The following is a 57,671-nucleotide window of genomic DNA, read 5'->3' on the forward strand; positions in this document are numbered from 1 at the left end:
GGAGGGGCAAAATGGAAGTCATTCGCGAGCCCTCCCTGCTCCGTTATTTACGCTGGATCAAGAAATTTGTAAAATTTTCCATACTCAGCCTGTTGTGCTTATCGTTTGCCATTTTGCTGTTGATCTTGTATTTGCGTTCCCAACCGCTTCCCGAAACTTTCGTGAAGCAGACGACAACGATATACGCCGCCAACGGGGAAGTGCTGGACACCATGCATCGGGGAGAAAACCGTATATCTGTCCCGCTCCAGGAAATAGCGCCCGCGCTCATCAATGCGACGATCGCCATCGAGGACCGTTCGTTTCGGGAGCATTACGGCTTTGACTGGAAACGGCTGGCCATGGCCGCCTACGTCGACGTCATCAACATGGACATGCGTCAGGGCGCCAGTACCATCACCCAGCAGTTGGCGCGCAACCTGTATTTGACCATGGACAAAACATGGGAAAGAAAAATCAAGGAAGCCCTGCTCGCCATCCAGCTAGAGCTGAATTATAGCAAGGATGAAATTTTGGAAATGTACATGAACCAGATTTTTTACGGGCACTCTGCCTACGGAGCCCAGGCGGCGGCGCAGACGTATTTCGGCAAAGATGCCAAAGACTTGTCCGTCGCGGAAAGTGCGATGCTCGCAGGCATTCCAAAAGGCCCTACTTATTACTCTCCTTTCGTTGATTTTGAGCGGGCAAAGTCGCGGCAAAAGCTCATTCTCGAAGCGATGGAACGCGAAGGGATGCTCACGGCCAAGGAAGTCGAACAAGCTTATGCGGAGCCTATCAAGCTGAAAGACCGCACAGCGGAAAATGTCACCGAGCAGGCCCCCTATTTTCGCGATTACATTGCCAATCTGGTGAAAAACAAGTACGGCATCGATGAGGAAAAATTCATCCACGGCGGCCTGAAAATCCATACGACCCTCGACCCGGTCATGCAGAAGAAGGCAGAGGAAATCGTTGCTTCGACTTTGCCAAAAGACAATCCGAACTTGCAGGCCGCATTGATTGCCATGGACCCTGCGACCGGGCACATCAAGGCGATGGTCGGCGGACGCGATTACAAAACGAGCCAGTACAACCGGGTGCTCGGGAAACGTCAGCCCGGCTCTTCCTTTAAGCCGATCATGTACCTGGCCGCCTTGCAAAACGGCTACACGCCGCTCACGATGATGAAAAGCGAACCAACCGTGTTCACCTACGACAATAACAAGCAGTACATTCCAAGCAATTTCGGCGGGCGGTATGCAAACGCGATGATTAACATGCGCGAAGCCATCAAAACTTCCGACAACATTTACGCGGTGAAAACCATTGATTTTCTCAGTCCGCAAAAAGTGGTCGAGCAAGCAAAAGCACTGGGCATTACCAGCCCCTTGCAAGCCGTCCCCTCGCTGGCGCTGGGAACATCACCCGTCTCCCCGCTGGAACTGAATACAGCCTACGCCGCCATCGTCAACAAGGGAGAAGCTGTTCAGCCCATCGCGATTACGTCGATTGAAGACAGCGAAGGAAACATTTTGGTGCAAGAAAAGACGCAAAAAACCCGTGTCGCCGATCCCGTCGCCTCCGCTCTTTTGGTCAATATGATGCAAAGCGTATTTGAACGCGGCGGTACCGGGTATCGGGTTGCCAACGAATTGAATCGGCCTGTGGCCGGAAAAACCGGTTCTACCGACTACGATGCCTGGCTGAGCGGCTTCACGCCGCAACTGGTAACGACAGTATGGGTTGGATACGACAAAAATCAAAAAGTGGACGATGTCAAGGAAGGCAATTTTTCCAAAAAAATCTGGGCAAGCTTCATGGAAAGCGCACTCAAAGGACAGCCGCCCGCCCTCTTCGAAATGCCGGCAGGCGTAGTGTCCGTCTACATTGATCCGGCATCGGGAAAGCTCGCGACCGAGCACTGCCCGAATCCCCAGTTGTTTTATTTCGCCAGCGGAACAGAACCGCAAGATTACTGCACCGATCATATCCCGGCGAACCAGGAGCCTACACCGCTTCCCCCGCCTGATTCATCCACGTTCTGGCAACGGATGGGCAGTTGGTGGAAGCCTGCGGAATGAAGGGAAATGATGGGTGGGGAAAAGGTTGTCCAAAAAGGGCGATTCGGCTAATGTTTTCATAATCGGGAGCATGGCTGTATCAACGTTTCTCGCAGACAAAAGGGGCGACTCTAAGTCGACATATCGACTGTTGAGACTGCCCCTTTCGTATGATTAGGTCAACCGGGGTTTACTGGTTGGCCTTTTTCATTCATGTCAACGACTGGTTGTCTCCGCCGCCTATCACACCATCTCCATCTGCGAAAACGTGGTCGTTGACGACGGTAATCATCCCGGCTTTTTCGAGCTGATCCATTACTTCAAACAAGCTTTCCCGTTTGCCCGCCGGGAGCTTCCGGACGAAGTTGTTGATCTCAACAGGTGACACATGCGAACGGAAATGGACTCCGCCGTACTTCACAAAATGGTCATGGGACTGCTCCAGCTCACGCGGATTTTCACTCATTCGTACCGCCCCTTCCGTCAGACAGTTTGGTTTGAGCCTCATTAGTGTTCCGCGTTCGGCACAAAGCATGACCTGTAAAAAAAACCTGATGTTCATGGGCAAAGCCACCACTTCAAACAACGGCTATATAAACACAAACAGGGAAAGAGTGACGGCTCTTTCCCTGTTTGTTGACCTAGTGTACATGTACACAGATATAGAAATAAGTTTACCTGACTTCAATTCTGGTAACAATTGATTTCACAATTTGTTCACATACCGTTCACGATTTTTCGCTTCAGGCCAAAGCTTGCTTTAATTCGTCCGAGGAATTCTCAAACATGGCGGCATTGTTGTCAATTAACAATTTTTTCAGCGCCGCTTTTTCCTTTTCCCCCAGCTCATCAAGCATGATCCGGCGCTTCATGGAGTAATCCATCCGGTTCACATGGTCTGCCAAAATCTTGTATCCGCGGCGCGCTTCCCGATCAATCTCCATATAGCACGCAGTCGCACCAGCATAGAAAGGACCATTTTCGTTGCGATCAACCGTCACCCAAATGAGCCAATAAGGCTTGCCGTTCGGAACTTCCTCCTTGTTGGTCGTCCATTTGATCCCTTTTTCAACCGCGCTTTTTGCATGCAGAGCGCCCATATCGATGTATGCCTCATCGCCGTCGATGATGACCGACGAAACCGCACTCAAGTCGAGCACCCCTTGACCAAACCCGCCATGCACATTGGTTTTGCCGCTCATGATCGTAAAGCCGCCTTTTTTGCTGTCGAAAATATCCATTCACACGCCCTCCAGACACAGATTCTCCTTTCTTTATTCTACCCGGATTCCAGCAGCGACGCAATTTGCCCATGTAACACGGGTGAGCATCTGGCTTTTCCGCGGATCATCGACGCGTCCTGATCGATCATCGCAGGTATCCTGTTGGGGCGAAAATTTAAAATGTAGCTATGTTTACCATTCGTGAAAATGCTTTTTAAAATAGCGGTTAGCTACTGTAGCTCACTCTTTTTCTGAGCTAGTTTTACCGACACAGATCCACTCATGTTTTCAACTGATGTAAGTGAAATGGAGTGCTCATCGGCTCCCCAAGGTGAGGAACTTATTTTCGAAAAAGATTTACCAGGTTTTGCTACTCCACTCAGCATTTCTTCCCCTGTCTCGTTATTGATAACTACGACATTGATATCTGCTTTTCCTGTGTTTTGTACATAAACTTTGACCCAGCCGTATCCTTTAGGAATATCAAAATCAATAGTATGCTGAGTATCGGCTGCAATTGTAAAATCATTGACCGGTTTTTTAGTAGCTCTTTGCATGCCTTTATCTTTTATGCCGTTAATAGAATCAGGTCTGTTAATCTGAGCACCCCTGTCTTGCTCAGTTAATGTTTGCCGTTCATCAACTTTTTCAGGTGATGCTGCATTTGGCGACGCCATTACGTTTGATGTGAAAGCTAGAGAGGCCAGAGAGAGAGTTGTTGCAATTGTTCCTAAAATAAACTTTTTCATAAACAACACCCTTCAAAGAATTCATTTTCTTTACAGTAAAATATTACCATACCCAGCATAAAGTTGAAAACTCCTATTAAAAATTTTTTTGCTAGTTTTGAAGCTCATCTGTGTGAAAGTAGGGTGTCCATGACTTTTTAGATAGCACTACCACGCTGCAAACTTTTCTTATTGTTTAAGGGAATATGTTGAAAAAAGATTATGAGTGCCCATGTGCCCGGTTATTTCCCGTTTATTTTTTTGGGCGGTTCACAGTTCGGGCGGTTCATTCAGACCGTTTATGGTTCACGCGGTTCGTTGCTCTCCGTCTGCTTTTTCCGGTAGCGCTTCATGATCTTGTCAAATACCCACATGATTAGGGTCAAAAGCAGTGCAGTATGAACCGCCATCGCCGCTTTGATAATTATCAGCGCGCCCAGCATCGTGCTGGAGGGAACAGCTACCAAGTAGTACAAAAAGCTGGTGAGAAACGCTGCACCAAACGTCGGCCAACCGCGAAACCCAAAAACCGCCCGCATGTAGCCTGTCACAATCAGCCCGATAATTGGGCCACCCAATTCAATTGAATACATAAACGGGCCGAGAAACAGCCAGACAAACAAATTGTCCATTTTTCCAAATCCTTTCTATCGGTCGGCCGCTCCCAACGCGATGCTGCCGCTTGTCGATTTTGGCTGCTTGTCCGATTTAGCGCCTTTTGTTTCCGTCATCGTATTGTGAATCTTCCGACGAAAAACGTTTGATGAAAAACTTCGGCGCGTTTTCATCCAACCGCGCTGGCGATGTCTCAAACTCCAGTTCTTCACGATCCAGCACATGGATGACGACAACATTGCCGTGGTATTCGATAGCGAGATCTTCCCATACTTCCTTTTCCTTGGCAGAAAGGGTGATGGATTTACCGTTTTTGCGGAAAGTAATCTCAGGAAAAGCTCCGTCCTCCCTGGAAATAATGTAGTACAAATACTCGGCACTTTTGCCTGGGGCTTGATTCCGCAGCCCTGGCTGAGTTTCCTCGATTCCTTTTAGCAGTTGTGTCACTTGCTTCATGACTGCCGGGATGGTAGGCAGCTTGGCATGCTCCCCTACTACATAGTACCGTTTCTTTATGTCTTTTTGGGCGTAGTTGGCGCTGATGTAGGGGACGGTTCCATCTCCCAGTCCCTTGTCGTAATAAGGCATCCATTCGTTGTGGTACGCGTCGAAAAAGTAGCCTAAAAAAGTCGGTTGGCCTGTGCCAATAATAGAATACTGCGGCACATTGATCGTCTTTTTTTCCCACTTTTCATGCAGCGAGCCGCCCTGCTTGACCAGTGGAGCGTAGTCCAGCTTGATTTTTTTGTCCTGCAAAAATTCGGTGTAGCTGTAAGGGTCGTTGCGGTTTTTTCTCAGAAAGCCTGCTGTTTCGAAATACTTTTTCGACGGCAGCAGCTCGTACACAGCCGGGGCGTATTCCGAAATGATTTTTCCTGTACCCTCATCCATCCAGGGAATGGAGAAATCATACCCGTACTTGATCGCCTGGTACGCACGCGGGGAACCGAGAAACGGCGTGCCCATATAGATGATGCGATTAATTTTCGCCTGATACGAGACGTTTGCAAGCAGCGTCTCCCTCGTCAGCAAGCCTCCCATGCTGTGCGCGACCAAATGAACCTGTCTTGCCCCTGACCGTTCCAGGGCGAGGTCAATTTTTTTCTTCAGTTCAGCTGCATTTTTCGTATTGCTGTATCGCCAGTCATACGGCATGGCGAAAAGAGTGCGGTGCTTTTTGTAGCCGATCCTCTCCAGTTCCTTCACCATGCTGTAATACTGCTCCGTCAAGTTGCGGACAGGATCAAGCGGGGAGTACGAGAGATATTCGATTGCGCTGAACCCTTCGTTGTCAGGTTCCGGGTAAATGGAGACGCCTGCTTCCCTTGGACGGACCTCGACGCTGTTCGGCTTCGTCGGCACAAGAGAGAGCAAACGCCGATGCTTCGGGTCATTGATTCCGATCAGGCTGTCGCCGAGGCCGAGCCATATTTCGGTGGTTTTGCCGTTTTCCTCTGCAATCAGGCGGGAGCCGCCTATCCCCGGAATCAGGATGACGGGGATCGTCTTCGCAGTAATGTCCAGCTTGTAGGAATTGGGCGTAAAACCGGACCGCTTGCTGGCCATTACTTTTACGATGTAGCTTCCGGGATTGACGTTCAGGACGATTTGCTCGTTGGCGTTTTTCGGTTTTTCTGATTTGGCCAATACCTTGCCTTTTTCATCTTGCACATACAAGTCCATGTCCATCCCCGCAGGAATGTCTTTTAGATCGATTGTGAAAGTCGATGTCAGTGAAAACGAATAGCGGTAGTAATCGACGTCCGTTTTCGTGTGGAGATTCCCGGTAAGGGACGCGGAATAATCAGATGGCAGCTCATGCGCCTCCTGCGGCGTGTCATTCGGCTCGTACGCATCACTTTTTGCCTCCGCCTGGTCAGCCAGAAAATCAACCCGCAGACGGTAGTAGAAGTCTTTATGATGAGACTCCTTGTGCCCTTTTACCACGATGTAATACCACTTTTCTTTTTCCAGGCCGATGCCTTCCACAGCCTCATCGTCCGTTCCCGGACGTTCGGAACGGCCAAGCTCTTTTTCCTCTGCATCCAACACGTATAAATCATAGTTCTGACCGTACGGAATCTCGCGAAGGGAAACATTCATCTGTCCATGCTTTGTCCCCTTGACCTTCCAATAATCCACGTCGCCAGCCGTCCGGATCTTTCCTCTGGCATCTTTTGCGTCAAACAGCCAGTCGGCTTTTCCAATCATATCGTTAGGCTCCAGCTCAAAAATAACCTCTCTGCTGCGCAGCTCGATTTCTTCCGGCTTGCCGCTGGCTGCAAGGTCTGTGTAGAACTCCTGCGCCAGCTCGTCCAGTGTCTTCTCGGCATCGCTTGCGTCTGGCTCGTCTGCGCCAGGCTCACTTGCCTCGCTATTCGCCAGCTCTTTTCCTTGTCCGAAAAGCGTGGTTAATGCCAGCTTATCCGCTTTATCCTCTGCACGTCTGTCCCAGTCTGCCTTCTTTACCTCCAGCTTTTCCACGTAAGACATGTCTGCATCTGCCAAATCAAGCTGCCAGCTTACCAGTGGCTCGTCTTCATCCGGCTCACGCAGGCTTATCAGCAATGGGCTGTCGCCCGCTGGCCGGACAGCAGCGGATAGGCGTGAATCGTTGCGAAAAACGCGGCTTTTGCTTTCACCCTCCTGAGCAATCTCCAGTTCGATCCGCTCAGGCTTCGTGGACAGCTGCGCCTGAATGCGCACTTCGCCCTCCTCCACCCAAGCCCATGCATCCTCAACGAAAAGCTCTCGCTCTCTGGCCCATCCGGTGCCGACAGCATTCACCCAGCAAAGTACAAGCAACACAAGCAACAAAGACAGGCGCCTGGTCGTTTTCATTATAAAGTCCCCCTCATCCTCTTTCTACCTAAAACAGTAAAAAAAGACAGATGAGGGGTGCAAATATATTTATTGCGTGGTATGGTTGCGAATTCCTTGCCGCTCCCAGGCATTGGCGATAATCCGGAAAGGCACCCGATAATCCGCCTGTTCATGCCCCTGTCCAGACGTCTTGTTCAAATAAGGAAAGCCTTTGTCCACCCCAAACCGAAACTGCACCTGGTAATACACGGCATAGGAACCGCCCTTTTCAAAGCCGTACTGCTTGTCTCCCATCAATGGTGTATCCACTCCCGCCTCGCGCGTCCCCAGCTTGGAGGCAGCATAGGAATGTCCACCCCAACGCTCGTTTGAAAATGCTCGCAACGGAAGCAATGATTGCAAAGACGTCTGTCTGCGCCCCGTCTCAAAGATCCATGCTTTTGCTGAAACAATCAGCGGAAACTGGCCGCTGACCGGGTGGCGATGACGATCCTGCAGTTCCACACGAGGCAAAATCCGTTCGCCCGCGTAAAAATCGTTGGGCGCACTGTCCTTGTAGCGGTCCCGCGCATGGTATTCCAGCCATTCCGGTGTATGCTGAATGGAGCTTGTCGCATTCGGCTCAAACACTGCAAAGGTGCGCTCGCTCCCTTTTACCGTAATCGTATAGCGCCCTGTCATCGACCTGGCGGCAGTTTGTGTCTCGCACGTCTCCTCGTCCTCTTCGTCTTTGGAGCACACGTCGTAGGTCAGCGAAAAGTCAATCTTGTAGTCCATCACGATGACAAAGCCGTTGATTTGCGCTTTGTATTGCTGATTTTGCAGCACCTGTCTCCACGTTGTCTGGGTAGGAACGTGCGTGCCTGTATACACAAATTCCCCACCCATTGACGTGCTGGCTACCTGCCATTGCTGGGGAATTCCTGGACCAGTCACTTGCAAATCCAGGAGAGACGGGGTGTAGACAGCAAGGCTTTTTGCGTCCGCAATCCAGCCGGGACTTGCTGTCACGGTAATGTTCCTGACATCCTCCCCGCTGACGGACTGTTCCAGTTGCTGCTTGTATTCCGTAATTTTTTGATTGATCTGCTGTTGTGTCTTTTGAAAGCCTTCGTTAATTTTCGCCTGATCGATCACGACGCGAATTTTCGCCGGCTCCCGCTCCCATACGCCGTCTGCTTGTACCGGAAGCTTTTGCAACTGGCGATTTTCACTGTCAAATATCTCCAGCGCGATTTCGCCGCCGTCATAGTTCTCTCCACCTCCGGGAGGCTGCGGGATGTTTCCGCCGACGATCTTGACCGGCCACTCTGCGCGGTTGTCAGGCCATATTGTTTCGTTATCCGGCTTGTTTTTGGACGGATTGATATTGGCAATGAAGTCCTCTGTCTTTTGCGGATATTTGGTTGGGACAGTGATTTTCCGAACCTCGCCTGCTTTAAAGTCATTTACATCGAGGATTGTTTCTTTTTCGGAGCTTTCCCATCTCACCGCCAGTTTGGTGTCGTGCGTCAACTTGCCAGCGTTTTTCACGTTGAAAGTAATCGTCGCTTCCGTTCCTGGAGCTTGCGGATCGCCTGGGTCAATGTCGAAGCTGTTCTTGACGATCAAAAGGTTCTCTCCATCAGGGTCTGGACCTGGACTACCTTCGCCAATTTTCACGAAAAAGAAGCCGTGACAATTCTCGTCTTCATACGAGGAGAATTCTATTTGGTAGAGTCCATCCAAAAGTAGACCATCATTACCTGTTGGAAACAGGAGCCAGTGGTCTTCATCTTTCTTACCTGATGAACTATGCAAATACTCACCGTTCCGTTTTCTGTCCCACATTCCTGTGTTTGGATCGAGCCATTTCACCATGTACGAGCTGTCCTGGCTCAAAAACATCCGGAACCAGTAATCCCCTTGCAGTTCATCTGCCTTCAGCTCGATGGTTTCTCCGCGTTTTACATTCTTGCTCCATTTTTCGGAGTTTAATTTCGTTTCAACCGATACGAGAATATCCGGGCATTTGCGGTCCGATACAATGGTAAACGTCAATTCGCCGACACATCCATTCTCGGATTCAAACGAGATGAGAATGGTATCACCAACGTCCACATCGCTTGGGAGTCTGAGATCGAACTTTTGATTGGCTGGCACTACACCATCTGTTAAAGGGAGCTTTTGTCCATTCCTGTTCAAGTACCATCTGCCGGAGAGCTTCGTGGAGAAGCCCATGTTTGTCTCGTAGTAATCTCCTGCATCAGTGAAATACCTCATGTAGACTGGTTGAGGCAGTGTGCTTGGGCCGTTGGGGGGACTATTCAGCGAATCTCCTTCGGGTGAAAAAGGATTCGGATATTGCCCATGGACAAAAAACACGACTTTTCGAAGCTCAGCAATGGAGCAGGATGCATCTTTTACCACGATGGTTATTTCGAAGTCGCATTCCGACCTACCCTCCCATAGCGAGGAAGAGTAGTTTAACTTGAGTTTGTATGTTTTTCCTTTTTCCAAAACGAGTTCAGGTGGGGATGGCAGATTCAATTTGTCAGAGTTGTACGTCCGCCATCTGTCTTTATCGTCGTATTGGCCAGGCAATGTGACGACGCTGCCATTTGGTTTCGTAACGTCCCACATGATCTCGGCAGGACCAGTTTCCCCGTACTTATCTTTGTACGTGGCTTTGAAGTACAGCTTGTCTATCGGTAAAATTTCAATCGTTTCCCCATTACGAATGACAGAATTGTTTAGCGTAATGATGGGGCATTTATCTTCGCCGTCTTTGGCTTCCACGCGGAAGTATTTTTCCCAGCATTCGGTTCCGTCATCGCTTCTGTATACTACCTTTACTCGTCCAGATGAGCCTATACTGCCTATTCCGACCTTTTTGTTTCCTCCGGAACCCGTAGCCATTGGTGAACCATTCAGCGTGAATGTGCCGTTTTTCTTTGCAAAAACTGTGATTTCTGCATTTTTCTCTACCACAATATCCGAGCCACCGCTGGAAACAGCAGTATAACTTTTTATGTCTTTGTCGCCCACTGCCTGAATATCCATTTTGGTTTTTGTGGTTTCTATGGAGCAGGATGGACCTGGATCTGGCTCTTCTGGGCCGGGTGTTACTTCTCCCACGGTAAATTGAGCTATATACGGGGTAGAGACGCTTATACTACTCGAACCTTGACGGCTCCGGTGGTGCAAATCGGTAATCGTCAAAGATACTTCGTACACCCCTGGCTCCGTCGGCTTATACTCGGTGTTTTTGTAGGTCCAGGTGTATCCAGGCGGATTGCTCGTTTCACTTACGGTAGGAACGGTGCCGCTTGGGTCGCGGAAGTTTTGGTTGGACAGGAAGCTTTTATAGCCACGGCCTGTCGTTTTATTGATGACGCTTAACGACCAAACAAAAATGCCGCGGTCATAGTAAGAATAGTCCGTGGCATTTGCACTGATCGTCACTGTTTCGTTGACGTTGTATTTTGTTTTGTCGGTGGTTACTGCGCCTGTTGGCTGTGGTGTTGTGCGGAAGTGGCCGACTGAGATGTAGCCGCCTGAACTGTTTGGTACCAAGTTATCTCCTTTTGTGTAGCCGGCGCCGCCTGAGGCGGTTGCTAGTTCGGCGAGGTTGTAGGCTTGGTAGCTTTGAACATGTGGTGAAAGCCTACTGGTAACTGCCTTACTATAGACATTCGCTGCCCCACCAAGAACATAGTTAGGGTTGCCCCCGAAGCGATTAATCCAGTATGGCGCTTCGCTATTGTCAACAAAATACCATCCACGATCAGCTTTTTGATAAATGTCCGCAAAGCCCAATACTCTAGTACCATCCACAACCCGATCTACTTCAATTTGCGAGACAGTAGCACCAAGATTTGCGTCGATTCCTTCGATTCTAAGTAGATCATACTCCCCTTTTGGCGCGAGCTCTTTATTTTGATCGACTGTAGCAACAACAATCCCATGATAGTTAGGTGAGGCATCCGCTAAGTTTGGATGAGTAGTGATTACTCCAATAAGAACAAAAAAAGAAAGCACATAGAAAATTAATTTCCTGTGCTTAAACAAGAGTGTTCGCAATTATTTCACACCCTTCGTTCGTTTTAGTTGTAAAATGTTGCATTGTTTTTTTCTTGTTCTAATGCAGGAATTTTTTTGTATAAGTAAGTACCCGCATCCGTAGAATTATTGGCGTTGCTCACGTTAAACCCAATGTAGCTTACTTCTTGCACCGGAATGCTGAAAGTCTCGCCATTTAAAAAGGCTACTCTGCCACCTTGTTTTTTATTGATCTGTGCAAGAACTACGAAATTTTTGTCTCCTTTTGGTACTTTGCCATATAACTTGCCATTCTGGATCTTAAGATTTTTATGAAACTCTGCTGCATATTTCGCTCCTTGTTCCAGCTGCCACTTGTCAGTCCAAAGATACCGAAGGATTTCCGCCGCATCCCCCCGTGTTACAGGCAAATCTTCACGAAATTTCGGTTGCCCGCTAGGAGCAGCCTTCATCCACCCCCACGTAATCAAAGCGCCTGTGTTGGAAAGATTCGGGTTTTTCTCTCCTCGAAATGGCTTCCACGCATTAAACACCAGCAATGCCGCTTCTTCTTTCGTAAGCAACTTATTCGGATCAATCGCTACATTGTCCAATATGCCTGCCTTTACAGCCCGTTCATAGCTATATTTAGCCCAATGCCCTGCAGGTAGCTGCGGTACTGCTGCCGTTTCCTTTACACCTCGGATGGCAACCAGGCTGGCCACAAACTGACCTTGCGTAATTTGGTTGTTGGGATAGAAATTGCCGCCACTGAGCCACAAATAGCCTTTCTGTATGCCGAAATCAATCGCTGCTTTTGCAGGATGTGATTCGTAGTCTTTATTTGCCGCAGCAGCTTGCACAGTATTTTCAAAGACGCCGCCCGTCACACTCGTTAGCCCGAGTACACTTGCGAACAGGCAAGACACCCATTTTCTTTTCAGCATTGAACATCCCCCCTTACCTGATTCTACCACCTTTTTCAATCTGGATATATATTGCTCAGGTGGAATCACTAGTAAGCAAAACCGCAGTTTGGACAATACCACCCCAAATCCACCTGCATAATCAACCATGCAAGCAGCTAAGCTTCGCTTTCCATATCCTCCTTTTTCAAATTCCTCTCCAAATATTCCCGAAATGCCCTCTCCGGCACGTCGCCTTCCAGCTTGTCGATCACTTCCCCATCTTTGAGCAAAAATACAGTCGGAGTTGCGGTAGCCCCCATTTCTGTCGCTTTATCCAAATCTGCCTGTTGATTGACATCCAGCTTTTCTACTCGCCAGTCGGGGTAGTCCGCCATCACTTTTTCGAATGTGGGGGTAAACGTCGTGCAATACCTGCAGTTTTCGCTGTAAACGTAAACAATTCTCGTCTCCTGTGCACTGGCAACAGCCAGCCAGGCCAGCGCGGCAAGCACCAAAACGCCGACCAGCAAACTCCACCGCCACAAGTACCTGCTTCCTTTCATCTTCCTTCCTCCCTTGATCCTCCTGAATCAGCACAAAAATGATCGCTATGCTTTTGTCAAAGAACGTTGCTCGTATTATGCAGCCCCGCCCTGAGACAAAAAAAGCCGACCCGCGATGTGGTCGACTGCAAGAAAAAGCTTATTCTGTTGAAAATGACAAAAAAATGACGTACCACAACTGTAGCAAGTGTTTCGTACGCCGTGCTGGTCGGTGTATGCAAAATCGGCTACACCGGTTTCGTGCCGCCGGCTTGCACCAATGACCGCAATTCCGCAATAAACGCCTGACCCTTCCGGATTTCTTCCTCGGTGTAGCGCTGCTTGCTCTTAAAAGTAAAAATTTTGCCCTTCATTTCTTCGTAGGGCAAATGGTTGAAGTACAGGATGGTGGATACCAGTTCAAGAAAGCGGGAGTTTTCCTCGTTCATTCGCAAAATGGCCTGCTCCCCCAGCCCGAAGTCCACTTCGTGAAAACGGAGGAAGTCGCGTCCCGTTTCGTTCAGAGAATAGCGGTACATGTGAATGGCGCCTTTGCTCTCCACCTGCTCGTCAATGAGGCCCATGTTGCACAGCTCGTCTACCCGGAGCGTCAGCTCCTCGGAATACGGGCCGTACATGTGAAACTCGAAGCGCTCATCGAAATCCATTTCCAGATGCTTTCCTATGTACACCATTTTCTGCAATTTTTTTCGCCCGCTCACTTCGCCGACAATTTCGATCAGACGAATGATCTTGGCGTGACGACTAAGCATCCTCCATCACTCCCAGACGTTCTCGAATCTTTCGGGAGAGATCCCCCGGCAAAGCCATGACTTTATCCAATGGAAAGTACAATTTGTAGTCAAATCGCCGCTTTCCGCTAATGGCCTGTACAATCTCAGACTTCTGCGACAGTTCTACCAGCTCGCCGGAAGGCATCTGGAGCATGATCGGAATCCGCTCCTCTTCTTCTCCGGCACGGTAAAAATCATACGGAAGATCGGAGGTCGTGTCTACCTCCAAATAATACATCGGGTCGATGCCTGCCTGTTGGAACTGCTCTTTCAGTTCAGCTAACAAGCGAAAATCTCTTGGATTATATTCGACGTACTTGAAGAGATTCCTGTCCAGAAAACGGGCGCATAAATCTTTCAAAATCGGGTCGTCTTCCTTGCGCCAAAGCTGCATGTAGAACAAAATAGCCGATTCATCCAGCGCCAAGTAATCCGCCAGCTCCACTTTTTCCTGTAAAAAAGGAAGCAGCATGACCGGCTCCTGGGAAAAGGGGTAGCCGTTCGCAAACAGCCACTTGGCCCTCTGGAAAATTTTGCAAAGTACAACTTCCGCGCTGCGCGTCACCGGGTGGAAATAAACTTGCCAGTACATTTGATAGCGCGACATGATGTAGTCCTCGACCGCGTGCATTCCGCTGAACTTGAAGACGATGCCGTCCTCCTGCGGCCGCATGACGCGCAAAATGCGCTCGATCTCGAAATTGCCGTAGTTGACGCCTGTGTAGTAGGCATCCCGCAGCAGGTAATCCATCCGATCCGCGTCCAACTGACTGGAGATCAGGCTGACGATCAGCTTGTTGTCGTATGTTTTGTTGATGACTTCCGCCAGCTTTTTCGGGAACTCTTCATCAAAGCGGCGCAAAATCCGGTTGATCTGCGTATCTCCCAGCAAGATCGCCCGCGTCCAATCCTCATGATGGTATTTGAACACCTTTTCAAACGAATGGGAAAACGGCCCATGCCCGACATCGTGGAGCAGGGCTGCGCACAGACACAACAGCTTTTCCTCATACGTCAGTTGAATCCGGCCTTCAAACGTCTCCAAAATTCTCCGCATCAGCTCGTACACGCCAAGCGAATGGTTAAAACGGCTGTGCTCTCCGCCGTGAAAGGTAAAAAAGCTGGTGCCCAGTTGCTTGACCCGGCGCAAACGTTGAAATTCCGGCGAGTTGATTAAGTCCCAAATGAATTTGTCCCGCACGTGGACGTAGCGGTGAACAGGGTCTTTAAATACCTTTTCTTCATGTAAAAGCTGGGGCTGTTGCATCCTGGACACTCCCTTCCTGTTTTGCGTTCTCTCTGTTTTCCACGAGTACAGTATCGTTGGTACTATCATATCATACGACTGAATGTGTTTCTTGTCGCAAGCAAAACAAAGCAGCGGCATGCCCCTCGCAAAAGGCGCGAGAGACTGCCGCCGCTGGATTTCCTTACAGCATTTCTGCCTCCGGTCCGTACAAATCCGGACGTTTTGCCGCTTTTTCCGCTTGCTTTTTCAGCTTGCGCTGGGCGAGCACCGTGTAGAAGGACGGCACGACAATCAGCGTCAACAGCGTCGAGAACAGCAAGCCGAAAATGATCGTGACAGCGAGCGGCTTGAACAGGACGTCGCCTGAGATGGCAAGTGGCATCAGACCTGCTACCGCCGTAAACGAGGTCAGCAAAATCGGTCTGAGCCGCGCCTCCCCTGCCGAAATGACAGCCTGCTTCAACTCTGCCCCGGCATGCCGCGCTTCTTCGATGAACTCGATGAACACAATGCCGTTGCGCACGACGATCCCGGACAGAGAGATAACACCCATCATCGTCATGAAGCCAAGCGGCGTCTGCGTCACGAACAATCCGATCAGACTGCCCGCTACCGCCAAGTAGACGGTACTCATGACCAGCACCGGAATGGACAGCGAGTAAAATTGCATCGCGATCAAAATCAGAATCAGGAACACGACGAGAATGGAGAGCTTGCCCATGTCGATAAAAATATCCGTCTGCTCCGACGTCTCCCCGCCAATATCAATGCGGTATCCGTCAGGCAAAGCCATGCTGTCGAGCATCGGCTTGATTTCCTCCATCACTTCTGTTGCCGTGCGGTTTTTGACGTCAGCCGAGATCGTGACGCTCCGCGACAAATCGCGATGCGGGATCGCCTGCGTGCTGAAAGTCGGCTTTACTTCCGCCAGTTGCGACAGCGGAATCAGCTCGCCGCGGGCATTGGCAATGCTCAAACGCTGGAACAACAGCGCAGGGTCTTCTTCGCCTTTTTGCAGGAACAGTTTCATGTCGATCAACTCGTCGCCTGTATCGAACTCGCTGACAGTGATGCCTTCGCTGACCAGCCGAAGTGTCGTTGACAGGTCCGTGTAGTTGACCAGCTTTTGCTCCATCAGCTCTTTGTTGACGACAAATTCAAGCGTATAGCGCTCTACACCGAAATCATCCTGTACGTCGTAAGTGCCTGCAATCCCTGCAACCTGGTCTTTGATTTGCGCCGCAAGCGAGCGGAGCGTCTCGATGTCTTCCCCGTACACGCGGATTACAACCGGCTTGCCGACAGGCGGTCCTGCCTCCAGTTGCTTTGGCAAAATGGTCGCTTCCGGGTACATCTTTTTAAACTCTTCCGTCCATGGCTCCAGCATGTTTTCGATCTTCGTTTCCTTTTCATTAAAACGTACAACGAGCTGCCCGACAGTGATGCCGCTTCCTGCCGCGGTATCGCCGCCAAACATCTTCGGCGCGCTGCCCCCGGCGTAGGAAGCGACCGACTCGATTCCATGCTGCTGCATAATCCAGTCGGACACGCCGCGCACGACCCGATCTGTTTCCTCCAGACTGCTTCCGACCGGGACGCGAATATCGACGAGAAACTGCGGACGGTCATCGTTCGGGAACAATTGCACAGGGGTGAGCGGAATCAAGCCATAAGCGGCTGTCCCGATCAAAACGCCAATCATCCCGGCCAACAGCGGACGCTTGAGAATTTTCGGCATCAGCCTGCCTGCGTACCAGCTCGTCAACTGCGTCAGTTGTTTGCCCAAAAGACCCGCAGGCTTGCGGTACCCTTCCACACCTGCTTTGCGCCGCTGTTCATACCATTGCCGGAAGATCGGAATGATCGTCAGCGACATAATCATGGAGGCGAGCATCGTCAACGAAATGATCGCCGGGACAGGCCGAATGAACTGGCCAGCGTTCCCGTTCAAAAACATCAACGGGGCAAACGAGGCAATCGTCGCCAACGTCGCGGTCACAATCGAAATGGACACTTCCCTGGCACCGTTGACTGCTGCGGCCAACGGCTTCTCGCCCAGCACGGACAAGCGCCGCTCGATGTTGTCATTCACTACCACGGCGTCATCGACCAAAATCCCCAGTACGATAATCAGCGAGACAATCGAGATCATGTTCATCGTGATGCCAAGCGACGGCAAAAACAAAAGTCCCATCGCGAGCGATATTGGGATCGCGAGCGCCACGACAAACGCAGTAATCAGGTTCAAGCCCAATGTGCAAACGAGCAAGACAGCGATGACAGCAATAATCATTTCCCGGGTAAGATCGCTGAACAGCTCATCCACGCGCTCGTTCTGACTGTAGATCGAATGTCTTTCCGCCCAGGCTGGCAGCGATTTGTCCAGTGTCAGCATCATTTCGTCCACGCGCTTTTGCAGCGATGGTACGTCGCTTCCGGTCTCCGCATTGATGCTGACCGAGACAGAAGGCTTGCCGTTGTAATAGGAGGTTGCTTTGACTGTCTCCGTCGTCAGCTTCACCTGTCCGATGTCCTTCAAATAGATCGGAAAACCTTCCTGTGTGCGGGAGATCAATACGTTGTTCAACTCTTCCACATTCGTGTTTTCCGCCAGCTTCAATTGATAAGTGCGCTTGTCAGTCGTCAAATCGCCCAACGGGGTTTTTTCATTTTCCCGTTTGACCGCCATCATGACCTGGCTCCACGTAATGCCGTATTGGCTCAGCTTTTGCGTATCCACCTCGATGTGGACTTCCTGCTTGGGCAAGCCTTCTACCTGGACGTCCGCTACGCCTGGAATCGTGCGCAACTGCTCTTTCCACGATTTCAGCATGTCGCGCATGCTGTACAGTTGCTCACGCGAATCTGCCGTCACCGCAAACGTCTGGACAAACGTGCGGTTCAGGTCGTCGTTGATGATCGGCTGCTTTGCGTCTGCCGGAAGCTCTGCTTCTGCGTCTTTTACCTTTTTGCGCAGCTCATCCCACTTTTGCTTCGGGTCCACGTCGCTTTTCGCTTCCACAATAATGGAGGAAACGCCAAGCGAAGAAGTGGAGGAAATATAACTCAATCCTTGCAGTTCGTTAATTTTTTCCTCCAGCTTCTTCGTCACCGTCTGCTCGACCTTCTCTGGCGACGCCCCCGGATAAATGGTCGTTACAGTCGCCACGTTGACGATGATGTCAGGTGACTCCTGCTTCGGTAGCTGGAAAAAGCTGAGGAAGCCGACCAGCACGACCATGACAAAAAACAGCAGAGTAATTTTGCGCTTCTTGACGATGTACTTAATCACGGCTGGTTCCCTCCTGCCACCTCAATCGGGTCGCCGTCAAACAAACGGTCGACGCCCTTGACGATCAGTCGGTCCCCCTCTTTCAGCCCGCTTTTGATTTCCAGTTTGTCATGGGAAATTTGCCCGATTTCCACTTTTGTTTTCAGTGCCGTTCCACCTGCATCGACGAACACATGGGCATCGTCTTTGCCTCTGCTGATAACCGCCTCGACCGGGACATAGACGCCAACCTGCCCTTTGACTGTCTTGATCGCCTTGACGACTTGCCCGGCAAACCAGTCATGGGCGGCGTTTGCCACCTGCACTTCCACCCCGATCGTTCCGGTGCTCTCGTTGGTCGCAGGGTATATTTTCGTGACCTTGCCTTCCCGTTTCTTTCCGTACAGATCGAGCGAAACCATCTCGCCTGTCTTCCAGGTGGAAATCTCGCGGTCAGGTACGGGCAGCACGACTTTTAGCGTGTCGATATTGCCGACTTTGTACACAGGAGTTCCGGAGCCGACCAGATTGCCCGCAGAGGTGAGCTTGGCGATAATGGTTCCGTTAATGGGAGAGCGGAGCTGTGTTTTTGCCAGGGTGCTTGCCGCCAATTGTTTGGCGATGACAGCCTGGTTGTAGGTGGCCTGGCTCAGCTCCCTGTCTTCCTGACGCGCCCCCTGGGTCACGAGCGAGTACGCCAGCTGCGCATTTTGCAAATCTTTTTGGGCAAGCGTGAGTCCGTTCTGCGCCGTCTCAAACTCGCTTTGCGAAATCGCTTTTTGCTGATAAAGCTGTTCGATCCGTTTGAAATCATCCTGCACTTTTTGCAGAGCGACCGTTGCCTTTTCGACCTGCAGCCGCGCCTGGATGATCTCCTGTTCCCGCGCTCCGTTGTTGATCTTGCTCAGATTGGCAGCGTTCTGCTGAACCGTTGCATTCGAGGAAGCGACCTGCAGTGAATAATCCTGTGCATTGAGCCGCGCCAGCACTTCCCCCGCCTTGACCTTGTCTCCCTCGTTTTTGGTCATTTCCACAAGCTGACCGCCCACCTCAAAGGAGACGACGGCCTCTTCCAGCGGTTCCAACGTTCCAGACAGTTCTGACACCGTTTCCGCCTGTTCCTTTTTGACTGCTTCCACGACGACATGCTTGACTTCCTTTTGCGGAGCTGCGGCAGGCTGCTGCTCGCTGCATGCTGTAGTTGTCAACAATCCCATCATCATTACAGTTACAAGCCATTTTCTCTTCATGACTTCCTTCGCCCCTATGTACCTTCGCACGATTTTGGATGATTACGCCCGTTTGATTCCTTCCAGCAAAATCTCAGATGCATGCTCATACAGCTTTTCCTCGTCATTGATGATCGAAACGTCCAGGCCGACGCGATACTTGGCCATGAACGCATAGAAAAATGTCGAGATGAACATCAAGGCTGGTGTGCAAGGATCCGATTTGGGCAGATGGCCCTGCTCCTGAAACTCGGCGAGCTTTGCACACAGCACATCCACGGCCGTCATCGGCAGGCTGCTGAACAGCTTGACAACCTCCGGGTGATTGTCTGCCTCGACAAGACAAATCATCAAAATTTCCTTGCGCTCCACCAGCAAGTGGTAGTACGTCTTCGCATACGTGATAAGCATTTCCTTGACGTTGGTGAACTCGCCCTCAAGCCCCTTCTCCAGTTGCTCTCGCACGTCGAGAATGTCCTTGAGAAGCTCTTCCAAAATCGCCACCTTTGTTTTGAAGTGGCGAAAAATCGTTACCTCATTGACACCGGCCAGCTCGGAAATTTTGCGAGTCGTCGCTCCCTTGTAGCCTTTTTGTGCCATCAACTGACGAGCGGCAGACAAAATTCTCTCCCGCGTCTCCTGCTCCTCTCCCCTCCCTCCAGATGCCTGATCTAAAAATGAGTGATCCATAATGCACCTCCAACCATGCAAGCAACTGCTTACATTCCTGTAATTTCCACGCTCATTATATCTCGACAATGCATGCATGTAAATACTTGCATGCTCTGGTAAACAAAAAATTTACTTCTTTCCCCCTAACAAAAAAACAAGCTCTCCAGCTTGTTTTTTGTCCGTCTGCATCGTTTCCACCTGTTTGCCTCACCGCTTTACATGCTGCTTGACCTCGGAGTCAGGGTCGAGACGAAACTGTTCCGCAGACTCGACCAGCTCAATCTCGCAGCCCGGTCCAATCGTAACGTTTTTGCCACGAACCACCTTGGCCCGTGTATATTCCAAATAAATGTCATCGCCTTCAATCGTCTCTGCCGAGAGGATGGTCGCGCTGTTGAAAATGTGCTTCAACAGCTTGTTGAGCGTGCTGCTGCCGCCTTTTTTGACCTCGATGTACTCTCCGCCTATTTCCTTTGCCTCACAGCCGGCGTGCAGATAGACTTCGATCCGCCCTGCATTCAGCAGGCCGCCAACGGTAAATGCCCCTTTTGCCGAGAACATTTCCACTTCGCAATCTCCTGACGTCTTCAGCATGCCGCGCAATGTAGCTTCTCGCACTCCACATCCCCTTTGCTCTTGCCAAAGCCCTGCACATCTACTTTGTTATACGTGCCTCCCGAAGCATTCACCGAGCCGTGAATGACGAGGTCTGGCCTGTTACGCTAATCAACTCCCTTTCGTCTCCATAACGAAAAAAAGGACTTCCGGCAAAGTCCTTTTTCCTCACACCCTATGCAAATTCAGCCTGCAACAACCGCCTCATGTCTGCTGGCACTGGCGCTTCCACCACCAGCTCCTTTTCCAGCAGCGGATGCATAAACCGCAGACTGGCGGCGTGCAAAGCCTGTCTGCGCATTAGCCCTCGCGCACCGCCGTACAAGGTATCGCCTGCAAGCGGGTGGCCGATATGCGCGAAGTGTACGCGTATCTGGTGCGTCCGCCCTGTCTCCAGCCAGACGTGGATGAGAGACATCCCTTCCGAAGTCTGTTTCACCTCGTAATGCGTGACAGCGTGATCTCCGCCGTCCGTTACCCGCCTTTTCGTCGGATGACGCGGGTCTTTGCCGATTGGGGCCTCAATCGTGCCTGTCCCCTCCGCAAGCCGTCCGCTTACTACCGCCAAATATTCACGATGCAGACCGCCTTCGCGCAGCACGCGGTCTGCCAGTTGATGGCCGTAGCTGCTCTTTGCCAGGAGAATCGCCCCGGAGGTGTCTTTATCGAGTCGATGCACAGGATGGATGCTGACACTCTCTCCCCTTTTGGCGAACAGGTCAGTCAATGAATGCAACAATGTTTCATGATGCTCCTGCTTGACGGGATGCACCATCAGGCCTGCCGGTTTGTTTGCGACCAGCAAATGATCGTCCTCATACAAAATGTCCACCGGAACAACCTTGCTGTCTGTTGTCAGCGGTTGGGCAGCAAGCTGCGGCGACGCTTGAAGCTGCTCCTGTCGATCGGCTACGCGCACAGCGACCACATCGCCCGCCTTCACCTGCCGCTGCAAAAACGGCGGCTTGCGGTTGAGCAAAATCCCCTTGCTTCTCGTCAGCCGCTGCATCATCCGCCCGGATACGCTCAGCTTTTGCCGGACGATTTGTTCCACGTTCATTCCGGTGTCTTCTTCCTTGACCATGTATTCCATCCAGTCTTTGCGGCTCACGTCTGATCCCTCTGTTCCATGCTTTTTCCCTATTGTAACAAAAGGACGCCTGACATGCCCGCCTGGCAAGCCACTCTGCTTTCGCGAGATGCTAGCGCATTCCAAAGCTTGACTGCGCCATGCCATTGGCAGAAGTTTTCGCTGCAAAAAAACCACCATGCTCTTTTGCATGATGGCTTGTGCAAGCTCATTGTTATCCTTTCAGATTTTCCGGGTTCAGCCCTTGCAGCTCAGGCAGGACAAACAGACCGTCCTTGCGAATCAGGACGTCATCAAACCAGATTTCACCGCCGCCGTACTCAGGGCGCTGGATATTCACCATGTCCCAGTGAATCTGGCTACGGTTGCCGTTGTCCGCATTTTCATACGCGCGGCCTGGCGTAAAGTGGAAGCTGCCCGCAATCTTCTCGTCGAACAGGATGTCGTTCATCGGATGCAAAATGTACGGGTGTACGCCGATGGCAAACTCGCCGATGTACCGTGCGCCTTCGTCCGTGTCAAAAATTTGGTTGAGCTTCTCGGTGTTGTTGGCGGTCGCTTCTACGATTTTGCCGTTTTCAAACGTCAGGCTGACATTTTCAAACCGGGTGCCCATGTAGCTGGTCGCTGTGTTGAACGTAATTTTGCCGTTCACCGAGTCGCGCACAGGGGCGGTGAAGATTTCGCCGTCCGGAATGTTGCGCAGTCCCGAGCAGATGACGTTCGGGATGTCCTTGATCGAGAAGCGCAGGTCGGTTCCCGGCCCGACCAGACGCACTTTGTCCGTGCGGTCCATCAGTTGTTTCAATGGGAGGAATGCCTCGTGCATCTTTTTGTAGTCCAGGGAACAGACATCGAAGTAAAAGTCTTCGAACGCCTCAGTAGACATGTTGGCACTCTGAGCCATTGCTGCTGTCGGGTAGTTGAGCAGCGTCCAGCGCACATTCGATACGAGGTAATCGTTCAGCTCTTGCATCACGCTCAGGTGGGCGCGGCGACGGTCTACCGGCACGTCTGACATTTCGCTGTCGTTGGACGGTCCGTTGATAACGATGTACGTATCGAGATCCTTGTACATCGGCTCTTCCCACTTGGCCAGATGGGTCGCCCGCTCTGCGCTTGTTCCCATCATCAGCTCCCGCTGGATTTGCATGTCGAGAACCCGCACAAACGGATAGGCTCCCTTGGCGTACGCTTGCTTGACCAGCTCTTTTGCCAGCGCGTGGCCTTCCCCGCGCACTTCAATCAACAGCGTTTCCTTCTCCTGCAACCGCACGGAATGACTGAGCAGATTTTCTGCCAGCTTGACAATTCGCGTGTCCAACATGCAATTTCCCCCGTTTTCATCATGAATTTAATAAAAAATATTTTACCGAATAGGCGGCACTTTTTCAATCAGGCTCCGCCTCTTTCCGGCTCGTCCTGCCGGTCCTATCACCCGCGAACGCGCAACAGGACGGCAAATCCCCACGTTTTGGTACAATTCCAATAAAAGCAAAAATTTCTCTTGCCTAAAATCATCCCCATAGAGTATTCTAATCAACAAGAGTTTACCTATTCAAATATTTTGAAAAGACGGGAGTGCTGAGTTCATGGTGTTTTCTGTAGTTATCACTGCTTAGGTAGGGCCTTTTGCGAAAGAGGCCCGGCCTCTTACCAAAACCAACCCTATCTATCGTTTGATACTGCAGGATGCCTGAACCGCTTCCGTCTTTTTCCCGATATGACTGGCGGGTGCCGATATGCGGTGTGAGTCGTTGGCTTTTTGTACCCTTTTTTCGTGGGCACAAAGCCTTTCTTTGCTCCCCGATTTTTCGGCTTTCCCACCACCCTTGTATCCGATCAAGCGCAAGCGGAAAAGAGCACTGTCTCTACAGCCGTTTGCGCTTTTTGTTGTGGAAAAACCCGCGAAGAGCCGTGCATCGAGATGTTTGGCAAAAAGCGCAGCCGCCTTGTCCTTTTACGGGAAAATGCGCGGTCACGGCACCTGCTGATGATTTGCACGTAAAAAGGAATGGAGGAATTTGTATCATGCAATGGCGTTCGTGGGATTTGAACTTAAAGGTGCGTCTGTTTGGCGAACTGATTACCCATACTTTTTTCTGGATGTACTTTCCGTTTATGGCGCTGTACTTCAGCGATACGTTCGGCAAGGACGTAGCCGGGCTGTTGCTGATGGTGCCGCCGCTGCTCGGCATGCTGTCCAATCTGTTCGGGGGCTATTTGGCTGACCGGGCCGGGCGGCGATTTACGATGCTGCTCTCGCTCTGTATGTCGACGTCGATGTTTGCCCTGTTTGCTTTCTCCCCATCGCCGTGGATTGACTATATCGCGTTTATCGGGATCGGGATTGCCGGGGCGCTTTACTGGCCGGCCAGCTCGGCCATGGTCGCCGACCTGACGACAGAGGAAGACCGCCGGATCGTGTTCGCCACGTTTTACACCGCGATGAACATCGGGGTTGTAGCTGGCCCTGTTCTCGGCTCGTTCTTTTTCGTCCATTACCGCTCGGAGCTGTTGCTCGTCTGTACGATCATCGAGTTTCTGTTTGCGGTCGCCCTCTTTTTCCTGATAAAAGAAACGCTGCCCGATCACATTCGCCAGGAAAAAGCCCAGGAACGCTTCTCCCTGGCCCAGCAATTCAAAAGCTATGCGATTATTTTCCGCGACAAGGTTTTCGCCCTCTACATCGTCGCAGGCATCTTGATCGCTTTCGCCTTCATGCAGCTTGATATGTACATGGCTTTGTATGTCAAAGAACACGTCTTTGACCAGACGCTCCTGTCCTGGGGCGACTGGAAGCTGTCGATCGGGGGCACGAGCGCATTCGGCTGGCTGATGGGACTAAACGGCCTGCTCGTCGTTCTGTTCACTCTGCCTGTCACGCGCTGGTTTCAGACCTGGAGCGACCGCAACAGTCTTGTGCTTTCGTCTGTCCTGTACGGATTCGGCATGTTTTTCATGGCCTTTACCACAAATATTTGGCTGCTGTTCGTCTGTATGGGCGTACTGACCTTGGGCGAGCTGATCCGCACACCGGTTGCGCAAAGCTTCATCAGCAAATACTCGCCGGAAGACGCGCGCGGTCAGTACATGGGGGCTTCCTCGCTGCAGTTTTCCATCGGGCGCTTCATCGCCCCGCTGACGATCGGGCTGTCCCAATGGCTTTCCCCTCTGGGAGTGTTCAGCGTGATACTCGGCGTTACCCTGCTCAGTGCCTACTTGTATGTCGTCTTGTTCCGCATGATCCCCGCCAGACAGGCTAACCAGGATTAGCTCTGGGACGGCGTGCAGCCTGTACAGAATAAAAGCTCCCTTTTTGCATAGAGTGGGTAGTAGAAAAGCTGTCCAAGGAGGGAGCAGGCATGAACCACCCGAAAGCATATGCTGCATTCCGCAAGCAGCGGGGACATCAGTACCGCACGTCGACGTACATCCAGTGGGGAGACGCCTCAGAGTCCCGCTCACTGGGCAGTTGCCTGCTGCTCAACCCTGGGTCGGCAGCTCTCTTTCAGACAAGGCCCGCGGCTGGGCACGCGATCATGGGACAGATCAAGCCCGATCCGACGATGGAACAGTTTTTCCGGTTTACGGAAGCGGTTTACCCGGAGCGTCCCCTGAAAGGGCGTTTGTATGTGTACTATCTGTTCTCCTTGCAAACCCCTTCCTGCCGCGATGCAATCGAAAGCTTCGAGCAACAGGTGGAAAAGAAAGAAACCACGCTGGAGCAGCAAATCGCCCCACTGGAGGAACTGCGGCAGCATCCGTGGCTTCTGCTCGGCTGGGGGTGCTTGCAGCGGAAAACAGGGCGGCACTTTTCGGCGCTGAAAAGCTTGTGGCAAAAGCAGATTGCCCTGTCCGGCGTCCCTGCGTTTGGCAAAAGGTGCGCCAACGGTCAAGATTACCATCATCCATGTCCGCAGCTCTTTTCCATGCGAGCAGCCATCCTGCACGATCTCGTCACGATCTATCGCGAGACGCTCGGGAAAAGGCAGTCCTCTGCTGCATCAATGATCGATTCGGGCCGGACGTGAAACCGACTGGTACAAAAAAGAGTCTGTCTCCCGCCACACGTGGGAAAACAGACTCTTTTTTCTGCTGTACTAGGGAAGCTCAGTCGCCTCGAAATACTCTTCCCGGTCAAAACGTCCGCGCATCCATTTGTACGTATCGTCGTAAATGGCACGCATGACCGGGTCCTTGCTGTTCGCTGACTCGATCAGCGTCTTGGAGCCGTAGTAGTAAGCGTGGATGTTGTTTTTGTCCATCCCCAGCTTGTGGGCCGCTACGAGCTGGTTGTAGTAGGTCTGGTAGAACTTCGGATCGCGGTACATCCGCTCGTCTCCCTCGATCTCCACACCCATGCCGTACTTGCTGACGACATCCAGCACGCCCTCGATCCGGTCGAGCTGCACAGGCTTGTCGCTGTAGTAGTTCGGCTGCAGGAACGCGTAATCAAAAGACAGCGACTTCCACTCAGCCACGCCCGGCGCCCCGAAGTACGGAATCCAGTAAAAACGCAGCGCTTCGTTATGCACCATGCTGGCCATGTCACGAATGAGGGTGCGCTCTTTCGGGGCGCTGTCCTCGATCAGCTCGTGGAACCAGTAAATGCCCTCCAGCTTCAGATAGGTGTACCCTTCCTTATTCCAACGCTTTAGCAGTTCCTGGAAGTACCACTCCAACGCCGCTTTGCGGTTCAGGTAAGCCTGTTCCTCCCCGATTCCCGCAGGATTGAACGACAAGGACGGCTTGTTGTCCGCAATCTGGCCAAAGTTCGTCTGCGCAGCGTTTGGATACGGCAAGGCGAGCACGACATTTTCCTGGGTCGGCGTCGTGTACAGCGTACCGCGCAGGCGGTTGTACTCCCGCATCGCCTGGTTCAGCGCATCGAGCTGCTTGCCGGTGCCGAACAAGTCGTTCATGTAGCCGCGCCAGCCTTCTTTGGTCACAGGCATGTTCTGGTACGGCAGGAAAAGGATCGTATCAAACATCTGGTCACGCATGTAGCCGTCCGCCGTGCGGTAGCCGACCATCGGCAGAAAATCTTCCTTCGTCCACGTTCCGCGCTCCCCATACGCTCCCGAATAGGCAAGCAGCATGTTTTCCACGCGGCGTACCGTTTTCTGGTCCTCCATCACCTGCGCCGGACTTGGCGGCGGCAGCAGCACCGCTCCCCCCTGCCAGTCGCTCTCGTTTTTCGCCCATACTTCCAATTGACGGGCAAAGGCAAATACTTTCACCGGGAACGATACCCGGACATAGCGCGTATGCACATCAGGCAGGGTGACGGCGAGTGTGCGTACGACCACCTGAGTCTCGGCAGCAGGAACGTCGTGGACTGCCCGTCCGGCGTACGACCATGCTTTTCCGTCACGGGACACTTCGACTTCCATGTATTCCGGCAGGGTGATCCCTGACGTTTTTTGCTGCTTGAATGTCAAAGTAACCCGCTCCAACGGCTTTGCTTCGTTGAGCGCAACCGTTACCTTGCGGCCGAACTGACGGTTGTACCCGGTCCACTCCTCGGAAGGCGTGACCAGTCCGCCTACAGGTCCTGGATACTGTTTTTCCACCTGCTGGAAATAAGAGTCCGGCGGTCCAAAAGTAGCAACCGAGGTGAAGCTGCCCGGTGCGATGTTGACCAGCTCGTCCTGCTCGGCAGGCACGACCGCTTTTTCCTCTTCTGCTGGCTGCTGGGTATCATCCGCAGCTGTTGCCGGGTCAGTCGCCGCGTTCTCACTCTCTGTCGCTGGCTTGCTCTCCCCCGCTTGCGAACTGTCCGCAGGAGCGGTGACAGGCGGGGCCGTTGTGCCAGTGGAGCCGGATTCCTCCGTCTCTGCGACAGGCTGTTTGCCAGCGTCCTTGATCTCCACGGGAACGGTCACGGTTTTATAGCCAACCGTTACGGTCAGGTTCCCTTTTCCCGGAGTCGGGCCAGCAACGAAGGTTCCGTCCGCCAATACCGTACCCAGCTCAGGGCGATCAAAGGCGAAGATCGGGGTAAAAGGCAGCTTGTCCCCCTTCGTGTACTTTACTTCCAGCCGCTCGCTCGTTCCCGCAAGCACGCTCAGACGGGGTGTGTTCACGGTAAAATCGGCCTGCTCCGCTTGCTGGTAGCGGGCATCGAGGACGCGCTCCGCGATGACAGCCGCCTCCGCGCGGGTCACGGTTCCGTTCGGATTGAATTTGCCTGCCGCGCCCTGCATCCAGCGCTGGTTGGTCACTTCCTCGACCGCCGCTTTGGCGTAGTCGGCGATGTCCGCTTCGTCGCTGTAGGCGACTGTGCTTTGTGCGGGCGCTTTTGGGACGCCGCTTGCCTTCATCAATCTCGACAGGATGACAGCCAGCTCCTGCCGGGTAAGCGGATCGGAGCCGCCGAGTGTCTGATTGCCTCGGCCAGTCATCACGCCAAGGTCGGAAAGACCGTAAACAAACGGAGCATACGGGCTTTCCTTCGGTACGTCGGCAAAAACAGCCTGCTCAATCTGGCTCGGCTGCAAGCCCACTACCTTTGCCAGCAACACCGCGACATCCTGACGCGACATTGTGCCTTGCGGGTTGAAGCGGCCATCGCCCTGACCGCTAATGAGGTGCAGCCCGGCCAACCGATTGACGGCATTGCGCGCGTAGCTGTTGCCCAAATCGGTAAATGCAACCGTCTCCTGCGCCACTTTTCCGGTTTCTGCCTTCTGCTCCTGCCCATTTGCCGCATAAGATGGCGGAGCTGCCTGAACCAGCAACGCAGACAGCGCCAGACAGGCAGAGAGCACCTTGCTCCCAAATGTTCTCTTTTTCATTGCAACCTTCTCCTCCAATATGCCCCTTTTCCTGCGTTTATTCGGTCAGGGAAACTACAGGCTGACGAGGTGGCTTGGGGCCGAAAAACTGATAGTAGTCCACCTTGATATTGCCGTTGTAGAGCTTGCGCTTTTTGCTCGCCTTCCGCCCGAAATGTTCCTCAAACTGCTCGTCCGAGGTGATGATGTAAAAAGACCACGTATCCATGGCTGCAAACGTCTTCCCCATTTCGCCGTACAGCCTACTGACCTGCTTCCAATCGCCCAGGCGCTCCCCGTACGGCGGATTGCAAATCAGATAGCCGTACTTGCGCTTGGTCCGCACATCGCGCACGTCCATCCGCTGGAAGTGAATCTGTTCGTCTACGCCCGCTTCGGCGGCATTGCGGCGCGCAACCTTCAAGATTTCGTCATCCACATCGGTTCCGATAATCTCCAGCTTCTGGTCGTAGCGGGCCAAATCGTGCGTCTCGGCACGCGCCTCCCTCCAGGCCGTTCTCGGAATGACAGGCCATGCTTCGGATACAAACTCCCGGTTCATTCCCGGTGCGATGTTTTGACCGATCAGCGCTGCCTCAATCGGAAGCGTGCCAGAGCCGCAAAACGGGTCCATGAAGACGCGATCCGGCTTCCAGCGCGACAGCAAAATCATCGCCGCCGCCATCGTTTCCTTCAACGGCGCCGTGCCGATCAGCCCGCGGTAGCCGCGCTTGTGCAGCCCCGATCCCGAAGTGTCAATCGTCAGCGTCGCCACATCTTTGAGCAGCGCCACCTCGATTTTGTACAGCGGCCCTTTTTCCTCAAACCAGTCGCGCTTGTACGTCTTTTTCAGACTCTCCACCACCGCTTTTTTTACGATAGCCTGGCAGTCCGGCACGCTGAACAAGGTCGACTTGACCGATTTTCCTTCGACCGGAAACGTGGCGTCTTCCGTGATCCAGTCAGCCCAAGGCAGGGCCTTTGTCTGTTCAAACAGCTCGTCAAACGTCGTCGCTTTGAATTCCCCTATCTTTAGACGCACGCGGTCGGCCGTTCGTAACCACAAATTTGCGCGAGGAATCGCCGAAATATCAGCGGTAAACGTCACTTTGCCGTTGTCCACCTGAACCGGGCCGTAACCGAGCGCTTTGACTTCCTCCGCCACTACCGATTCCAGTCCAAAAGTCGCCGTAGCGATCAATTCTACTTTTTGCATTATGTAATCTCCTGTCCGTCCAAATTGCTTCGGGCTTACCCTTATACTATATTACCCGATTTGCCGACAGGGTTGGTAATCTTGTGCAAAAACAATGCCGAAAGACCCGCCACCAAAAAGCGACGGGTCTGGCATGCGGACTGCCCATACTGGCAATCCTATGAAAATACATTCACTTCCATAAAAGGGGGAAATGTCGATGCCGGAATTGCCAGAGATGGAAACGTATCGCGGGCTGCTTCATCAAAAAATTGGCGGCGCTGCCATTACCGCTGCCACTGTCCAGCGGGAAAAGACGATTAACATTCCCCCTGCCCAGTTTGTTCAGACTGTACAGGGCAACCGCCTGACGCTCATCGAACGGCGCGCAAAGCACCTTTTGTTTCATTTGCAGAGCGGGCACGTCCTGCTGCTGCACCTCATGCTGGGCGGCTTCCTCTACTTGGGCACAGCGGAAGACAAGCTGGCGCGAACAGCCCAGGTGACGCTGTCTTTTGGCGAGCGCATCCTTTATTTTCACGGGCTGCGCCTTGGCTATCTGCACCTTTTAACGCCTGACCAGATCGACGAGCGAATGGCCCCGCTCGGCCCGGAGCCGCTCGCACCAGACTTCACACTCGAACGTTTTCTCGAACGGCTCCAGGAAAAACGCGGCGTATTGAAAACAGCACTGGTCGACCAGCATTGGATCGCGGGCATCGGCAACTGCTACTCGGACGAAATCTGCTTTCACGCGAAAATTTTGCCGACGCGGCGCATTCCCGAGCTGACGACCGAAGAGCGAGTACGACTGTACCACTCCATGCAGACGGTGCTTGCAGAAGCGATCCGCTTCGGCGGCTACATGGACCAGCCGCTGTATCGCGGCGACCGTTTGACAGGCGGATTCGACGAGCGCTGCCAGGTGTACGACCGCGGGGGAGAGCCTTGCCCGCGCTGCGGACAGCCGATTGAAAAAGGCGAGCTTTCCTCCCGCAAAGTGTTTGCCTGCCCCAACTGCCAGCATTGACGGGCAAATTGCCCGGTCACTGCCCGACTTGTTCTGCGACCTCCATCTGCTTGACCATGTACACCTGCTCTGTTTCCGAAGGTCCAAAGCCCGCAGCTTCCAGCACTTCGAGCAGCAGCCGCTCGGATGCGCGCAAATTGAACGTGGACCGCTTGCAATCCAGTTCATACGGCGCATACACATGGGCGAGCGCGACATTCAAAATGGTGCGGGCATCGTTGTGTCCCGGCTGAGCCGCACATTGGCGCAAAACAATCGCGCTGACCTGTCCTGCTTCATTCAGCATTGGTTTGTACAGCGCATACCCGACTGCCTGTCCGTTGCTGTCCTCCACCACCAGCGCCAGTCCGTCGCGCGAGCTCTGCCAATGGTTTTGCCAGGCAGCATCCGCCGCGTAAAACGGCAGAGCCGCCACTTCCTGAGCCAGCACGCTTCTGACCCGGTAGTCAGACTGGTTCGGCGCGTTAAAAGCTTGTGCTGGCAGCGAACCGCTTTGTTGCCAGAACAAGAGGCGGTCTATCACCTCGTAGCCTTTTTGCTCGTACAAGGCAATCGCTTTGCTGTTTTGGCTCATCGCTTCCAGAGTGGCGACCTCCACGCCCGCTTCCCGGTACAGCGCAAGCGTAGCGTCCATCAACTGACGGCCCACCCCTTGCCTGCGATATTCGGTGGCGACACCTGTTCCCCCGTTCCATGCGACTTTTTGACCGCCAATCGTCCTAAGTCCGTTTACGACCAGCCCAATCGGTTCGTCTCCGTCAAAAGCGACGACAGACAAGGACGTTACACAGCCCTCGTTCGCCAGACGCTGCAGCATCATCTCTTCCGTCATCGTAATCGGAATAAAATAGCCCTCAAATCCTCTGTTCCACGCTTTCGTCACTTCGGCAAACGTACAGTCGCTCATCCGCTTGATCGTAATCATCCCATGCACCTTCCATTCTTTTTCGATAAAAATATTTTAATCAGAGAGGTCGAAAAATTCAATCTTTTCCATCCGACATTTCGCTTTCTTTGTCACGCCTGCTTTTCGCATGGTAAGATGGAAAAAATCACGTACCCGGGAGGTTCCTATGCGCAAACAGCTCACCGTAGGCTCTCTGATCGCCGGGCGCTCTCCCGTGCAGACGCCAGCCCCTGCTCCTGTGCATGCCAACATGCCGGAAACAACCAGGCGAGCTGGCAGCTTTTCCAGGCTTCCGGGCAAGCCCCAAACTACCATCCAGCGCAAGCAGGTACAGGTCAAGCAGGACGACCGGACGATTTCGGTTGAACAAGCCCCCTGTCAGACGCTGCTGCAAGCGGCAATCGCGCAGGGACAGCCGCTCTCCTACAAATGCCGGCAAGGCTATTGCGGGAAGTGCCGCGTCCTGGTCGTATCAGGCGGCTCTCTGCTCGAAGCTCCGACCAAGCAGGAAGCAAAAAAGCTGGCCGAACAGCTTGCCTCCGGCTATCGCCTTGCTTGTCAAAGCACTTTTCGCTCTACGATACGGGATTAAAAGGTGGCAGCAGCATGAAACAAACACGCATCCTACTTTTCGCAGGAGGAAGGCTCGGTGACTGGGCGATCCGCCACATTCGCGCAGACGACTGGCTCGTCGGCGTCGACCGTGGCGCACTGTTCCTCGTTCGCCACGACTTTGCGCCGCGCCTGGCAATTGGCGATTTCGACTCTGTCACCGCCGAAGAAATGGCGGAAATCGAGCGTCGCAGCCTGCACGTCTCTTCATGCGACCCTGTGATGAAGGATTTGACCGATACCGAAATGGCGCTCACCTGGGCGCTCCAGCAGCAGCCAGCGGAAATTGTACTGCTCGGCGTGCTTGGCTCGCGCTTCGACCATACGCTCGCCAACGTGCACTTGCTGCGCAAGGCTTTGCGGGAAAACGTTCCCTGCCGGATTGTCGATGAACGAAATGAAATTCGCCTGGTCGACAGCCACTGCACCATCGAGCGGGACCATTTTACGCACGTCTCCCTGCTGCCTTTGACGGCAGACGTCACCGGGATTACGTTGCGCGGCTTTTTGTATCCGCTGGAAAACGCCACGCTCTGCATCGGCGACACGCTCGGCATCAGCAACGTGCTCACGGAAGAGTCAGGAACGATTGACGTAGCGACTGGTCTTTTGCTCGTCATGAAAAGCAAGGATTAAACCGCACCCAACAAAAAAAGATCTTCGCCGTTACAGCAACGGTGGAGATCTTTTTTCATCCTATTCTTCTTCGACGTGCAGCGGCAGCTGCCAATCAATCTCTTCCATTCCTTGTGAACGCAAAAACGCATTCGCGCGGGAGAACGGACGGCTGCCGAAAAAGCCGCGATTGGCCGAGAACGGACTCGGATGCGGCGAAGCGATGATGCAATGCCGCTTTTTATCGATGAAAGCGGCCTTCTCCTGCGCGTGCCTTCCCCACAGGATGAACACAAGCGGCCTCTCGCGCTCGTTCAACAGATGGATGATCCGATCGGTAAACTGCTCCCAGCCGATGCCCTTGTGCGAATTGGGAGTACCTGCCCGCACGGTAAGCACGGCATTCAGCATCATCACGCCCTGCTTGGCCCAGTGACTCAAGTAACCGTGCTCGGGAATGGTGCAATTCAGATCGCTTTGCAGCTCCTTGTATATGTTGACGAGCGACGGCGGCGGCTTGATGCCCGGCCGGACGGAAAAGCTCAGGCCATGTGCCTGTCCCGGCCCGTGGTACGGGTCCTGTCCCAAAATGACTACTTTCGCCTGCTCGTAGCTTGTCAGGTGGAGCGCTGTAAAAATATGATACATGTCCGGGTAAATCGTTCGCGTCTGGTACTCTTCCTTCAAAATCTGACGGAGCTTCAAATAGTACGGTTTCTCGAATTCCTCCGCCAATATCGGCGCCCAGTCGTTATGCAATATTGCCATTTTCCTCACCTTGTCTGCTATTCTATCTATTACCTTAACACAAAGTGCCCGATCTCTGAACCATCGCTTCGTCCTGCCGCAAACCGGGACCTGTCTCTCCCAGTCCTACCTTTTTTGCCATTCGTAGTCTATGTTTCCTATTACCCTCGCTTGATAGCTTTTCTCCCATGATCTTTGACATAATACTTTCTGGGAAGATTTAGACAAAGGGAGAGGTTTTTCGACATGAAATGGGACTTGAAATCATTTTTGGGGGGAATTGTTGTCGGTTCCGCACTCTTTTCAGGAATCGCCATCGCGGCTCCGAACTATCCGGATCTGACAGAAGGCACGAAAACGCCGTTTACCTACTACTTTGAAGGCGTGCCCAAGTCGCCAAACAGCGATGTCCAGGGCATCATGTACAAAAACTCCGTGTACGTGCCCATCCGCTTCGTAGCAGAAAACCTGAACAAATCAGTCATTTACGATGCCAAGACAAAATCGATTTTCATCGGCAAGCTGCCAGTTGCCAAAATGTACTCGAAGATGGAAGCAGTCGAGCTGGTCAAAAAGAAATACGCCGCCAGCCTTACTCCTGCACACGTAGTCGAATATGACCACGATGATGAAAAAGGCCATTATGTCATTCATATTTACCAAACCGTCGTGAACAACTTCCAGTCCGGCGACAGCTACACCAGCACATACGGCTGGTTCGTGGTGAATCCGAACACAGGCGAAGTGAAGTCTTTGCTGTAAACAGCACTTATCCCTATATACCGAAAAGGACAGTGGCATTTGGGGGAGCCGCTGTCCTTTTTCGCGTCGCTGTTCAATCAAGCACGTATTTTTCCATTTTCCGGTACAACGTAGAAAGGCTGATTTGCAGTTCGCGGGCAATTGCCGCCTTGTCCTTGCCCTGCCTACCGCCGTCCGTCAAATGCTTTTGCAAAATGGAGCGCTCGTAATCAGCCAGCAGCTGATCTAGTCCCGCTCCCGCCTTTTCCCCGTTCACCGTCGCCTCGCCTGCGAGCAAATACTCCGGCAACTCCGCAGCGCCAATCGTCGGCCCCTCTGCCATGTTGACCATGTACTCCACCGCATTTTCCAACTGGCGGATATTTCCCGGCCAATCGTACGCGACAAGCCGTCCGGCAAGTCCGGCGTCCAGTTCCAGCTTGCCTTTTTGCAAAATCGTCTTGTACCGATACAAAAAATGCTGCAGGTAAAGCGGGATGTCCTCGCGCCGTTCGCGCAGCGGCTTCAGGCGAAGCGGAATGACATTCAGCCGATAGTACAAATCTTCGCGAAACGTCCCTTCTCTGACCATGCTCTCCAAATCTCTGTGCGTAGCCGCAATGACCCGGACATCCACCTCCAGCGTCTTGACGCCGCCGACCCGGTCAATCGTTTTTTCCTGGAGGACGCGCAGCAGCTTCGGCTGCAACGACAACGGGATGTCGCCTACTTCATCGAGAAAAATCGTGCCCTTGTGCGCCAGCTCGAACTTGCCCGGCTTGCCTTCGCGCCGCGAGCCTGTGAACGCTCCGCCCTCGTAGCCGAACAGCTCGCTTTCCAGCAACGTCTCGGGAATCGCTGCACAGTTAACGGCGACAAACGGCTGTCTGGCTCGCTGACTCTCGCTGTGGATCGCCTTGGCGAGCAGCTCTTTCCCCGTTCCGCTCTCTCCCCGAAGCAACACCGTTGAGATGCTGTTCGCCACTTTTTTCGCCTTGGCAATCACATCGCGCAAGCCCGTATCAGCGCCGATGAGCTGGGCGAAGTAGACCGGGCTGAGCGTTGCCTGGGGCATTTCCTCCTGCATGTTGCAGCCCTTTTCCCGCTCCGCGTCCAGCTCCAGCAGCTTGTGCTCGATCAGTGCGCTCGTATGCTGCAAAAAAGGCATCCATTTTTCCGAATGGTGCAGCATCCTTTCCTTTTGCTCGGGGGAAAACCCGATAATGCCGATCACGCCGACCGTCTTTTCCCGCTTGTGAACCGGAAAGCCGATGGTCGCCAGCTCCCGGCATTGCGGCAAAAACTTGCAGTTCATGCACTGCGAGTCGTTCTTTTTCATGTCAAAAATCATGCCCGGCTGTCCGGTCTGCAAAATCATCCGGAAAAACGAACCTTCCGGCGCAGGCAAGCCAACCAGATCCGAATAGTAGCCCGTGCCGCTCACCCGTATTCCTTGCTCATCGAGGATCGTGACATCCAGCCCGAGCACTTTGGCGATATTGTCTGCGTACGATTGAATGAATTCCTCTATCCGGGAAAATTCAGTCATGAGCGGCCCTCCTGCCATGTTGCGTTCGTTACCCTCTGCCCGCAGCCCCCGCCGCAGGCACGCGGGAAAGCGCCTGCTTTAGATCAGCAATAATGTCGCTTGCATCCTCCAGCCCGGTAGACAGGCGAATCAAGCCGTCCGTGATGTTGAAGGCCAAACGATCCGCAACGGGAACAGAAGCATGCGTCATCGAGGCGGGGTGCTGGACGAGCGTTTCGGGATCTCCCAAGCTAAACGATATCATAGCAAGACGCAGCGCGTTAATGAAAGATTTGGCGGCTTCGTACCCTCCCTTGACCTCGAACGAGACGATTCCGCCCATTCCCGCCATCTGCCGCTTCGCCAGCTCGTGCTGCGGATGGGAGGCAAGGCCGGGATAGTAGACGCGGGAAATCGCCGGGTGCTGCGCCAAAAATTCCGCGACAGCCTGGGCGTTGTGGCAATGCTGGCGAACGCGCAAGCCGAGCGTCTTCAAGCCGCGCAAAATCAGAAACGCATCCCAGGCGTTCAGGTTTTGCCCCAAATCGCCCATAATGTGTTTTCTCATGAACTGAATCTGCTCATGTTTTGCGACGATAAACCCGGCAATGACATCCCCGTGTCCGTTCAAGTATTTGGTCGCGCTGTGCACGACGACGTCAGCGCCCAGTTCCAGCGGCCGTTGCAGGTACGGGGTCATGAACGTATTGTCCACGATCACGACAACCCCGCGCGCGTGGGCCAGACGGGACAGCGCCGCAATATCCAGCACGGTCAGGCACGGATTGGATGGCGTCTCAAGGTAGAGCACACGGGTATTCGGACGCAGCACACGCTCCACCGCCTGCAAATCGGTGCAATCGACGAAATCGACGGCGATCCCGTAGCGCGGGGCCAACGTCGTCAGAAATTTGTAGCTCCCGCCGTAAACGTCCCGTGTACACACCACATGGTCGCCCTGCTGCAAAAAGGCGAGCAGCGCCCCGGAAATGGCCGCCATGCCGCTCGATACGCCCAGAGCAGCCTCGCCGTTTTCGAGCGCAGCAATTTTTTGCTCCAGTGTCGCAATCGTCGGGTTGCCGTACCTGCCGTAGTACGTCCCTCCCCGCTCTCCGGCCACGCAGGCAGCAGCGGAATCAGCGTCGGGAAACGCATAGGCTACCGCAGGCACGACAGCAGCCGCGACTGCCCCTGTCTTTTGGCACGGCTCCTGTGCCGTATGAATGATCGCGGTGTCCATCTTCCAGCCGTTTGTCTTCATCTATCGTCTCTCCTTTTTCTCGATCAGCTTTTGGCAAAAGTGATAAGCAAGGAGCGTGCCAACGAAAAAAGCGCATCAAACCGCCCTTTTCCGCAGCTTACGCCGGGTTTTCTTCGCATTTTTGCAAAAAAAATTGACCGCAAACGCAAAAAAGCCGTCAGATAAACCAACGACTTTTTCGCAAAGTTGACAATGAAGTTTTGCATGAGTAAAAAACGGCTTAGACGAGGATGCCGCCGCTCTTGTGGTACTTCAAAATGCCTTCTGCCGCACGGTACGAGAGCGCCCCCATCGTACCTGTCGGGTTGTAGCCGCTGTTGTGCGCAAAGGCGGAAGCGCCGACGACGAACACGTTTTCCACGTCCCACATTTGCAAGTAGTTGTTGACCGCAGATGTTTCCGGCGATGCCCCCATGATGACCCCGCCTGTATTGTGCGTCGACTGGTACGGGGTAATATCGTAAGGCCCCAGCTTGCCGCGCACCTCGACTTTGCTGGCGCCCATTTCCCTGGCAATCTCCCCGCATTTCTCGGACATAAAGGCGGCCAACTGCCTGTCCTGTTCCTCGAAGTCAAATGTAATCCGCATCAGCGGATCGCCAAAGACGTCTTTGTACGTCGGATCGAGATCGAGGAAATGATGGCGGAACGGCAAGGAAGCTCCCTGCGCCCCGACGTTGATCGTCCGGTTCGCGTATTTGAGGGAAGCCGCCTTGAACTCCTTGCCCCAGCTCGGCGTGCCTTCCGGAACCGTGTTGTTGGCAATCGGGCGCTGGCCGTACTGGGAGACGCTGATGTTTGCCCCGTGCAGGAAATTCAGGTTGGAATGGTCAAAATTGTCGCCGTTGTAATCGTCGAGCACCATGCCGAGCGCACCGGCGCCAGCGTAGTTGTTGAACTCTCTGTCCTCGAAAAAGCCTGTCGCTCCGCCGCGCATGACCTGGTAGCAGTAGTTTTTCCCGATGACGCCCTTGCCTGTATTCGGGTCGTACGGTCTGCCCAGCTTGGACAGCAGCAGCAAGCGGGCATTGTTGAACACGTAGCTGGTCAGCACCACAATATCTGCGGGCTGCTCGATTTCCTCGCCCGTCGTCACATCCGTGTACAGCACGCCTGTCGCTTTGTTGCCTGTATGTAAAATGCGGCGCACGTGGGAATGCGTGCGAATTTCAAACTTCCCGGTCTTTTTCGCCACGGGAATGACCGTGACAACCGGGTCTGCCTTCGCGCCGTATTCACAGCCAAACCGCTCGCAAAAGCCGCAATATTGACAGGCGGCCCGGGAAATGCCGTCCGGATTGGTGTACGCTTCCGACAGGTTCGCGGACGGGAGCGGGTACGGATGCAAATTCAGCTTTTTCGCCGCTTCCTCAAACAGCTTCATGCTCGGCGTCATTTTCATCGGCGGCGTCGGGTACGGTTTGGAACGTTTGCCCCCGAGCGGATTTTCTGCTCCCGAAATGCCCGCCATTTGCTCGAATTTGTCAAAGTAAGGCTCCAGTTCATCGTACGTGATGCCCCAGTCCTGAAGCGTCATGCCTTCGGGAATTTTCTTTTCGCCATAGCGTTCGATCGTCTTGCTGCGTATCTCAAAATCGTACGGCAAAAACCGGAACGTGTGGCCATTCCAGTGAACGCCCGCTCCGCCCAGCCCCGTTCCCATCAAAAACGAGCCGTACGAGCGCATGGGGAGTGCGCGAACGTTGGTGTTGCTGCGGAAGGTGATCGTTTCCTTGGACAAGTCCTGCATCATTTCATAGCGGAGCGCGTAGCGCAGTTCGTCGTGGACCATGAAGTAGTCTTCGGTTTTCCGCTCTTTGCCTCGCTCCAGCCCAACGACTGTCAGCCCTTGCTTCGTCAGTTCCGAGGCGATAATCCCTCCGCCCCAGCCTACACCTACAATGACGACATCCACTTTGGGCAGTTTTCTGGCCATGTTGTTTCACCCCGTCCTGTCAGTGTTGATGATCCCGCAAACTCAAAGGTTCCATTTTCACGAATTTGTCTTGCTCGATCACCTGTGTATAGGTCATCTGGTTTCCCGGAAAATTTTTCAGTCTCCAGCCGTCCATGTTTTTATTGCCGCCGTAGAGCGGGTCAGCGTAGATTCCTTCGATTGTGCTTGCGCGCAGCATTTTGAAAAAAGCGCTGGCGGAGACCGCGGTCAGCTTCACCTCGTCTGTCTCAAACGCCTTCAGCACGGCGTCCTGCTGCTCAGGCGTAATCTCGTAAAAACGTTTGCCATATGTTGACTGGCTGTAGTTGTTCAGCTCCTGAATCCCGATGTCGAATATTTCCCGCCGCTTCAGCCTGCCCTGATAGCCCTGGGTCGCTTCCCCCGGATAAAAAGGACCTTGCATGTATTCGCGGGCGTTGAACCCCCAGTCGCCTGCCAACTGGTGGTCGATAAAGTAAGCCGCGCCGAGCGCCTTTGCCCCCGGGCCGAGCTCGTCCTCTGGGAAAATTCGCTCGCATGCGGCTTCCACTACCTTGAACTGCTCGGGACTGAAATACATCAGCGCCTGATTGTAATCGGCAGCAGGAGCCGGTGCCGCTCCCGGCTGCTGTGGTGCTTCCGGCCTGCGGAGCAGACTGCCTGCCACTCCCCCGACGACCAGTCCACCGAGCACCAGGCCTGTGTTTTTCAAAAAGTGTCGCCGTGACACTGGCTGCTCATATTTGTTGTTTGATTCTGCCAACCCTACCACCTCCTGTTATCTCTCCCCTTGGTTTGCGCATTTTTCCGACAGGCTAAACGTATTTTCCGGAAATTTTCCCAACATGCTCCACACATAGTTTCCAGAGGAAAACAAAGGATATGGTTACTTACACAGCACCAGTTGGAGGGATTACAATGAAACGCTTAGGCACATGGGTGGGCAGCACCGGATTGGGCATCGCGCTTCTGCTTGCTGCCTGCAACAACCAGGCTGCGCCGCAAGAACCGGCCCGGACACAAAGCGTACATCCGGACAGAGCGGGCGAGACGGTCATTCCCAGCGTAGACCGCGACAAAAAGCTGACAACCAATGCACACGGCACCACTTTCAGCGGAATGGGCAACAACCTGTACAGCTCCATCGGCAGTTCGCATCTGCACAGCGGCGGCCCCTCGACCAAGCTGGAAGCACAGCTCGGTGCAGCCGGAGTGCACGGCGTCCAGGCATTGATCGTCGGCGATGCGATTTTTCTTGCTCCGGCGACTGCCAACCAGGCTTCGATCAATTCGATGGACCCGATGCAGTCCCACCTGCTGAGCAACTATGCGGGCAGCAGCAGCAGAGGCAACGATACGGCAAACGGCATCGCAGGGGCGAAGGCGAGAACCAACACGACAGGCGTGCTCGGCACCAGTGATCGGGACGCTTTGTTCACGCAGGCGCGCACCGTCGTAGAGCGCCTGTACGGCACGGATGCGAAAATATGGACGGTCCATTCAAAAAAAGGAATCGACTCGCTGGAAAAAGTGAAAAAGCACTTGCAAGACAAAAACCAGAACAAAAAAATGGCGGACGAGCTGGACAGGCTCTTCCGCGAGGCGAAGCGATAGACAAAAGGGACAAGCAGCGCGCTTGTCCCTTTCAATGCCTTCACCGTCTCCTGCGGATGCGTCACCATCAGCAAATGAAGCGGATCCTCTACTCATCAAATTTCACCAACTCCAGCCGCGCCCCCTTGATTTTGACCAGATAGAGCAAATAAACAAGGCCAACAAACGTCCACAAAAATCCGAGCATCATGGATTGGGTGTCAAGGCTGAGCCATAAAAACGCGAGAAACGCCGTACCAATCAGCGGCGCGAGCAGGTAGCCCCACCAATCGGCGATGCTCCTATCCTGCTTGAACCTGAGATAGTAGGCGATGACGCTCAGGTTGACAAAGCTAAAGGCGATCAGCGCCCCGAAGTTGATGAACGACGTCGCGGTCAACAAGTCCAGGTACAGGGCGGACAGCATCAGCGTCCCGACCAGCAGGACGTTGAGAAGCGGCGTTTTCAGCTTCGGATGCACATAGCCAAACCATTTTTTCGGCAAATAGCCATCCCGCCCCATCGCATACAAAAGCCGCGTGACGCTGGTAACTGACACAAGCCCGGATGCGAGCGTAGACGACAAGGCTGCCGCCAAAAATACAAGCTGAAACACGGAGCCGCCGATAAACAGCGCAATTTCCGCCGAGGCAGCTTCCGGGTCAGACAATACGGAAACATCAGGAAACAACGACTGCATAAAGTACGATGCGGTAATGAACAGCGCTCCCCCTGCCAGCGCGACCAGCAAAATTCCCCGGGGAATCGTCTTTTTGGCCTCAACCGTTTCCTCGGTCAGCGTAGTCACGGCATCAAAGCCCAAAAAAGAAAAGCAAAGAATCGAGGCGCCCGACAGCAACGCGACTACAGACAGATCCGGTGAGAAAAACGGCTGAATGCTGAATACGTGCCCAAGCCCCTCTCCCTGAACCAGGCCGCGAATGGACAACCCCGCAAACAAAACGACAAAGGCGATTTGAAACAGCACGAGAAACGAGTTGACGGAAGCCGTCACGGTGACGCGGAACACATTCAATAGCGTAATCAGTACGATAAATCCGAGAATCCACCACCCGGTCGGCACCTCGGGGAAGACGGACGATAAATACACCCCTGTCAGCAGGGCGTTAATCATCGGCAAAAACAAATAATCGAGCAGCGCCGCCCATCCGACCAAAAATCCCGCGTACGGATGAATCGTTTGCTGCGTGTACGTGTACGCGGTCCCTGCCGACGGGAATGCGCGAACCATTTTCCCGTAGCTTGCGGCGGTAAACAGGATCGCAAGCAGCGTCACTGCGTAGGCAGCAGGAACATGTCCTCCTGTCTCCTCAGCAACAATGCCAAAAGTATCAAAGACGGCCATCGGAGCCATGTACCCCAGGCCAATTACGACGATATGCCACAGCTTCAAGCTGCGTGTAAGTTCTGCTCTCCCATTCACTGCCTGTCCTCCTTCTTGTGATGCAATACGAATAATTATACATGTGAATGAGAAAAGTTCCACGCTTGCCCTGATGAAAAAAACGCTGTTGCACACGGTTTTCCCATGTCGCAACAGCGTTTTTGTGTTGGTCACAGCCTGCGTTTGTCCTGCGCCTTTGGCAGTTCGAACGAGCTTTTCAGCGAAACGATCCGGTTAAAGACCAGCTTGTCCGCCGTCGTATGCTTCGGATCGACATTGAAGTATCCGTGACGGAAAAACTGGTATTTGTCCTGCGCCTTCGTATCCTTCATGTTCGGCTCTACGAATCCGTTCACGATTTCCAGGGAATTCGGGTTGATGTTGTCCAGAAAGCTTCCTTCCGCATCCTCATCTTCCAGAATCAGCGGCTCGTACAAACGGAACTCGGCAGGTACAGCCTGGCTCGCCTCTACCCAGTGGATGGTCCCTTTTACCTTGCGTCCTGTAAATCCGCTGCCGCTCTTCGTCTCCGGATCGTAGGTGCAATGCAGCTCGATGACATTGCCATCCGCGTCCTTCACCACGTCGTTGCATTTGATGAAGTAGGCGTGCTTGAGACGAACTTCATTGCCAGGGAACAGGCGGAAATACTTGCTCGGCGGGTTTTCCATGAAGTCGTCCCGCTCGATGTAAATTTCGCGGGAGAACGGAATTTGGCGGTGTCCCATCTCCGGATTTTCCGGGTTGATCTCCGCATCGAGCATCTCGACCTGGCCTTCCGGATAGTTCGTAATGACGACCTTCAGCGGATTTAGCACAGCCATCGTGCGCGGCGCTTTCAGCTTCAGGTCCTCGCGGATGAAATGCTCCAGCATTTTCGCGTCGACGGTACTGTTGCTGCGCGCTACCCCGATTTCACGGGCAAATGCGCGAATCGCTTCCGGTGTATAGCCGCGACGGCGGAAGCCCGCAATGGTCGGCATGCGCGGATCGTCCCAGCCATCGACGATGTTTTCGTCTACGAGCTGTTTCAGCTTGCGCTTGCTCATGACCGTGTTGGTCAGGTTCAGGCGGGCAAACTCGTACTGACGCGGAACGTGCTCCATCTCGCATTCGCTGATGACCCAGTCGTACAGCGGACGATGGTCTTCGAATTCGAGCGAGCAGAGCGAGTGGGTCACGCCTTCAATCGCATCTTCCAGCGGATGCGCAAAGTCGTACATCGGGTAAATGCACCATTTGTCGCCCGTATTGTGATGGGTCGCGCGGGAAATACGATACAGAACCGGATCGCGCATGTTGATGTTCGGGGAGCTCATGTCGATTTTGGCACGCAGCACTTTTTCACCGTCTTTGAACTCACCGTTGCGCATCCGCTCGAACAGGTCGAGGTTTTCCTCCACAGAACGGTTGCGGAACGGACTGTCTACACCCGGCTCGGTCAGCGTTCCGCGCAGCTTGCGAATCTCTTCGGCAGACAGATCGTCCACGTAGGCTTTGCCTTTTTGAATCAACAGCACCGCACGCTTGTACATCTCTTCAAAGTAATCCGAGGCAAAAAACAGCCCGTCCCATTCAAATCCAAGCCATTTGACGTCTGTTTTGATCGCTTCCACGTACTCAGTGTCTTCTTTCACCGGATTGGTATCGTCAAAACGGAGGTGAGCCTTGCCTTTGAATTCGCTTGCCAGCTCAAAGTTCAGGCAGATGGCTTTTGCATGTCCAATATGAAGATACCCGTTCGGCTCCGGCGGAAAGCGGGTAATCACTTCCTTGACCTTGCCTGATTGCAGGTCGTCAATCACGATGTTGCGGATAAAGTTGGATGACGCTACCTTGTTTTCCAATGAAATCAACCTTTCACTTCACCTTTACATTCCATAATACTGATTCTCCTCCCAGAGTTCAACAAAATCGGGCCGTTGTCCGGCCCGCTGCGGCTACCACTCCTGCTCTTTTGACCATTGCGACTGTGGCTGGCAATACAGCGAAATGATGGAGTCGAGGGATCGGCGCTGCTCGGTAATGCCGCGAATCGTTTGCAAATGGCTCGGTTGTACGAGGTGGAGCAGCGGCTGTTCAACCTGATTGAATCGTTCGAAGGCGGCTGCCGCAATCTCATCCCATTGGCGATAATAGCGAAGCAGGTCGTCAGGCATCACCCTTGAGCGAGTCGTGCCCGGCTCCGGCAAGCAGTCAAACGGTTCATCCAGGTTCAGCGTTCCGTAATCATCAGTCAGTTCCTCACCCGGCAAAATGTCTCGTGCCGCCAGCTCCAGATCGTACATCGTCGCCACACAGGTTGGATGGAAGCTGTGGTTGACAAACCGCGCCTTATCCCAGCAGAGAATGTATTGTCCGAACTGGTTTTTGAACGAATATTTCAGCACATCCTGTTTTCTCAATGGGTCCAGTTTTTCCACAAAGGCTGGGTCCAATACCTGATCGAGATCATCCTGGACCCAGACAATTGTGCCTTTTGGAATCAATTTTGTCGCAAACACACCATACCCGATCTCATCGTTGATATAGCGAAGCTCTGTATCGGGATGCATCATGGTCGTTGTTTCACTCCTTGGCAAATGTGCCTTTTTCCCATCATAAGCAGTTCCGCCAGCGAAGGTGTGTGAATGTCTGTGAAAAACATACCTCCCTGACCCTTCCTTATTTCTAAAGGAAAAGTAAATTCCGTATTTACATAAATCGACAAATCGTCTATAGTATTGACAAAAGGGTTTTAGGATATTTTTCCTGTACCATTTGCATCAATATATCCATTGATATCGAAACGGCAAACCCGGAGAAATCCGGCGACGCAAAGCTAGAGGGGCTACTTCCGCACGTGCGGCCATGCCAGCCAGCTACCGAAGTATTGATGTAGGACAAGACCAATGATCCTATATCATTGGTCTTTTTATGTGCTCGAAAAATGTCTAGTTTTGTCTATTTTTGTAGATACAGGATCTTTTTAAGGAGGTGAGGCTGCAAAAAGCTGTCAGATTGTTGCAATCCTTTCACAAAAATACAAAGGAGGCTTCATCAGATGTCATTGTGGAAAAAACTTTCTACCGTCGCATTGAGCGCGGCAATCGGGCTGACAACATTCGCTCCGGCCCAAGCTGCCAATCGCCCAACATCCATGTCGCCAAATGCAATGGTCACAACCCCACACTATTTGGCTACAGCTGCAGCCCTGAAAACGCTGGAAGACGGTGGAAACGCAGTAGACGCCGCAATTACCGCAGCTTCTACCCTCTCCGTTGTCTACCCTCACTACACAAGCATTGGCGGGGATAGCTTCTGGCTCATCTACAACGCCAAAACAAAAGAGCTGAAAGCGCTGAACGGCAGTGGACGAGCTGGCGAAAAAGCAACCATCGAATACTACAAAAGCAAAGGCTATGACAAAATTCCTTCCCGCGGCTACGAGGCGGCCAACACCGTTCCCGGCGTTGTTTCCGGCTGGTGGGAAGCCTACAACTACGCACACAAGAGCATGGGCAACAGCAAGCTGCCTTGGCACAAGCTGCTGGAGCCTGCCATCGGATACGCTGAAAACGGATATCCCGTATCACCTAACCAGGTTTACTGGACTCAATACGCGATTGATCCTACTGACAACGATCTGAAAAATCTCCAGCGCTTTGAGGGCTTCCGCAAAACGTTCCTGAAGCCGAACGGAGAGCCGTACGCCGCAGGCGAGATTCTCAAGCAAAAGGACCTTGCCAAAACGCTGCGAATCATTGCCCAAAAAGGTGCTGACGGATTCTACAAAGGCGAAGTCGCGCAAAAAATCGTAGCAGACCTGCAAAAAAATGGCGGACTGCTCACGCTGAAAGACTTCGAGAAGCACACCTCCACCTGGGCAGACCCAATCACTGTAGACTATCGCGGCTACAAAGCGTACAACATGCCGCCGAACTCTCAGGGAATGGCTTCCCTCTCGATTCTGAACGTGCTGAACAACTTTGACCTCAAGAGCATGGGCGAAGGAACAGCGGATTACTACCACGTCATCGTTGAAGCGACCAAGCAAGCTTTTGCCGACCGTGACAAATGGCTGACTGACCCGGCATTCGTAGATATTCCTGTGGACGAGCTGTTGTCGAAGGAGCACGGAAAAGCACTGGCAGCGCGCATTGACATGAAACAGGCAGCAAAAACAGTCGAGCCGCTCGATCCAAAAGGCGATACGACTTGGTTTGGCGTCGTGGACAAGGACGGCAATGCCGTGTCGGTAATCCAGAGCCACTATTTTGACTGGGGCTCCGGCATCGTTGCCAAAGACACAGGCGTTCTGTTGCAAAACCGCGGCAGCTACTTCTCCCTGGACCCGAACCATGTCAACCACCTGGAGCCAGGCAAACGCACCTTCCACACGCTTAACCCTGCCATGCTCTTTAAGGGAGACAAGCCTTACCTGCTCTACGGAACACAAGGCGGCGAAGGCCAACCACAAACACAGGCTGCAATCGTCACACGCATCATCGACTTCGGCTTCAGTGTACAAGATGCGATCGAAGCACCAAGATGGCTGCATGGCCGCAACTGGGGCTCTGCCTCCAACAACCTGAAAGTCGAAAGCCGGATTCCGCAAGACGTTCTGGATGAGCTGGTGAAACGCGGCCATCCGGTCGAAAAGCTGGAAGCGGCCTTCACCGACGCAATGGGACAGTCCGGCGCTATCTTGATTGACCCGGTTACAAACGTGAAGTTTGGCGGCGCTGACCCTCGCGGTGAAGGCGCGGCACTGGGATACTAATCGCTCGTCAGGCTGCTGAATTTTCTTTGGCAGCCTGACTGTGCTTTCTCTTTTGTACAGACAGCGCTTTCTGCATCCTTTTTGCAAAAAGCGGCTGTCAAGCTCGAAATAAGGGTGGGAAAAGCCTATGTTTTTGCTCAAAAAACTAAGGAACAAAATGATTCTTTGGTTTCTCGCCGTCGCAGTCATTCCCCTTGCTGTCGTTTCTCTGTATATTACAAACAGCTTTTCATCCATCCTGATCGACAAGCAAAAAGCTTCGTATGTAGACCTGACCTCCAGTACGGCACTTGCGATGGATCAATATTTGGACCGACGCATGACCGAAATTCAGGTCTTGGCTCGCACCTCAGACATTCAATCCGCTGACGCGGCAGCGAAAAACGAGTTTATCCAAAAGTTTACCGAAGAAATGAAGCTGTACGACGGCAACACGTTTATCGGCAGCGACGGAAAAGTATCCGCTGATACGTTTCCGAAAAGCATCGGGATTGACCTTAGCGAGCGGCAATTTTTCAAAGATGGCATGCAGGGCAAACCGAGCTTCTCTGATGTCCTGGTCGCCAAAACAACAGGAAACCGCTCCATCATTGTCGCTTCTCCTGTCACCGGAAAAAACAAAGAAGCGCTTGGCGTCCTGACCGGGCTTGTCAATGTGGACCAGTTCACAGCAATGTTTCTGGCCAATTTGAATGCAGGCGGCGACGGCTACCCGATTCTGGTGGACAGACTGCACCAGATTCAGTACCATCCCAATCAGGAACTGATCGGCAAGCCGCTTGATGAATCAGCGCTGCCGCAGGCTTTAGTGGACATTTTGAAAGCAGACAAAACCGAAAAAGGCTCCTACAGCTACATCGATCAAGGCAAGGAATACGTCGTCACCTACTCCCCGATTCCGACAACAAACTTTGGCTTGTATCTGCATATTCCGGTTGAATCCATCACGGGTGCTGTTTCTTCCATCAGCAACAGCGTCATGTTCATCGTCTTTGGTGTAGTCGCTGTGGTCATCGCTGTTGCGTATGTAATCTCCCAGCAAATCACCCGCCCAATCGTGGATGTGGCTTCCGTAGCCAACCGTATTTCCGAGGGCGAACTAACCGTGCAACCTCTGAAAATCCGCTCGCAGGATGAAGTCGGGCAGTTGTCCCAGTCGGTAAACACGATGGTGCACAACCTGCGCACGATCATTCAGCAAGTCAACGATACAGCTACAGACCTCGCCTCTTCCGCAGAGGAACTGTCCGTAAATGCGGAACATACCAGCAAGGCTACGGAACAGATCGCCGTTACGATCCAGGAAGTGGCCTACGGCGCGGAAAAACAGGTCCGGAGCGTAGAAGAAAGCGTACACGCCATGCAAAGGGTGTCAGAAGGGGCGAAGCAGGTAGCCGCGAATGCCCAATACGCGGACGAATCCGCCATGAGCGCTTCCCAAATCGCTGTAGAAGGCAATCAGGCGCTGCAAGTCGTCATCAGCCAGATGCACTCCATCGAAAATACGGTCAGCAACATCGCCGATATTGTCAAACGGCTGGGTAACAGCTCGCAGGAAATCGGGCAAATCGTGCAGGTCATCACGGCGATTGCGGAGCAAACCAACCTGCTCGCGCTAAACGCCGCAATCGAAGCCGCGAGAGCAGGCGAGCAAGGCCGCGGATTCGCCGTGGTAGCAGACGAGGTGCGCAAATTGGCCGAGCAATCCGCCCAATCGGCGCAACAGATCAAAGAGCTGATTACCACGATTCAACTGGAATCCAATCAGGCGGTGCTGTCGATGGAGCAAGGCACCAAGGAAGTCGCAATCGGCCTGACAGTAGTGAACAACGCCGGAAAATCGTTTGAACAGATTCAGGATGCCGTTGCACAAGTAGCCAGCCAGATCCAGGAAGTGAAAGTGCACTCCGAGCAAATGACGGCCGGAACCGAAAAAGTCGTGGAATTGGTCAGCGTCATCGAGGAAGTCGCTGAAAACTCGGCAGACGGAACACAGAGCGTGTCCGCCGCTACCGAGGAACAACTGGCTGCCATGGAAGAAGTAAACTCCTCTGCTGCTTCTTTGGCGAGAATCGCAGAAGAGCTGCAATCGCATGTAAGCCGATTCAAAATCTAGCATCAACCAAAAAACGCGCAAAAGCCGTCGGGACCGATTCTCCCCGACGGCTTCTTTTTCGCGCTTGTTTACCCTATTTTCAGCATCCGGTCAGGATGGTTGGTGCAAATTTGCACCTCTGGATGCCAGGACATGACTTCCTGAATATGCGCAGGCTCATCCAGCGTCCAGGCTACGACCTTGAACCCTCTCTCAATCGCCGCATTTGCCAGCTCTCGCGTCAGGTACGGATAGCCCATGGACAGGATGCTCGCCCCTGCCGCCTCAAGCTGCTCCAGCATGAGTACGGGACGGCCGTAGACGATCAGCCCCGTCTGCACCTCCTGATCGAGCGTGCGCACGTGACGAATCAGTTCGTGGTCAAACGACGTCAAATACACTTCCCGCTTCATTCCGTACTGCTCCACCAGCGCCAGCACCTTTTCGGCAATTCCCGGATACATGTCGCTCGTCGCCTTCAGCTCGATGTTCAGCGTGCAGCGGCCCTTGATCGCCGCCAGTGCTTCGGCAAGCGTCGGGATTTTTTCCCCGGCAAACTTCTCGTCAAACCATTTGCCCGCATCGAGCTGGCGCAGTTCCGCAAGCGTGTGGTCTTTGACCAGACCGCTTCCGTCCGTCGTGCGCTCCAGCGAAAAATCGTGAATCAGTACCGGAACACCGTCGCGCGTCAGCTGCACGTCAATCTCCATCGCCTGGATCGCAGGCTCGGCCAGCGCCAGTTGAATCGCCGCCATCGTATTTTCCGGTGCTTTGCCCGACCAGCCGCGATGGGCCATACATATGTTCATGCCGCGAGCTCCTCTCTGTAGCGTGTCGTTCTTATTTTTTCAGCAGCTTGCTGCCTTTGTCTGTCGCATTTTGCAGCGCTTCGGCAATCGTTGCCTGTCCGAGCATGGCGCGTTGCAGTTCTTTCTGAATAACATCCTGCAGCTCTTTGTACCCAGGAGCCATCGGACGCGGATAGCCGTATTGCAACTGGTCGACCGCTACCTTGAAGTTAGGATCTTTTTCATAGAATGCCTTCATCTCCGGCGAATCAACAGCATCGGTCGTCACAGGCATGTATCCGGAGGCGATCGACCACGGCACTGTTTGCTCCGTGTCGGTCATCCACTTCATGAACTCCCACGCCGCTTTTTTCTCGGCGTCAGACGACTTCGCCAGCATGACCAGGTTCGCGCCGCCTGTAGGCGTACCGTAGTTTTTATTCGCTGGCAGGAAGGCTACTCCCATGTCAAATTTGGCATTTTTCTTCAACTCCGTCAAGGAGCCGGTCGTTGTGAAAATCATGCCAACTTTTTGGTTCAAAAAGTCCTGTTCTGCTACATCCCACGCGTTGTAGTTTTCGCCTGGAGGGTTTTTCATCAGACCCTCCTTGACCATCCTGGACCACAGTTCCAGCGGTGCCTTGCCCGCTTCGTTGTTCAGTGTAAGCTCCTTGCCGTCCTCGCTCAAAACGCTGCCGCCGCTCTGGAACACAAGCGCCTCGTAGAACCAGATGTCAACAGGAGTGGAGAAGCCGTAGCGAGTAATCTTGTCACCTTCCTTCCTGGTCAACTTTTGCGAAAAGCTGACCAGCTCCTCCCATGTTTTCGGGCCGTTCGGGTCGAGCCCCGCTTCCTTGAGCATGTCGCGGTTGATGTACAGAAGCGGTGTGGAACGGTTGAAAGGCACGGCGTACAGTTTGTCTTTCCAGTAGGAGTTTTTCATCAGGCCGGGAATGTATTTTTTCTCCTCGCCTTGCGAGTACGGCGTCAAATCTTCCAGTACCTTCGCGTCGGCAAAGGCGGCAATCGATGCGATCTCTACCATCGTCACATCGGGATTGTTGCCAGCCGCGACAGAGGCGAGCACCTTGGAGTGGTTCTCCTGGTAAGCGCCCTGGTAGGCCGCTTTTACTTTAATATCCTTATGTGTTTCGTTGAACTTTTTGACCATATCCTCAATCGTTTTCCCGCGCTCGCCGCCGAGCGCATACCAAAAGTCGATCTCCACCGGGCCGTTGTTTGCCGCTCCTGGCTGGGTTGTCGCGTTGCCCGTGCCGGCAGCCTGCTCGCTTCCGGTAGAGCCGCAGCCAGCCAGTACGCCTGACAAGCCGAGCGCAAGTGCACACAGAATCGTTCCTGTCTTTTTCATCGCCTTCATGATTTGCTTTCCTCCCACATCGTTTTCGATTATTTGGATTGGTAGACAAACGCTTTGATGATATGGCGCTGGGCCACGAAGAAAATGACGAGAATCGGCAGGATGAGGATCATGTTCCCCGCCATCATGACGTTCCACAGCGTGCCGCCGTCTGACATGTGCAGACTCGAAATCCCGATCGGCAGTGTGCGCACCTCGTCGCTGTTGGTCATAATCAGCGGCCAAAAGTAGTCGTTCCAGTGATAAATGAAGCTGAACAGCCCGAATGTGACCAGCACCGGCTTCGCCATCGGCACCATGATCGTCCACATGATTCTCCACTCCGAGGCATTGTCCAGCCGTGCCGCCTCGATGACCTCGTCCGGCACCTGCATGAACGCCTGGCGAAGCAGGAAAATGCCGAATGCGCTCGCCGCGTACGGAATAATCAGCGACCAGAGTGTATTGACCAGCCCCCAGCCGCTCAGTTGCACGTAGATCGGCAAAAAGATCACCTGACCGGGAATCATCAGGACGACCAGCACGAGGCCAAACAACAGGCTGCGGCCGGGAAACCGATAGCGGGCAAACGCATAGGCAGCCGGAACTGCGGTCAAAAACTGCAGCACCAAAATTCCGACGGCGACCACGATGCTGTTGACCGTGTACATGAGAAACGGCCCAGACTCCCAGGCGCGGACAAAATTGCTCCACTCCCACGATTCAGGCAGCAAGCTCGGGGGAAACTGTCTGACCTCCGGCATCGTCTTGAAGGCGGTAGAGGCCATCCACAAAAACGGAAACACAAACAACAAAGCGACCACCAAAAGCCCAATCCACTCTGCTGTTTTCAAAGAGATTGCACCCACTCGTTTCATGCGGTTCCTCCTTTCTCTCACCTGTCGTCAGCGATAGTGCACACGCCTGGACATGAACAGGAAGTGGAGTGCCGTTAAAATCCCGACGAGAATCAACAGGATGACAGACGCAGACGCCGCCAGACCGCCGTTGTAAAAATCCATCCCTTGCTCGTAAATGTAGTAGACGAGCATGTTCGTGCTGTTGATCGGCCCGCCTTGGGTCATGATCGCAATCGTATCGAATACCTGAAACGACGAGATCGTATTGATGATGAGCAAAAAGAAGATGGTCGGCGACAGCATCGGGATCGTAATGCGCACCAGCGTCCGCCACCACGGCGATTGATCGAGCGCGGCCGCCTCGTAAATATCTCCCGGAATGCTTTGCAACCCGGCAATAAAAATGAGCGTGTTGTACCCGACGCCTTTCCAGATGCTGACAATGATGAGAGACAACAACGAGCTTTTTGGATCGGCAAGCCAGGTGTATCCCGGCAATCCGACCGCTTCGAGCGCCGCGTTCAGCAGTCCGAACTGCGGGTCCATCAGCCACATCCAGAGCATGGAGACGGAAACGAGCGAAATGATATGCGGGCTGAACACGGTCGCCTGGATGATTCCGTACACTTTTGCCTTCTTGTTCAGCCACAGCGCGAGCAAAAAGGAAAGCGTCAAGCCGATTCCCACTGTCGCGACGGTAAAGACCGCCGTATTGCCCAGCACTTGCCGAAAATCCTGGTCAGCGAGCAGATCGCGGTAGTTTTGCAGTCCGACCCACTCCATTTCTTCGAGGTTAATCAGCGACCAGTCCAAAAAGCTCAAATAGATAATCGACCCGATCGGGTAAAAAAAGAACAGCAAAAAGCAGATCATCGCAGGCGCCAGATAGAGGTACGGGCGAAGACGCGTCGCAAGCTCCAGCCATGCCACAGGCATCCCAGCCGCTTTTGCCTGCACCTGTCCGGTACCGGGCAGCTCGTGGGCAGTTGCCGCTTTTCGCATCAGCTCACCCCTCCTGCAAGCGTTGCTGCTTGCTCGCGTCCGCCCAGTCGGCCCACTCTCTTTTTGCTTGCCCGATCAAACACGTACATGTGCGGCTTGGCGACTGTGACGGTAACGGCTCCGCCAAGCAGCCTCGCTTCCTCGGTGTCCGCCTTGACGATTACCCTGCCTTTTTCCGTCTCTACGTGGAACAGCGTGTCCGAGCCGAGTATTTCCCGGGAGACGACCTGGCCTTTTGCCACCCATCTGTCGTCGGCAGGAACCGGAGAGACTGACGCAGGCAAAAGCAGCGCTTTTTCCGGGCGAAATCCCCACAACTGGTCGCTTCTGCCTTCCGCCGATACGATGTTCATCGCGGGCGAGCCGATAAACTGGGCAACAAACAAGTTTTCCGGCTCCTGGTACAAATCCATCGGAGCCGCCACCTGCATGATCTGCCCTTCGCTCATGACGACGATCTGGTCGCCCATCGTCATCGCCTCCACCTGGTCGTGTGTCACGTAGATGAAGGTAGTGCCGAGCTGCTTGTGCAGGCTGGTCAGCTCTACGCGCATCTGGTTGCGCAGCTTCGCATCCAGATTGGACAGCGGCTCATCCATCAAAAATACTTTGGGCTTTTTCACCATCGCCCGGGCGAGTGCGACGCGCTGCCGCTGACCCCCGGAGAGCTGGGACGGCTTGCGCTTGAGATAGTCGGACAACCCGACGATTTCCGCGATTTCCTCTACGAGCAACTTGCAGTCTTTTTTGGAAATTCCCCGGTTTCGCAAGCCGTAGGCGATATTGTCGAACACGTTCATCGTCGGGTAGAGCGCGTAGTTTTGAAACACCATGGCGACATCGCGCTTTCCGGGCGGCAGCGCGTTCACCGCCTGATCGCCAATGAGGATGTTCCCGTCTGACACCGTCTCCAGACCTGCGATCATCCGCAAAGTCGTCGATTTTCCGCATCCTGATGGCCCTACCAGAACGGTAAAGGAGCCGTCCGGAATCACCAGATCAAGTCCTTTGACCACCTTTTGGTTCTGAAAGGTTTTCGTTACCCCTTGCAATACTACTCGCGCCATTTTGTTCATCTCCTTCCTTGCGCCTTGGCGGCCAGCATATCCGTGACAAACGAGTCGAAATCGGCATAGCGAAAATCAGGCAGCGCGTAGAGCCATTCCTCTTGCCCGTACCATTCCAGCACTGCGGACGACACTCCGCTGGCCACAGCCGCCAGTACGTCGTAGCGGCTATCTCCGATCATCATCGCCTGCTTGGGGGATCTGCCCAGACTAGCCAGCGCCTTTTGCACAGGCTCGGCAGCGGGCTTGCCTCTCGTCACGTCGTCGACGGTGACGATCACGTCAAACAGCCTGTCAATTCCCGCCTGCTCCAGCCCGGCCAGTGCAAATTCCCGCTGCTTGTTGGTGACCACCGCCAGTTGGTAGCCGGCCTGCTTCAATTTTTCCAGCCCTTCCCGCACGTAAGGAAACAGGCGGACGTGCCGGGCATGGCTCTGCCGCACGTAGGCAAAATATTTTTCCAGCACCTCGCGCTTGTCAGGCAAGCGTGCTGCCGCAGCTACAGCCGCCAAAAAATCGTCAAACGGCTCGCCAAAGCGCGCGAGCAACTCTTCCCGGCTGAAGTGACCCGGCGCATACTGTTCTGCTGTATAGGCGACCGCGTCGATAACCGCATCTCGGCTGTCCAGCAGGGTACCATCGAGATCAAACAGCAACGCTTGGATCATGCAAAAAACACTCCTTCCACAAAAGGGGGCTGCCGACGGACACCGCCGTTGCTCCATGCTGCAATACTTCCTCCATCTGTTCCCGCTTGCGGATTAATCCTCCGGCAATAATCGGAATGTCAATCACCCGCTTGTACTCCGCGATGTACTCCGGCAAGAGGGCTGGCATCAGCTCGACCGCGTCTGGCTGCGTTTCCTGCAGAGACGACAGCCCGGACTTGAGCGAGTCGCTGTCGACGAGAAACAGCCGCTGGATCGTCAGCAAGCCTTGCTTTTTCGCCAGCTTGACCAGCGTATTGCGGGTAGTCACAATCCCGTCCGGCTTCACGTAATGCGCCAAAAAGGCGATGCCTTCCCGGTCGTAGCTGATGCCGCCGATTCTTTCAAGGTGAAGAAACACCGGGATATGCCTGCTTTTGAAAAAGTCCACGTAGCCTTTTATCACACCGATATTGCCAATCGAAAGCGCCACGGCACTCACCTGCGCCTCGGCCGCTTTTTCCAGGTACTTCGCCTCCTTCACGGAAGCGATCAGCTTGTACGCGGCCAACCTGACACGAAACTGCTCCTGATTCATTCGCAAGCCTCCTTTGCCCACAACAAAAAAACCCGCAGCGACATGACTATTGCCAAAGAACTCTCGATGAAAGTGCTTGGACAGGCTGTCGGGGGTTTCTCCATGGCTCCAACCGTCGGGATTATTCACTTGTTACTTTGAATAGTAATGCACCAGCATGAAGACAACGTGAAACATTTGTAAAAAAAGGGCAAAGTTCCTGTAAGGATGCGATTGACGAGAATCACTGCACTGGAGTATTATCCATCTATATTCAAATAATCAAATATTCGAATATACGAAAAGAAGGGTTGTTACATGAAGTGGGCCGCCAGATTTGAGGGCTACAATACGCAAGCATTCAGAAAAGACTGCATTTCAGGGCTGATCGTAGGAATTATCGCTATTCCGCTTGGCATGGCATTCGCGATCGCCTCAGGCGTCAAGCCGGAGTACGGGATTTACACCACCATCATCGCAGGTACGCTCATCTCGCTCTTTGGCGGTTCCCGCTACCAGATTGGCGGGCCGACCGGGGCGTTTATCCCGATTTTGTTTGCCATCGTCATGCAGTACGGCTATGAGGATTTGCTGCTCGCGGGCTTCATGGCCGGGATTCTTCTCGTCCTGATGGGCGTTCTGAGGCTTGGCGGGCTCATCAAATTTATCCCCCGCCCCGTCACCATCGGATTTACCGCCGGCATTGCCGTTATCATTTTTACAGGGCAGATCGCCAATTTTCTCGGTCTGTCACAGGTGCAGCGGCATGAGGACTTTTTGTCCAACATGAAAGAAATCGTCATTCATCTGGATACGATCAGCCTGTACAGCGTAGCGACGGCAGTCTTGAGTCTCGCCATTATTTTAATCACGCCGCGCTTCGTGCGAAATGTTCCAGGCTCGCTCGTCGGCCTGGTCATTTCCAGCGTTGTTGCCTTCCTCTTTTTTGAAGGAAAAGTCGCGACAATCGGTTCGACCTTCGGGGAGATTCCGAGCGCGCTGCCCGGCTTCCATTTTCCTGAAATTACGCTGGAGCGCGTCCAAAAACTGCTGAGTCCTGCCCTCATCATTGCTATACTAGGAGCGATAGAGTCTTTGCTGTCTGCGGTTGTGGCGGACGGTATGACACGCAGTCGCCACAACAGCAACCAGGAGCTGATCGGGCAAGGCATCGCCAATATCGTGACACCGCTTTTCGGGGGAATCCCTGCGACAGGCGCGATTGCCAGAACCGCAACGAACATCCGCAGCGGAGCCACCTCCCCTGTGTCCGGGATCGTCCACGGCATCGTCGTCCTGCTCATTCTCATCCTGCTCGCTCCTTACGCCTCGCACATTCCGCTGGCGAGCATGGCGCCGATCCTGATGCTGGTCGCCTGGAACATGAGCGAGCGCAAGGAATTTGCGCACATCCTGAAAGCAAAGACGAGCGACTCTCTCGTGCTGCTGATTACTTTTTTGCTGACTGTCTTCACGAATCTGACTACCGCCGTCGAGGTCGGGCTGGTGCTTGCCGTGCTGCTGTTTATCAAAAGAATGCGCGAAAGCCTGCAAGTAGCCAAAGTATTGCCTGACCCTTCCCTGAAGCACGAGAAGGTCATGCCTCACATGGTGACGGCTCAGCACGATTGTCCGCAAATCAGTATCTACACGATTGAGGGTCCGCTCTTTTTCGGGGATGCCGATCTGTTCGAAAGCTCTCTGACGAGCACGTTGCAGCATCAGCCGAAGGTGTTGTTGCTGCGAATGGGCAAAGTCCCGTTTCTGGACATGACGGGCGAGGCCAATTTGTCGCGGATCGTGCAGCAATGCATGAGCCAGGGCACAACGGTTCTCGTCTCAGGAATCCAGAACGGACCGAAACAAGTTTTGCAGCGCACGGGACTTTTTGCGCTCATCGGCGAAGCACACTTTTTCGACCACACCGGAGATGCAATCGAGTACGCCCTGCGTCGGCTGGACGTCGGCAAATGTCTGGGCTGCAAGCACTTTGCTTTCCGGGAATGCGCGAGTCTGGCTGATCCGCACTCGCAAACGACTTGCGTGAAGCAAACATCTCATATGTCGGTATGACGAAAAGATCGGAGGAAACTGCTATTGAATTTGGAGCTACAGCAATTTAAAGCGAATTTTTTCAAGGCACTGGGTCATCCCCTGCGGATTCGGATTCTGGAGCTGTTGGCGGAGGGAGACAAAAACGTAAACGAACTGCAAACGCTCATCGGCAGCGAAGGCTCGGCCGTTTCCCAGCAACTGGCCATTTTGCGCAACAACAACATCGTGTACGGAACAAAGGACGGAAACAAGGTGACGTATTCCTTGCGCGATCCGATGATTATCGAATTG

The 57,671-nt window shown here is 53.3% G+C and carries 46 protein-coding genes and 1 riboswitch (1 of these 47 only partly in view); of the genes, 12 read left to right on the forward strand and 34 right to left on the reverse strand.

Annotation, left to right across the window (positions count from 1 at the left end; all coding sequences use genetic code 11):
- Positions 1-11: 11 nt before the first annotated feature.
- Positions 12-2,063, forward strand: a complete 2,052-nt coding sequence (locus EDM57_RS00840; RefSeq protein WP_122902887.1) for a transglycosylase domain-containing protein — start codon at positions 12-14, stop codon at positions 2,061-2,063.
- Positions 2,064-2,253: 190 nt separating this feature from the next.
- Here EDM57_RS00840 and EDM57_RS00845 read toward each other — a convergent pair whose 3' ends face one another.
- The 16 genes from EDM57_RS00845 to EDM57_RS00920 all read right to left on the reverse strand — a co-directional run bounded on the left by EDM57_RS00845 (position 2,254) and on the right by EDM57_RS00920 (position 23,148).
- Positions 2,254-2,508 (reverse strand): hypothetical protein, encoded by a 255-nt coding sequence (locus EDM57_RS00845; protein ID WP_122902888.1) that lies wholly within the window; start codon positions 2,506-2,508, stop codon positions 2,254-2,256.
- A 277-nt stretch (positions 2,509-2,785) separates the two neighbouring features.
- The gene (locus EDM57_RS00850) at positions 2,786-3,283 is read right to left on the reverse strand and encodes a YwhD family protein (RefSeq protein WP_122902889.1); all 498 of its coding nucleotides are present in this window, start codon (positions 3,281-3,283) and stop codon (positions 2,786-2,788) included.
- 212 nt (positions 3,284-3,495) lie between these two features.
- Entirely contained in the window at positions 3,496-4,014 is a 519-nt protein-coding gene (locus EDM57_RS00855) for a hypothetical protein (RefSeq protein ID WP_122902890.1), read from the reverse strand.
- Between the two features lie 278 nt (positions 4,015-4,292).
- Positions 4,293-4,625, reverse strand: a complete 333-nt coding sequence (locus EDM57_RS00860; protein ID WP_122902891.1) for a hypothetical protein — start codon at positions 4,623-4,625, stop codon at positions 4,293-4,295.
- A gap of 76 nt (positions 4,626-4,701) precedes the next feature.
- Positions 4,702-7,449, reverse strand: a complete 2,748-nt coding sequence (locus tag EDM57_RS00865; RefSeq protein WP_122902892.1) for a lipase/acyltransferase domain-containing protein — start codon at positions 7,447-7,449, stop codon at positions 4,702-4,704.
- Between the two features lie 69 nt (positions 7,450-7,518).
- A complete protein-coding gene (locus EDM57_RS00870) occupies positions 7,519-11,493 on the reverse strand; it encodes an ABC transporter permease (RefSeq protein WP_122902893.1) in 3,975 nt (1,324 codons plus the stop codon).
- 23 nt (positions 11,494-11,516) lie between these two features.
- A complete protein-coding gene (locus EDM57_RS00875) occupies positions 11,517-12,398 on the reverse strand; it encodes an S-layer homology domain-containing protein (protein WP_122902894.1) in 882 nt (293 codons plus the stop codon).
- Positions 12,399-12,535: 137 nt separating this feature from the next.
- Complete coding sequence (locus tag EDM57_RS00880) at positions 12,536-12,922, reverse strand: thioredoxin family protein (protein ID WP_122902895.1); 387 nt, start codon at positions 12,920-12,922, stop codon at positions 12,536-12,538.
- A gap of 227 nt (positions 12,923-13,149) precedes the next feature.
- Entirely contained in the window at positions 13,150-13,674 is a 525-nt protein-coding gene (locus EDM57_RS00885; RefSeq protein ID WP_122902896.1) for a YwgA family protein, read from the reverse strand.
- Positions 13,667-14,962 carry an HD domain-containing protein gene (locus EDM57_RS00890; RefSeq protein WP_122902897.1) on the reverse strand — a complete coding sequence of 432 codons (1,296 nt, stop codon included), beginning with the start codon at positions 14,960-14,962 and terminating at the stop codon, positions 13,667-13,669. The genes EDM57_RS00885 and EDM57_RS00890 overlap by 8 nt, the downstream gene beginning before the upstream one ends.
- 163 nt (positions 14,963-15,125) lie before the next feature.
- Positions 15,126-18,236, reverse strand: coding sequence for an efflux RND transporter permease subunit (locus EDM57_RS00895; protein WP_122902898.1), 3,111 nt, complete (start codon positions 18,234-18,236; stop codon positions 15,126-15,128).
- Complete coding sequence (locus EDM57_RS00900) at positions 18,233-19,465, reverse strand: efflux RND transporter periplasmic adaptor subunit (protein WP_122902899.1); 1,233 nt, start codon at positions 19,463-19,465, stop codon at positions 18,233-18,235. The genes EDM57_RS00895 and EDM57_RS00900 overlap by 4 nt, the downstream gene beginning before the upstream one ends.
- A 42-nt stretch (positions 19,466-19,507) precedes the next feature.
- Complete coding sequence (locus EDM57_RS00905; RefSeq protein ID WP_122902900.1) at positions 19,508-20,134, reverse strand: TetR/AcrR family transcriptional regulator; 627 nt, start codon at positions 20,132-20,134, stop codon at positions 19,508-19,510.
- A 189-nt stretch (positions 20,135-20,323) separates the two neighbouring features.
- Complete coding sequence (locus EDM57_RS00910; protein WP_425455752.1) at positions 20,324-20,734, reverse strand: cell shape determination protein CcmA; 411 nt, start codon at positions 20,732-20,734, stop codon at positions 20,324-20,326.
- A 172-nt stretch (positions 20,735-20,906) separates the two neighbouring features.
- Positions 20,907-21,842, reverse strand: coding sequence for an RluA family pseudouridine synthase (locus EDM57_RS00915; protein ID WP_122902951.1), 936 nt, complete (start codon positions 21,840-21,842; stop codon positions 20,907-20,909).
- Positions 21,843-22,035: 193 nt separating this feature from the next.
- Positions 22,036-23,148, reverse strand: a complete 1,113-nt coding sequence (locus tag EDM57_RS00920) for an aminopeptidase (protein ID WP_122902901.1) — start codon at positions 23,146-23,148, stop codon at positions 22,036-22,038.
- Positions 23,149-23,852: 704 nt separating this feature from the next.
- On the opposite strand from EDM57_RS00920, the gene EDM57_RS00925 reads away from it, so the two are divergent.
- Together EDM57_RS00925 and EDM57_RS00930 are read left to right on the forward strand one after the other, a co-directional pair.
- On the forward strand, positions 23,853-25,097 hold the full coding sequence (locus tag EDM57_RS00925) for an MDR family MFS transporter (RefSeq protein ID WP_122902902.1): 1,245 nt from the start codon (positions 23,853-23,855) through the stop codon (positions 25,095-25,097).
- Between the two features lie 89 nt (positions 25,098-25,186).
- Positions 25,187-25,855 (forward strand): hypothetical protein, encoded by a 669-nt coding sequence (locus EDM57_RS00930; protein WP_122902903.1) that lies wholly within the window; start codon positions 25,187-25,189, stop codon positions 25,853-25,855.
- 69 nt (positions 25,856-25,924) lie between these two features.
- On the opposite strand, the gene EDM57_RS00935 is transcribed toward EDM57_RS00930, so the two are convergent.
- Together EDM57_RS00935 and EDM57_RS00940 are read right to left on the reverse strand one after the other, a co-directional pair.
- Positions 25,925-28,621: a DUF4855 domain-containing protein gene (locus tag EDM57_RS00935; RefSeq protein ID WP_122902904.1), complete on the reverse strand. Its 2,697-nt coding sequence runs from the start codon at positions 28,619-28,621 to the stop codon at positions 25,925-25,927.
- Between the two features lie 37 nt (positions 28,622-28,658).
- A complete protein-coding gene (locus tag EDM57_RS00940; protein ID WP_122902905.1) occupies positions 28,659-29,816 on the reverse strand; it encodes a THUMP domain-containing class I SAM-dependent RNA methyltransferase in 1,158 nt (385 codons plus the stop codon).
- A 199-nt stretch (positions 29,817-30,015) separates the two neighbouring features.
- Between EDM57_RS00940 and EDM57_RS00945 the strand changes: the two genes are divergently transcribed.
- A complete protein-coding gene (locus EDM57_RS00945; protein WP_122902906.1) occupies positions 30,016-30,825 on the forward strand; it encodes an Fpg/Nei family DNA glycosylase in 810 nt (269 codons plus the stop codon).
- 16 nt (positions 30,826-30,841) lie between these two features.
- Here the strand turns inward: EDM57_RS00945 and EDM57_RS00950 are convergent, their stop codons facing one another.
- A complete protein-coding gene (locus tag EDM57_RS00950) occupies positions 30,842-31,750 on the reverse strand; it encodes a GNAT family N-acetyltransferase (RefSeq protein WP_122902907.1) in 909 nt (302 codons plus the stop codon).
- A 148-nt stretch (positions 31,751-31,898) separates the two neighbouring features.
- Between EDM57_RS00950 and EDM57_RS00955 the strand changes: the two genes are divergently transcribed.
- Together EDM57_RS00955 and EDM57_RS00960 are read left to right on the forward strand one after the other, a co-directional pair.
- Positions 31,899-32,324 (forward strand): 2Fe-2S iron-sulfur cluster-binding protein, encoded by a 426-nt coding sequence (locus EDM57_RS00955; protein ID WP_122902908.1) that lies wholly within the window; start codon positions 31,899-31,901, stop codon positions 32,322-32,324.
- A 14-nt stretch (positions 32,325-32,338) separates the two neighbouring features.
- Positions 32,339-32,980 (forward strand): thiamine diphosphokinase, encoded by a 642-nt coding sequence (locus EDM57_RS00960; protein WP_122902909.1) that lies wholly within the window; start codon positions 32,339-32,341, stop codon positions 32,978-32,980.
- Positions 32,981-33,040: 60 nt separating this feature from the next.
- Here EDM57_RS00960 and EDM57_RS00965 read toward each other — a convergent pair whose 3' ends face one another.
- Entirely contained in the window at positions 33,041-33,727 is a 687-nt protein-coding gene (locus tag EDM57_RS00965; RefSeq protein WP_122902910.1) for a uracil-DNA glycosylase, read from the reverse strand.
- A gap of 225 nt (positions 33,728-33,952) precedes the next feature.
- On the opposite strand from EDM57_RS00965, the gene EDM57_RS00970 reads away from it, so the two are divergent.
- A complete protein-coding gene (locus tag EDM57_RS00970; RefSeq protein WP_122902911.1) occupies positions 33,953-34,468 on the forward strand; it encodes a stalk domain-containing protein in 516 nt (171 codons plus the stop codon).
- A 73-nt stretch (positions 34,469-34,541) separates the two neighbouring features.
- Here the strand turns inward: EDM57_RS00970 and EDM57_RS00975 are convergent, their stop codons facing one another.
- From EDM57_RS00975 to EDM57_RS00995, 4 genes are all read right to left on the reverse strand, one after another.
- Positions 34,542-35,996: a sigma-54 interaction domain-containing protein gene (locus EDM57_RS00975; RefSeq protein ID WP_122902912.1), complete on the reverse strand. Its 1,455-nt coding sequence runs from the start codon at positions 35,994-35,996 to the stop codon at positions 34,542-34,544.
- 28 nt (positions 35,997-36,024) lie between these two features.
- Entirely contained in the window at positions 36,025-37,236 is a 1,212-nt protein-coding gene (locus EDM57_RS00980; protein WP_122902913.1) for a trans-sulfuration enzyme family protein, read from the reverse strand.
- Positions 37,237-37,456: 220 nt separating this feature from the next.
- The gene (locus tag EDM57_RS00990; RefSeq protein ID WP_122902915.1) at positions 37,457-39,172 is read right to left on the reverse strand and encodes a GMC family oxidoreductase; all 1,716 of its coding nucleotides are present in this window, start codon (positions 39,170-39,172) and stop codon (positions 37,457-37,459) included.
- Positions 39,173-39,191: 19 nt separating this feature from the next.
- Complete coding sequence (locus EDM57_RS00995) at positions 39,192-39,935, reverse strand: gluconate 2-dehydrogenase subunit 3 family protein (RefSeq protein WP_122902916.1); 744 nt, start codon at positions 39,933-39,935, stop codon at positions 39,192-39,194.
- A gap of 155 nt (positions 39,936-40,090) precedes the next feature.
- On the opposite strand from EDM57_RS00995, the gene EDM57_RS01000 reads away from it, so the two are divergent.
- The gene (locus EDM57_RS01000) at positions 40,091-40,786 is read left to right on the forward strand and encodes a hypothetical protein (RefSeq protein ID WP_122902917.1); all 696 of its coding nucleotides are present in this window, start codon (positions 40,091-40,093) and stop codon (positions 40,784-40,786) included.
- An 88-nt stretch (positions 40,787-40,874) separates the two neighbouring features.
- Here EDM57_RS01000 and EDM57_RS01005 read toward each other — a convergent pair whose 3' ends face one another.
- From EDM57_RS01005 to EDM57_RS01015, 3 genes are all read right to left on the reverse strand, one after another.
- A complete protein-coding gene (locus EDM57_RS01005) occupies positions 40,875-42,209 on the reverse strand; it encodes an APC family permease (RefSeq protein ID WP_122902918.1) in 1,335 nt (444 codons plus the stop codon).
- Between the two features lie 131 nt (positions 42,210-42,340).
- Positions 42,341-44,026, reverse strand: a complete 1,686-nt coding sequence (locus tag EDM57_RS01010; RefSeq protein ID WP_122902919.1) for a glutamine--tRNA ligase/YqeY domain fusion protein — start codon at positions 44,024-44,026, stop codon at positions 42,341-42,343.
- An 84-nt stretch (positions 44,027-44,110) separates the two neighbouring features.
- On the reverse strand, positions 44,111-44,728 hold the full coding sequence (locus EDM57_RS01015; RefSeq protein ID WP_122902920.1) for an SET domain-containing protein: 618 nt from the start codon (positions 44,726-44,728) through the stop codon (positions 44,111-44,113).
- Between the two features lie 222 nt (positions 44,729-44,950).
- A riboswitch (cyclic di-GMP riboswitch) is annotated at positions 44,951-45,039 on the forward strand.
- A gap of 174 nt (positions 45,040-45,213) precedes the next feature.
- Between EDM57_RS01015 and ggt the strand changes: the two genes are divergently transcribed.
- Positions 45,214-46,932 carry a gamma-glutamyltransferase gene (ggt, locus tag EDM57_RS01020; protein WP_122902921.1) on the forward strand — a complete coding sequence of 573 codons (1,719 nt, stop codon included), beginning with the start codon at positions 45,214-45,216 and terminating at the stop codon, positions 46,930-46,932.
- A gap of 127 nt (positions 46,933-47,059) precedes the next feature.
- Positions 47,060-49,048 carry a methyl-accepting chemotaxis protein gene (locus EDM57_RS01025; protein ID WP_122902922.1) on the forward strand — a complete coding sequence of 663 codons (1,989 nt, stop codon included), beginning with the start codon at positions 47,060-47,062 and terminating at the stop codon, positions 49,046-49,048.
- 68 nt (positions 49,049-49,116) lie between these two features.
- Here the strand turns inward: EDM57_RS01025 and EDM57_RS01030 are convergent, their stop codons facing one another.
- The 7 genes from EDM57_RS01030 to EDM57_RS01060 are packed head-to-tail and all read right to left on the reverse strand — an operon-like array spanning position 49,117 to position 55,346.
- A complete protein-coding gene (locus EDM57_RS01030) occupies positions 49,117-49,836 on the reverse strand; it encodes a glycerophosphodiester phosphodiesterase (RefSeq protein ID WP_122902923.1) in 720 nt (239 codons plus the stop codon).
- 31 nt (positions 49,837-49,867) lie between these two features.
- Positions 49,868-51,193, reverse strand: a complete 1,326-nt coding sequence (locus EDM57_RS01035) for an ABC transporter substrate-binding protein (RefSeq protein ID WP_122902924.1) — start codon at positions 51,191-51,193, stop codon at positions 49,868-49,870.
- A 29-nt stretch (positions 51,194-51,222) separates the two neighbouring features.
- Complete coding sequence (locus EDM57_RS01040) at positions 51,223-52,050, reverse strand: carbohydrate ABC transporter permease (protein WP_122902925.1); 828 nt, start codon at positions 52,048-52,050, stop codon at positions 51,223-51,225.
- A gap of 27 nt (positions 52,051-52,077) precedes the next feature.
- The gene (locus EDM57_RS01045) at positions 52,078-53,034 is read right to left on the reverse strand and encodes a carbohydrate ABC transporter permease (RefSeq protein ID WP_122902926.1); all 957 of its coding nucleotides are present in this window, start codon (positions 53,032-53,034) and stop codon (positions 52,078-52,080) included.
- Positions 53,034-54,101 carry an ABC transporter ATP-binding protein gene (locus tag EDM57_RS01050; RefSeq protein ID WP_122902927.1) on the reverse strand — a complete coding sequence of 356 codons (1,068 nt, stop codon included), beginning with the start codon at positions 54,099-54,101 and terminating at the stop codon, positions 53,034-53,036. Before EDM57_RS01050 ends, EDM57_RS01045 begins: the two co-directional genes overlap by 1 nt.
- Positions 54,102-54,106: 5 nt before the next feature.
- Positions 54,107-54,769, reverse strand: a complete 663-nt coding sequence (locus tag EDM57_RS01055; RefSeq protein WP_122902928.1) for an HAD family hydrolase — start codon at positions 54,767-54,769, stop codon at positions 54,107-54,109.
- Positions 54,747-55,346: a glycerol-3-phosphate responsive antiterminator gene (locus EDM57_RS01060; RefSeq protein WP_122902929.1), complete on the reverse strand. Its 600-nt coding sequence runs from the start codon at positions 55,344-55,346 to the stop codon at positions 54,747-54,749. Before EDM57_RS01060 ends, EDM57_RS01055 begins: the two co-directional genes overlap by 23 nt.
- Before the next feature lie 297 nt (positions 55,347-55,643).
- Between EDM57_RS01060 and EDM57_RS01065 the strand changes: the two genes are divergently transcribed.
- Positions 55,644-57,398 carry a SulP family inorganic anion transporter gene (locus EDM57_RS01065; RefSeq protein ID WP_122902930.1) on the forward strand — a complete coding sequence of 585 codons (1,755 nt, stop codon included), beginning with the start codon at positions 55,644-55,646 and terminating at the stop codon, positions 57,396-57,398.
- 24 nt (positions 57,399-57,422) lie between these two features.
- Positions 57,423-57,671 carry the 5' portion of an ArsR/SmtB family transcription factor gene (locus EDM57_RS01070; protein WP_122902931.1) on the forward strand. The gene runs 75 nt beyond the window's last position, so 249 of the gene's 324 nt are visible here — the first part of the coding sequence; it begins with the start codon at positions 57,423-57,425; its stop codon lies beyond the right edge, outside the window.

Origin of the sequence: Brevibacillus gelatini (assembly GCF_003710935.1) — a bacterium.
GTDB lineage: Bacteria > Bacillota > Bacilli > Brevibacillales > Brevibacillaceae > Brevibacillus > Brevibacillus gelatini.

Coding starts and splice junctions, on each gene's coding strand:
- EDM57_RS00840 (WP_122902887.1), top strand. CDS start 12: ATGGAAGTCATTCGCGAGCCCTCCCTGCTCCGTTATTTACGCTGGATC.
- EDM57_RS00845 (WP_122902888.1), bottom strand. CDS start 2,508: ATGAGTGAAAATCCGCGTGAGCTGGAGCAGTCCCATGACCATTTTGTG.
- EDM57_RS00850 (WP_122902889.1), bottom strand. CDS start 3,283: ATGGATATTTTCGACAGCAAAAAAGGCGGCTTTACGATCATGAGCGGC.
- EDM57_RS00855 (WP_122902890.1), bottom strand. CDS start 4,014: ATGAAAAAGTTTATTTTAGGAACAATTGCAACAACTCTCTCTCTGGCC.
- EDM57_RS00860 (WP_122902891.1), bottom strand. CDS start 4,625: ATGGACAATTTGTTTGTCTGGCTGTTTCTCGGCCCGTTTATGTATTCA.
- EDM57_RS00865 (WP_122902892.1), bottom strand. CDS start 7,449: ATGAAAACGACCAGGCGCCTGTCTTTGTTGCTTGTGTTGCTTGTACTT.
- EDM57_RS00875 (WP_122902894.1), bottom strand. CDS start 12,398: ATGCTGAAAAGAAAATGGGTGTCTTGCCTGTTCGCAAGTGTACTCGGG.
- EDM57_RS00880 (WP_122902895.1), bottom strand. CDS start 12,922: ATGAAAGGAAGCAGGTACTTGTGGCGGTGGAGTTTGCTGGTCGGCGTT.
- EDM57_RS00885 (WP_122902896.1), bottom strand. CDS start 13,674: ATGCTTAGTCGTCACGCCAAGATCATTCGTCTGATCGAAATTGTCGGC.
- EDM57_RS00890 (WP_122902897.1), bottom strand. CDS start 14,962: ATGCAACAGCCCCAGCTTTTACATGAAGAAAAGGTATTTAAAGACCCT.
- EDM57_RS00900 (WP_122902899.1), bottom strand. CDS start 19,465: ATGAAGAGAAAATGGCTTGTAACTGTAATGATGATGGGATTGTTGACA.
- EDM57_RS00905 (WP_122902900.1), bottom strand. CDS start 20,134: ATGGATCACTCATTTTTAGATCAGGCATCTGGAGGGAGGGGAGAGGAG.
- EDM57_RS00920 (WP_122902901.1), bottom strand. CDS start 23,148: ATGTTGGACACGCGAATTGTCAAGCTGGCAGAAAATCTGCTCAGTCAT.
- EDM57_RS00925 (WP_122902902.1), top strand. CDS start 23,853: ATGCAATGGCGTTCGTGGGATTTGAACTTAAAGGTGCGTCTGTTTGGC.
- EDM57_RS00930 (WP_122902903.1), top strand. CDS start 25,187: ATGAACCACCCGAAAGCATATGCTGCATTCCGCAAGCAGCGGGGACAT.
- EDM57_RS00935 (WP_122902904.1), bottom strand. CDS start 28,621: ATGAAAAAGAGAACATTTGGGAGCAAGGTGCTCTCTGCCTGTCTGGCG.
- EDM57_RS00940 (WP_122902905.1), bottom strand. CDS start 29,816: ATGCAAAAAGTAGAATTGATCGCTACGGCGACTTTTGGACTGGAATCG.
- EDM57_RS00945 (WP_122902906.1), top strand. CDS start 30,016: ATGCCGGAATTGCCAGAGATGGAAACGTATCGCGGGCTGCTTCATCAA.
- EDM57_RS00950 (WP_122902907.1), bottom strand. CDS start 31,750: ATGATTACGATCAAGCGGATGAGCGACTGTACGTTTGCCGAAGTGACG.
- EDM57_RS00955 (WP_122902908.1), top strand. CDS start 31,899: ATGCGCAAACAGCTCACCGTAGGCTCTCTGATCGCCGGGCGCTCTCCC.
- EDM57_RS00960 (WP_122902909.1), top strand. CDS start 32,339: ATGAAACAAACACGCATCCTACTTTTCGCAGGAGGAAGGCTCGGTGAC.
- EDM57_RS00965 (WP_122902910.1), bottom strand. CDS start 33,727: ATGGCAATATTGCATAACGACTGGGCGCCGATATTGGCGGAGGAATTC.
- EDM57_RS00970 (WP_122902911.1), top strand. CDS start 33,953: ATGAAATGGGACTTGAAATCATTTTTGGGGGGAATTGTTGTCGGTTCC.
- EDM57_RS00975 (WP_122902912.1), bottom strand. CDS start 35,996: ATGACTGAATTTTCCCGGATAGAGGAATTCATTCAATCGTACGCAGAC.
- EDM57_RS00980 (WP_122902913.1), bottom strand. CDS start 37,236: ATGAAGACAAACGGCTGGAAGATGGACACCGCGATCATTCATACGGCA.
- EDM57_RS00990 (WP_122902915.1), bottom strand. CDS start 39,172: ATGGCCAGAAAACTGCCCAAAGTGGATGTCGTCATTGTAGGTGTAGGC.
- EDM57_RS01000 (WP_122902917.1), top strand. CDS start 40,091: ATGAAACGCTTAGGCACATGGGTGGGCAGCACCGGATTGGGCATCGCG.
- EDM57_RS01015 (WP_122902920.1), bottom strand. CDS start 44,728: ATGATGCATCCCGATACAGAGCTTCGCTATATCAACGATGAGATCGGG.
- ggt (WP_122902921.1), top strand. CDS start 45,214: ATGTCATTGTGGAAAAAACTTTCTACCGTCGCATTGAGCGCGGCAATC.
- EDM57_RS01025 (WP_122902922.1), top strand. CDS start 47,060: ATGTTTTTGCTCAAAAAACTAAGGAACAAAATGATTCTTTGGTTTCTC.
- EDM57_RS01030 (WP_122902923.1), bottom strand. CDS start 49,836: ATGAACATATGTATGGCCCATCGCGGCTGGTCGGGCAAAGCACCGGAA.
- EDM57_RS01035 (WP_122902924.1), bottom strand. CDS start 51,193: ATGAAGGCGATGAAAAAGACAGGAACGATTCTGTGTGCACTTGCGCTC.
- EDM57_RS01040 (WP_122902925.1), bottom strand. CDS start 52,050: ATGAAACGAGTGGGTGCAATCTCTTTGAAAACAGCAGAGTGGATTGGG.
- EDM57_RS01045 (WP_122902926.1), bottom strand. CDS start 53,034: ATGCGAAAAGCGGCAACTGCCCACGAGCTGCCCGGTACCGGACAGGTG.
- EDM57_RS01050 (WP_122902927.1), bottom strand. CDS start 54,101: ATGGCGCGAGTAGTATTGCAAGGGGTAACGAAAACCTTTCAGAACCAA.
- EDM57_RS01055 (WP_122902928.1), bottom strand. CDS start 54,769: ATGATCCAAGCGTTGCTGTTTGATCTCGATGGTACCCTGCTGGACAGC.
- EDM57_RS01060 (WP_122902929.1), bottom strand. CDS start 55,346: ATGAATCAGGAGCAGTTTCGTGTCAGGTTGGCCGCGTACAAGCTGATC.
- EDM57_RS01065 (WP_122902930.1), top strand. CDS start 55,644: ATGAAGTGGGCCGCCAGATTTGAGGGCTACAATACGCAAGCATTCAGA.